The following is a 56,005-nucleotide window of genomic DNA, read 5'->3' as shown; positions in this document are numbered from 1 at the left end:
CTGTGCGCCGCCTTTGGCGACGATGCTGTCTGGGCCTTCAAGCCCACGCGCGAAGGCAACACCGTGGTGCTGGCCCAGCGCACGCCCAGCCGGCCCACGCGTTTGCAACTGCTGGCCCGGGCCGAGGTGGTGCAGGAGCGCTGGGGCTTGCCCGCCGTCAAGTGGATGAAGCTGTTCAAACCCGTTGCTTGAAACGACCATGAAACAATCTGCCAAGTCCTCCGAAGTCACCACCCACAACGGTCCGCTGGACTGGCGCACGCTGGTGCAGTGGTTGCTGGACGATGGCGTGATCTCTGGTGCCGAGGCCGAGCGCACGGTGGCGCGCTGCGCTTCGGCGCACAGCGCGCAGCACCCGCTGCAGCGCCTGTCGGTGGTGGCCATGGCGCGCAAGGTCGACAGCCATGTGCTCGATGTGGAGATGCTCACCCAGTGGCTGGCCAAGCGCAGTGGCCTGGACTACATGCGCATCGACCCGCTGAAGGTCGATGTGGGCAAGGTGGCCGATGTGATGAGCGCGGCTTACGCCGAGCGCCACAAGGTGCTGCCGGTGCAGGTGAGCCCGACCGAGGTGGTGGTGGCCACGGCCGAGCCGTACATCCGCGACTGGGTGCCCGAGGTGGAGCGCCAGACGCGGCGCAACGTGCGCCTGGTGCTCGCCAGTCCGCAGGCCATCAGCAGTTTCACCGCCGAGTTTTTTGCGCTGGCCAAGTCGGTGCGCGCGGCCAGCAAGAGCGGTGGCGGCAGCGGCGGTTTCGGCAGCTTCGAACAACTGGTGGAGCTGGGCAAGGCCAACAAACAGCTCGACGCCAACGACCAGGGCGTGGTGCAGGTGGTCGACTGGCTGTGGCAGTACGCCTTTGACCAGCGCGCCAGCGACATCCACCTGGAGCCGCGGCGCGAGCAGGGCGTGATCCGTTTCCGCATCGACGGCGTGCTGCACCCGGTCTACCAGATGCCCATCGGCGTGCTCACCGCCATGACGGCGCGCATCAAGCTGCTCGGGCGCATGGACGTGGTGGAGCGCCGCCGCCCGCAAGACGGCCGCATCAAGACGTTGCGCCCGGGTGTGGCGGGCGCACGCGGTGAAGAGGTGGAAATGCGTCTGTCCACCCTGCCCACTGCGTTTGGCGAAAAGCTCGTCATGCGCATCTTCGACCCCGAGTCGACGGTGAAAGACCTGAGCGCGCTGGGTTTCGCCGCGCACGACGCGCAGCGCTGGGAAGAACTCACCAAGCGCCCGCACGGCATCGTGCTGGTGACCGGGCCCACCGGCTCGGGCAAGACCACCACGCTGTATGCCACGCTCAAGCGCCTGGCCACGGAAGAGGTGAACGTGAGCACGGTGGAAGACCCGATCGAGATGATCGAGCCGGCTTTCAACCAGACCCAGGTGCAGGCCCACCTGGACCTGGACTTTGCGCAGGGCCTGCGCGCCCTCATGCGGCAGGACCCGGACATCATCATGGTGGGTGAGGTGCGCGATCTCGCCACCGCCGAAATGGCGGTGCAGGCCGCGCTCACCGGGCATCTGGTGTTCACCACGCTGCACACCAACGACGCGCCGTCGGCCGTGATGCGGTTGATGGAGCTGGGCATTCCGCCCTACCTCATCAACGCGACCGTGCTGGGCGTGCTCGCGCAACGCCTGGTGCGCACGCTCTGCCCCGCCTGCAAGACGCAGCAGGACAAGGCCCAGGCAGCCACCTCGCGCGAGTCGCTGGCCGAGCTGGTCAAGCCCTGGCAGATCAGCGGTGGTTACCGGCCCTACGAGCCGGTGGGTTGTGTCGATTGCCGCATGACCGGCTTTCGCGGGCGCATGGGCCTGTACGAACTGCTCACGGTGACCGAATCGTTCAAGGACAAGGTCAGCCGCGAGCCGCGCCTGGACGTGATGTGCAAGCAGGCCGTGGCCGACGGCATGCGCCCGCTGCGCCTGGCCGGCGCCATGCGCGTGGCCGAGGGCCTGACCACCATGGACGAGGTGCTGGCCTGCACGCCACCGGTGCAGTGAGACCGGCCAGGGCCCTCAGTCGTGGCCCAGCCCCTGTCTGAACTGTTCGGCAGCGTCGATCAGGTCCCACAGTTCGTGCCCCAGTGCCTCGGCATCGATCTCGATGTCGACCACGCGCTGGTACACCGCCACGTTCCCGGCGGGCTCGATGCCCAGGCGGTCGCTGTCGGCCAGGCGCGTGTTGGCCAGCAGCAGGGCTTCGCACAGCGCCGCGCGCGGGCCGCTGTGGCGTGGCAGCGCACAGATGTGCGCCTGCATCACCAGTGTGGGTTCACCGTCGCGCGGGCGCAGCACCACCTGCGTGTCGTTGACGCGCAGAACGGTCTGTCCGGTGGGTGATTCGGTGAAGGTCTTGAGCAGGGTGTTGACGTGTTCGGTGAGCCGGACGCGGTGTTCTGAAGGCATGGGCGTTTCCTGTGAAGCATGGGCAGGTCGACCGGGCACTGGGCCTCGGGCTGGCGGTTTCAAAGGTTAGGGAGTTGTCGGCACCATGGACCGGCAGACAGGACTTCGTCAGCGTGAAGTCATGCGCGCGACAGGAGCGCCTGCGTGATCGGCGCGAGGCTGGCCCTGTCACCCGGCCGGTTGTTGCCCCATGCCGATAATCGAGCGATGCGCGCCGCCCCCACACCTCACCTCGCCACCGGATTGATGCTCGCGGCCGCCGGCTCCATTGCGTTCAGTGGCAAGGCCATCATCGTGAAACTGGCCTATCGGCATGGGGTCGATGCGGTCACGCTGATCATGTACCGCATGCTGTTTGCGCTGCCCTTGTTCCTGGCCCTGGCCTGGTGGGCCACCTACCGGCAGGGTGGGGGTGCGAAGGCGCCGCTCACACGCGACGACTGGCTGGGCATTCTGGGCTTGGGCTTCACCGGTTACTACCTCGCCAGCTTTCTGGATTTCTGGGGCCTGCAGTACATCACCGCCAGCCTGGAGCGGCTCATCCTCTACCTCAACCCCACGCTGGTGCTGGTGCTCGGCTGGGTGATCTACAAGCGTCGCATCACAGGCCTGCAGGCGTTCGCCATGGCTGTGAGCTATGGCGGCGTGCTGGTGGTGTTTGGCCACGAGGCCGGCCTGCAAGGGCCCGACGCTTTGCTGGGCGCTGCGCTGGTGTTCGGCAGCGCCATCAGCTACGCCATCTACCTTGTGTACAGCGGCGAGCTGGTGCAACGGCTGGGCTCCATGCGGCTGGTGGGGTTGGCCACCAGCGTGGCCTGTGTGCTGTGTCTGGTTCAGTTCGTGTTGTTGCGTCCCATGAGCGCGGCGATCGTCGCGCCCGAGGTGATCTGGCTCTCGGTGCTCAACGCCACGCTGTGCACCTTTGCGCCGGTGCTCATGGTGATGATGGCGATCGAGCGCATCGGCTCGGGGCTGGCGGCGCAGACCGGCATGGTGGGTCCGATGTCGACCATCATCATGGGCGTGGTGATTCTGGGTGAGCCGTTCAACGGCTGGATCGTGGTGGGCACGGTGCTCGTGCTCTCCGGAGTGTTTCTGGTGACGCGCTTCGGCCGTGCCAGTTGATTGTTTTTTTCAGGAGACTTTTCATGGATCTGGGACTCAAGGGCAAATGGGCGCTGGTGTGTGGCGCGAGCAAAGGTCTGGGGCTGGGCTGTGCCCAGGCGCTGGCCGCCGAGGGCGTGCATGTGGTGATGGTGGCGCGCGGCGCGCGCGACCTCGAAGCCGCCGGGCAAGCGCTGCAGGCCGCCGCACCGGGCGTGACCGTGCTCACCGTCGCGGCCGACATCACCACGCCCGAGGGCCGTTCGGCGGCCCTGTCGGTGGCGGATGGCCCCGGCACAGCCTTTGACATCGTGGTCAACAACGCAGGCGGTCCACCCCCGGGCGACTTCCGCGCCTGGGATCGCGACATCTGGATCAAGGCGATCGACGCCAACATGCTCACGCCCATCGAGCTCATCAAGGCCACGGTGGACGGCATGGCGCAGCGCGGCTTTGGGCGCATCATCAACATCACCTCGGGCGCCGTGAAGGCGCCGATCGACATCCTGGGGCTGTCCAATGGTGCGCGCAGTGGCCTGACGGGTTTTGTGGCCGGTGTGGCGCGCAGCCCGCTGGCCGCGCAGGGCGTCACCGTCAACAACCTGCTGCCCGGTGCCTTCGACACCGACCGACTCAAGACCACGCTGGCCGGCGCCGCCGAGAAGACTGGTCAGTCGGTGGACGCGATCGCCGATGCCCGCCGCAAGGGCATCCCGGCCAAACGCTTCGGCACCTCGGAAGAATTCGGTGCGATCTGCGCGTTCCTCTGCAGCGTGCACGCGGGTTACATCACGGGCCAGAACGTGCTGGCCGATGGTGGAGCCTACCCCGGCACTTTCTGAAGAACCAAGGGCCCCCACGCCCCCACGCTCCCCCGCTGCGCGAGGTCCGCTGCCCCCCGAGGGGGCTGGGCCTGCCTTGGGGGCGGCCCGGCGGCTGGCCCGGTGTCTGAGGCCCCCACGCTCCGCCGCTGTGCGGGTCGCTGCCCCCCGAGGGGGCTGATCCGGCTTGGGGCGGCCCGGCGCCGGATCGTCTCTATCTTCGTGACGACACCAGAATCCCGCCCACGATCAGCACGAAGCCGGCCAGGTGGTACAGCTGGGGCGGCTCGCGCAGCAGGGTGGCGGACATGAGCGCGGCGAACAGCGGCGTGAGGTTGGAGAACACGCTGGCCGTGGCCGGGCCAACACGCGCCACGGCCGCACCCCAGCTGCGGTAGGCCAGCAGCGACGGACCGACCGCCACGAACACCAGACCCGCCACCAGTGGCCAGCCCCACTGGATGGCGCTTTCGCCCGCCGGCAACGCAGGCAGTGTGAGCCACTCTGCGGCAGTGAACGCACCCGACCAGACCAGGCCGAACACCACCTGCGCCAGCAGGAAGGCTGCCCAGTCGGCCTTGATCGCTGCGGGCTCGTTGGCTGGTGGGCGCGCCAGCAGCCAGCTGTACCAGGCCCAGGCCAGCGCGGCCAGCAGCACCAGCAGGTCGCCCGGCACCAGCTGCACCGAGGTCAGACCCGCCAGGTCACCGCGCACGATCACCACCACCACACCGCACAGCGCCATGAAGGCGCCCAGCGCCGCGCGCCGCGAAATCGGTACGCCGTAAAACACGCGCCCCATGATCAGCATCCACACCGGAATGCTGGATGCCACCAGTGTCACGTTGAGCGGCGTGGACGTCTTGAGCGCCATGTACTGCAGCGAGTTGTACATGCCCACCCCGAGCAGGCCGAGCAGGGCAAAACGCCGCCAATGCGTCCACAGGTCGCTGCCCGGGCGCAGCACCCAGCCCGCCAGCGGCAACAACATCACCATGGCCAGTGCCCAGCGCAAAAAGTTGAGCGTGACCGGTGGCACCACGCCTTGCATCATGCGGCCCACCACCGCGTTGCCCGCCCACATGAGCGGCGGGATCAGCAGCAGGGCGATGGTGGCGGGCGTGAGGCGGTGCGAAGACATGGGAGACATCGGCTGGACTGTAGCAACCCGGGCTTGTCCGCCTCTTGTCTGGGGACGAAGCGCAGTCGCTCAGGCGATCCCACGCATTCGTGGCAGCATTCGCAGGGTTTGATTCAACAACGAGGAGACCTTCCATGAGCACACAAGAATCCCGCGCCGTGCGCATCCACGCCGCTGGCGGCCCGGAGCAACTGGTCATCGACACCGTGAACGTGGGTGATCCCGGCCCGGGCCAGGTGCGCATCCGCCACCACGCCATCGGCCTGAACTACATCGACGTCTACCAACGCAGCGGCCTCTACCCGTTTCCCATGCCGCTGGCACTCGGCATGGAAGGCGCCGGCGTGATCGAGGCGGTGGGCGAGGGCGTGACGCACCTCAAGGCCGGCGACCGCGCGGCCTACGCGGCCAACCCGCCCGGCAGCTACTGCGACGTGCGCGTGATGCCGGCCATGAACGTGTGCCAGTTGCCGGATGCGATCGACTTCGAAACCGGCGCGGCGATGATGCTCAAGGGGCTGACCGCGCAGTACCTGCTCAAGCGCTGCCGCCCAGTGGAAGGGTTGGAGCCGGGCGACTTCGTTCTGTTTCACGCCGCGGCCGGTGGCGTGGGCCTGATTGCCTGCCAGTGGGCCAAGGCGCTGGGCCTGCAACTCATCGGCACGGCGGGTTCGGATGAGAAATGCAAGCTGGCGCTGGAGCACGGTGCCAGCCACGCCATCAACTACCGCACCGAAGACTTTGCCGCACGGGTGAAGGAGATCACCAACGGGCAGGGCGTGAAGGTGGTCTACGACTCGGTGGGCAAGGACACCTTCGACAAGTCGCTCGATTGCCTGCGCCCCTTCGGTCTCATGGCCAGCTTCGGCAATGCGTCAGGCCCGGTGGCGCCGTTTGCGCCCGGCATCCTGGGCTCCAAGGGTTCGCTCTATGTGACGCGCCAGACCTTGTTCTCGCACATCACCAGCCGCGAACGCACGCAGGCCATGGCCGACGATCTGTTCGCGGTGGTGGAAGGCAATCAGGTGAAGATCCGCATCGACCAGCGTTTTGCACTGACCGATGTGCGCAAGGCGCATGAGAGTCTGGAGGCTCGTTCCACGACGGGTTGCACGGTTTTGCTGCCCTGAGTTTTTTCGTGCCTGCGGGGTTGGTTGCCTTGGAGCGTTGGGCAACCGACTCCGCGAATGTCCCCCGGCGGCTGCGCCGCCTCCTCCTTTATTTCGCTGCGTCGGTTACCCAACGCTCCAAGGCCGCGAGCACCCGGGCGATCCAACGTTCGAACGCCCACACGTCTCTGGTCGGGGCGTGATGGCGCTCTGCGCAGCGAAATAATGGAGGAGGGGCCGCAGGCCCCGGGGGACATTCGCGGAGCAGAGCGCCGTCATGCCCCGATCCCGCGAGGTAGACGAACGCAACGCTCAGCGAGCAACAACCTCAACTCAAGCAGGCTGTCCCTGCCGAGGTGCCACTTCAGCCAGCGCCCGCTCCAGATGCTGCAAGGTCGAAGGCACGTCGTGCCACTTGTCCAGCCCGAAGAGGCCGATGCGGAAGGTCTTGAACTCGGGACCTTCGTCGCACTGCAACGGCACACCTGCAGCGGTTTGCAAACCCACCGCCAGAAACTTCTTGCTCGACTGGATCTCCGGGTCGGTGGTGTAACTCACCACCACACCCGGCGCCTGAAAGCCCGAAGCCGCCACGCTGGGGAAACCGTTGCGCTCCAACAGCGCGCGCACCTGCGTGCCCAGTGCAATCTGCTCCTGCCGCACCCGCTCATAGCCATAGGCCTCGGTCTCCACCATCGTCTCGCGCAAGCGCGTGAGCGCGTCGGTGGGCAAGGTCGTGTGGTACGCGTGGCCGCCGCCTTCGTAGGTCTCCATGATCTGCAGCCACTTCTTGAGATCCATCGCGAAGGTGGTGCTCTGCGTGGCGTCGATGGCGGCGCGTGCGCGCTCGCTCAGCATCACCATGGCGCAACAAGGCGAACTGCTCCAGCCCTTTTGGGGCGCCGAAATCAGGATGTCCACACCCGTGGCTTTCATGTCGACCCACATCGCGCCCGACGCAATGCAGTCGAGCACGAACAAGCCGCCCACCGCGTGCACCGCGTCGCTCACGGCCTTGAGGTAGGCGTCGGGCAGGATCATGCCGGCCGCGGTTTCCACGTGAGGCGCGAACACCAGCGCGGGTTTCTCGCGTGCGATGGTGGCCACCACCTCTTCAATGGGTGCGGGCGCCCACGCGGCCTGTGCACCCGCGCCGGTGCGCCGGGCCTTCATCACCGTGTGGCTGGCCGGGATGCTGCCCATGTCGAAGATCTGCGTCCAGCGGTAGCTGAACCAGCCGTTGCGGATCACGAGCACATGTTTGCCGTGGGCAAACTGCCGTGCCACCGACTCCATGCCGAAGGTGCCGCTGCCGGGCACCACCACCGCCGAGTGCGCGCCGTACACCCGCTTGAGCATGGCCGAGATGTCGGTCATCACGCCCTGGAAACGTCTGGACATGTGGTTGAGCGCCCGGTCGGTGTAGACCACCGAGAACTCGAGCAGGCCGTCGGGGTCGATGTGGGGCAGCAGTCCGGGCATGTGGTTGTCTCCTGAGCGGGTCGCAAATCGGGTGGTCAGCGTAGCACAGCACCCCCTTTTTCGCAGCCGCGCTGCGCAAGACACGGGCGCTGTCAGAGGCGGCTGACGTCCGCCGACGGCGGCTCGCGAAGCCGGCTGGGCGCGAGCACGCCCGCACTGTCGAGGATGGGGTAGGCGATCGAGCAGATGTGCGAGTTGATGCGCTTCAAGTCGCTGATCAGATCCAGGTGCAGCGCGCTGGTGTCCATGCTCTGCTGGCTCATGTCGGACAAGCGGTCGAGGTGGGTGGCAGCGTAGGCGCGCTCCTTGTCGCGAAAGCGCACCTTTTCTTCCAGCAGGCGCTGGGCATCGCGCACATTGCCATTGAGGAACACGCTCATGCCCAGGCGCAGGTTGTCCAGCAGGCGCGCGTGCAGTTCGGTGATTTCGGCCATGCCGGCCTCGGAGAAGTCGCGGCCCTTGCGGATCTTCTTGTCTTCGATGTCGAGCAGCACGCGCTCCACTGTGTCGCCGATCTGCTCCATGTTGATGGTGAAGCTGATGATGTCGGTCCAGCGGCGGCCTTCGGCTTCGCTGAGTTGCTGGCGCGAGATCTTGGTGAGGTAGTACTTGATGGCCGAGTACAGGCTGTCCACCGTGTCGTCGAGCTTGCGCAGGTCTTTGGCGAGCTGGAGGTCGTTGGTCTTGATCACCGTGACCACGCCACGCAGCATGGTTTCCACCACATCGGCCTGGTGCATGGCTTCGCGCGCCGCGCACGAAATGGCCAGCGAGGGTGTGGCCAGAGCCGACGGGTCGAGGTGGTTGGGGCGGTCCAGCGGGCCCTTGTCGGCTTGCAGCGGCAGCAGCCGGTTGACCAGCGCGGCAATGGGCCGCGTGAGGCCGATGAACAGCGCGCCCACCATGAGGTTGAAGCTCAGGTGGAACAGCACGGTGAGCGTGGCCGGGTCCTGCACCAGCGGCTGCATGAAACGCACCCAGGTGGGGATCAACCAGATGGCAATCGCCACGCCGAACACCTTGAAGAGAAGGTTGCCCAGCGGCACCTGGCGCGTGCTCACACCCGACTTGGCGGTGGTGATCACAGCCAGCAGGCCGCTGCCCAGGTTGGCGCCCAGCACGATGCCCAGCGCCACATCGAGCCCGACCACCTGCAGTGCCAGCGTGGAGGCCAGCAGCACAACCGCCAGGCTCGAATACGCCACCACCGCGAGCGTGGCGCCGAGCAAAATTTCAAGCAACAGGTCGCTGGTGAGAGACTCCAGCATCAGCTGCACCGCCGGGTTCTGGGTGAGCACGTTGGTGGAACTCGAAATCAGCCGCAGGGCCAGCAGCATCAGGCCCAGACCGATCAGCACGCGCCCGAAGTCGCCTGCCGAGGTGCCTTGTCGGGAGATGAACAGCGTGACGCCGAGAAAGATGAAGAGCGGCGACAGCCACGACAGGTCGAAGGAGAACACCACCGCCATCAGGCTGGTGCCGATGTCGGCGCCCAGCATCACGGCCAGCGCCGCAGGCAGGGCAATCAGACCACGGCCGACGAAGGAAGCGGTGATGAGCGCGGTGGCGGTGCTGGATTGCACCAGGGCCGTGACGCCCAGGCCAGAGAGCGCTGCCGTGAAGCGGTTGCCCATGCTGGCAGCCAGGATCTGTCGCAGGTTGCTGCCAAAAACACGCAGCACGCCGTTGCGCACCAGGTGCGTGCCCCACACGAGCAGGGCGATGGCCGCCAGAAGATCCAACAGGTGTTTCATGAACGGAAGTTATACGCCCGGCCAGCGCGTTGCACGGCCGGTGTGGCCGCCCGGGCCTCGCTGCCGCGTCACCGGCTGCGGCGCCAGCGCAGGATCTCGTCCAGGATCAGCGATACCGCGCCCACCGTGATGGCCGCGTCGGCGATGTTGAAGGCCGGGAAATGTCCGCCCGGGAACAGGCCGCTGAGAAACCCCCAGTGGAAGTCCAGCCAGTCCACCACGTAGCCGTAGAGAACGCGGTCGATCACGTTGCCGATGGCGCCGCCCAGGATGCAGGCCAGCGCGAACGCAAACAGCTTCTCGCCCGGGTGCGTTCGCAGCATCCACACGATGAACACCGACGCCGCCACCCCGACCCCGGTGAAGAACCAGCGCTGCCAGCCGCCGGCATCGGCGAGGAAGGAAAACGCCGCGCCCGGGTTGTGCACGCGCACGATGTTGAAGAAGCTGGTGATGAAGGTGCTTTCACCGAGCTGGTAGTTCGCCAGGATCAGCAGCTTGGTGACCTGGTCGGCCGCCACGAGCAGGGCGGCCAGACCGAGCCAGGGCCAGATGCCGCGCGTTGATGTGTTGTCCATCAGGCCACCGCGCGGGCTTCACCGGCGCCGAACAGGTTGCTGGTGCAGCGCCCGCACAGCGTGGGGTGTGCAATGTCCACACCCACGTCGTCGCGGTAGTGCCAGCAGCGCTCGCACTTGGCGGCGTTGGCCGGGATCACCTCCACCCTCGCATCGCCTTCGAGCAAGGTCACCTGAGAGACGATGAAGACGAACTTGAGGTCGTCGCCGAGCGAGGCGAGGACCGCATGGTCGTCGGCCGGCACGGTGAGCTTCACCGTGGCCTGCAGGGACGAACCCACGCTGCCGGCGGTGCGCACCGTCTCGATTTCCTTGTTCACCGTTTCGCGCACGTGGCGGACGCGCGACCACTTGGCGAGCAGCGCTTCGTCCACCTCGGGCAGCTTGGCAAAGGTCTCGAAAAAGATCGAACCCTGGTTCTGCGCACCGGCCAGCACGGGCCAGGCTTCTTCAGCCGTGAAGCTGAGGAAAGGCGCCATCCAGCGCAGCATGGCGTGGGTGATCTGGTGCAGCGCGGTTTGCGCGCTGCGCCGCGCCAGGCTGCCCGGCGAGGTGGTGTAGAGCCGGTCTTTCAGCACGTCGAGGTAGAACGCGCCCAGGTCTTCCGAGCAGTAGACCTGCAACTTGGCCACCACCGGGTGGAACTCGTACACGGCGTAGTGCGCCAACACCTCGGCCTGGAACTGCGCCGCGCGCGCCAGGGCGTAGCGGTCGATCTCCAGCATCTGGTCCAGCGGCACGGCGTCTTTCGCCGGGTCGAAATCGCTCACATTGGCGAGCAGAAAACGCAGCGTGTTGCGGATGCGGCGGTAGGCGTCGACCACGCGGGCGAGGATCTTGTCGTCGATGTTGAGGTCGCCCGAGTAGTCGGTGCTGGCCACCCACAGGCGCACGATCTCCGCGCCCAGTTTGCTCGTCACGGTCTGCGGGTCGACCGTGTTGCCCAGGCTCTTGCTCATCTTGCGGCCCTGGCCGTCGGTGGCGAATCCGTGGGTCAGCAGGCCTTTGTAGGGTGCACGGTCGTAGAGCGCGCAACCCAGCAGCAGCGAGCTGTGGAACCAGCCGCGGTGCTGGTCGTGGCCTTCGAGGTAGAGGTCGGCCTCGGGGCCTTCGGTGTGGAACGCGCCGTTGGGGTAGGCGTTGGCGTGGCTGCCGCGCAGCACGTGCGAGAAGGTCGAGCCGGAGTCGAACCACACCTCGAGGATGTCGGTGCTCTTGGTGTAGTGCGGCGCGTCGGTGGCACCCAGAATTTCCTCTGCGGTGACGCGGCTCCAGGCCTCGATGCCGCCTTGCTCGACGATGTCGGCCGCCTGGTCGAGGATCTCCATGGTGCGCGGGTGCAATTCGCCACTGTCCTTGTGCAGGAAAAACGGCACCGGCACGCCCCAGCTGCGCTGGCGGCTGATGCACCAGTCGGGCCGGTTGGCGATCATGTCGCGCAGGCGGGTGCGGCCGTTCTCGGGATAGAACCGGGTGGCGTCGATGGCCTCCAGCGCGAGCTGGCGCAGCGTCTTGGGCGCCTTGTCTTTGGTGAACACGCCCTCGCCTTCGTCCATGCGCACGAACCACTGCGCTGCGGCGCGGTAGATCACCGGCGTCTTGTGGCGCCAGCAGTGCGGGTAGCTGTGGGTGATGGTCTGGGTGGCCATGAGGCGCCCAGAGGCCTTGAGCGCCTCCAGGATCACCGGCACGGCTTTCCAGATGTGCAGGCCACCAAAAAGAGGCCAGTCGGCGGCGTAAGCGCCGTTGCCTTGCACCGGGTTGAGGATGTCGTCGACCGACATGCCGTGTGCCACGCAGGAGTTGAAGTCGTCCACGCCGTAGGCGGGTGACGAGTGCACGATGCCGGTGCCGTCGGCGTCGCTCACGTACTCGGCCAGGTACATGGGCGACAGGCGTTGGTAGCCAACGTCCACGTCAAACAGCGGGTGGCGGAAGTTCAGGCCGCCCAGGGCCTTGCCCGGCGCGGTGGCGATCACGGTGCCGGTGAGGCCGAAGCGCTCCAGGCACTTCTCAACCAGTGTTTCGGCCAGCACCAGGCAGCCCATGGGCGTGTCGACCAGGGCGTAGGTGAACTCGGGGTGGGCGTTGAGCGCCTGGTTGGCGGGGATGGTCCAGGCGGTGGTGGTCCAGATGACGGCGAAGGCGGACTTGCCCGCGGGCAGGGCGCCCACGCCGAAGGCTGCAGCGAGCTTCGCGGCGTCGTCGGTCTCGAAGGCCACATCCAGCGTCTCGCTCTTCTTGTCGGCGTATTCGATCTCGAACTCGGCCAGCGACGAACCGCAGTCGAAGCACCAGTACACGGGCTTCAGGCCGCGGTAGACAAAGCCGCGTTCGATCACGCGTTTGAAAGCGCGGATTTCGCCCGCTTCGTTGGCCGGGTCCATGGTGCGGTAGGGGCGTTCCCAGTCGCCCAGCACGCCCAGGCGCTTGAAGTCTTCGCGCTGCTGGCCGATCTGCTCGGTGGCGAACGCGCGGCTTTTGGCCTGCATGTCGTCGCGGCTCAAGTTGCGGCCGTGAAGTTTTTCGATCGCGTTTTCGATCGGCAGGCCATGGCAGTCCCAGCCGGGGATGTACTGCGCGTCAAAGCCCGAGAGCTGGCGGCTCTTGACGATCATGTCCTTGAGCACCTTGTTGAGCGCATGGCCGATGTGCAGCTTGCCGTTGGCGTACGGCGGGCCGTCGTGCAGCACGAACAGCGGCGCGCCGGCGCGTGCGTCGCGCAGGCGTTTGTAGAGGCCGCCTTCGTTCCAGCTGTCGACCCAGCCCGGTTCGCGCTTGGGCAAATCCCCGCGCATGGGGAACGGGGTGTCGGGCAGGTTCAGGGTGCTGCGGTAGTCGGCGGCAGCGGGGGTGGTTTCAGACATGGCGGAGGTTCCGTGGTGGCTTCGACAAGCTCAGCCCGAACGGGGGAGTGAGGGGAGACAGAAGGAGACACCGTTCGCCCTGAGCCTGTCGAAGGGCAGCGACCGGATAGACGCGAGGTCTAAATTCGGTCGCGCGTGGTCTGGCGGTGGGTTTGGGTGTGCAGCGAGGCGAAGAAGGCGCGTGCGTCGTCGCAGTCGCGCGCGATGCCCTGGGTCAGGGCGTCCAGACTGTCGTATTTCAGCTCGTCATGCAGTTTGTGCAGCAGTTCCACGCGGACGATTTTACCGTAGGCCTCCCCGCCGGGCAGGCTCTCGGCCATAGCCCGGGGCCAGTCGAGGCAATGGGTTTCGAGCAGCACGCGTCCGCCGTTCACGTCATCGGGGTCGAGCGAGGGTCGCACACCGAGGTTGGCCACGCCGGGCAGGGGCGCCGAATCGGCGTGTGGACCGAGGCCGTGCACCCGCACAGCAAAGATGCCGCTGGCCGCGGGCTTCCAATGGGAAAAGCGCAGGTTGAGGGTGCGAAAACCATCGCCACGACCGGGAGCGCTCTCGGCCAGCTGGCGGCCCAGCTTGCGCCCGTGCACCACGTGGCCGCTGATGCTGTAAGGCCGGCCGAGAAGTGCGGCCACCTCGTCCATCCGTCCGGCGCCCAGCGCCTGGCGCACGGCAGAGCTGGAGACGCGCAGGCCGTGCACCTCGTAGCTCTGCATGCGCGCCACGTCGAAGCCCAGGCGGTTCCCGGCGGCGTCCAGCATGGCGTAGTCGCCGGCGCGTTTGGCGCCGAAGCGGAAGTCGTCGCCCACCAGCACGTACTTCACGCCCAGACAGCCGACCAGGATGTCTTCAATGAAGGCCTGCGGCGTCTGCGCGGCGAGCTGTGCGTTGAAGGGCAGCACCACACACTCGTCCACGCCGCAGCGTTCGAGTTCCTGCAGCTTGTCGCGCAGGGTGGCAATGCGCGCGGGCGCCAGGTCGGGCTGGTGGTGCAGGGCGGCAAAGTAGTCGCGCGGGTGCGGCTCGAACGTCATCACGCAGCTGGGCACGCCCCGGTGCCTGGCTTCGTTGTTGAGCAGCGCCAGCATGGCCTGGTGGCCGCGGTGAACGCCGTCAAAGTTGCCGATGGTGAGCGCGCAACCGCCGCGGGCCGCCAGTGGGTTGCTGGGGAGACGGCCACGCAGGCCGCGAAAGATTTTCATGCCGGGTCGGTGGGTGAAGGTGCTCTTGCGGGCCCGTTGGCGGTGTGGAATGTGCCGGTGTGACGGGCTGCGTCATCAAAGCGCGCTATATTGACACACGACGATACATGCCCGCAGGCCTTGCCTGCCGGTGATGTGGGGCCTGTCCAGGCCTGTTTTCCGGTGATGCCCATGCACAAAGGAGTCCGTCTTGAAGGTTTTGAAGCTCTCAGCCCAGGGGCTGCCACAGTCGTGGATCAGCCTGGAAGAAGCCGTCCTGCACTACGCGGCGGACGAGGTGCGCTGGGAGATGGGGGCCGAGATCGCGGTGTTCCATGGCGGGCACAACGCGGTGACCGGGCGCCAGTCCGTCATCAACGTCAACTCCATCATCGGCACCCAGGGTGTGCCTCGCATCAACCCGTTTGACCTGCGGCCCACGCTGACCAACAGCAAGCTGTTTGCGCGCGACCGCAATGTGTGCGCCTACTGCGGCGAGCATTTTCACGAAGAAGAACTGACCCGCGAGCACATCGTGCCGCTGGGCCAGAACGGGCGCGATCTGTGGATGAACGTGGTCACCGCCTGCCGTTCGTGCAACCACCGCAAGGGCAACCGCACGCCCGAGCAGGCGCACATGGGGCTGCTGTATGCGCCCTATGTGCCCAGCCTGTGGGAAGACTTCATTCTGCGCAACCGCCGCATCCTGGCGGACCAGATGGAGTTTTTGATGTCCCACCTGCCCAAGACCTCGCGCTTGCACGCCTGAGGTCCGTAGCGGCCTCAATAGGTGAGTTCGAGGATCACCAAGCGGTTGTCTGCCACTGGCCAGGTCCGTCCGGTGATCTTCTCGCCGTTGAATTCAGCAGCAACTGCCCGCACGCCGTCCTGCATCAGCTTGATCTTCGAGCTCGACACACCGGCACCGGTCGGCGGCACGCCGGGCAGGGCCTTGCCGTCGAACGCCATCTTGTCGCGCTCGGCGTCGAAGTAGCCGCGCGGGCGGGTGAACGTCACGGTGGACCTGGCGTCCTTGTCGGCTGCCGGGATGCGCTCGGCGCGCAAGTGGATCAGGTCGCTGCTGCGCGGGAAGGGGCTGCGGTAGATGTGCGTGGTGGCGTAACCCGGCGCGGTGATCACGAACTCGTGGGGCACACCGGCCTGCGCGGTGAACGGGCCCCAGAGGCCGTCGGTGCCCACGGTCTTGCTGTGCACCGCAGCGCCTTTGCGCTCGCCAGTGGCGGGGTCGGTGGCGTACACCGCCAGCTGTGCGCCTGGCAGGGGCAGGTTGTTGGCGTAGTTGCCGCTGGCCGGGTCGGTGGGCACAAGGCCCAGGCTGGTGATCTTGCCGTTGAGCACCACGGGCGCCTGCTGAGTCGGGACCAGCGTTGTTGGCGCCTTGCCGGTGATGAAGCGGTACGTGGTGTCGAAGGCGGCGGGGGAGAACGAGGTCTCGCGGTGGTCCACGCGCGCCAGCACAGCGTTGGTCGCGCCCTTGAGCGCCGGGCCTTCAAACGTGACGTTGGTGGGTGTGCCCTTGGCTCCGATCCACAGGCCGTCGGGTTGAGCGAACTTGTCGTTGTTGTCGGATCGGATGGTCATCCACTTCACCGGACCGGTCACTTCGTCACCCGCGGCGTTCTTGGGCGCGTTCAGGCCGGTGAGGAACGGCCCGGTGCCGGAGAACTCGTTGGCTTCGCGAAAACCTTTGGTGGCCCACACGCCGTGGTTGGGCGTGCCGCCCAGCACCGCGTGGCTCACGGTCTTGTCGCCGCCGCCGTTCTGGATGTAGTTGCGCACGGCATTGCCACCGCGCGAGTTGGCCACCAGCACCACCTGCTTCGCGCCTGTGGCCTTCAGCACCTTGTCCACCTCGGCCTTGAGGTAGGCCATGTGCTCGGTGGTGGACGTGCGGCCAGGCTGGGCCTTGCCGTCCTCGTCGCGCGCCAGCGGGTAAGGCAGGTCGATGGCGTGCAGGCGTTCGCGTGGCCAGCCGTTGGACTCGAAGCGCCACACCGTGCTCTGCCAGATGGAGGCCGAGTCGCCGTTGCCGTGCACGAACACGATGGGGGGCTGGCTGGCGCCTTGCGGCCCGGTGGCGCAGGCACCGAGCAGCAGGCTGCCGGCGACCAGGGCGAAAAGAGTGCGGCGTGTGGTCATGGGTGTCTCCGTATCGATTTTTGGGTGGCGAAAACAAAGCGGCCCGCTTGTAGCGGGCCGTGGGGGCTGAAGCCGGATCAGGCGAACACGCCGGCCGTGTCCTGCATGCGGCTGGACACCTCGCCCAAGTGGTGCAAGGTGTCACCAAAGGACATTTCCATCTGCGTGAGCTTCTTGAAATAGTGGCTCACGATGTACTCGTCGGTCACGCCGATGCCGCCGTGCAGCTGCACCGCCTGCTGACCCACGAAGCGCATGGACGTGCCCAGCTGCACCTTGGCGCGTGCCATGGCCGCGCGGCGCTCGGGCGCCGGTGCGTTGAGCTTGAGGCTGGCGTAATAGCTCATGGAGCGTGCCAGTTCCAGCTGCATCTTCATGTCGGCGACACGGTGGCGCAGGGCCTGGAAGCTGGCAATGGCCACACCGAACTGCTTGCGCGTGTTCATGTACTCGACCGTGATGGCCAGGGTCTTGTCCATCACGCCCACCGCTTCGGCGCAGGTGGCGGCAATGCCGATGTCCACGCAGTGTTCGAGAGCGGTCAGTCCGTCGGTGGTGATCAGTTGGGCTGGTGCGTCTTTCAGCGTCAGGTCACCGGCGCGGCCGCCGTCCTGCGTGTGGTGGCCGCGGGTGCTCACGCCCGAAGCGGTGCGCTCCACGAGGAACAGGGCGAGCTTGCCGCTGGCCATGGCGGGCACCACAAAGGCGTCGGCCTGGTCGGCGGCGGGCACCACGTTTTTGGTGCCGGACAACGTCCAGCCGCTGCCGGCCTGCGTGGCGGTGGTGTTGCACACGTCGAGCTTGTAGCGGGCCTTGCGCTCCTGGTGCGCGAGCACCACCAGCGCTTCGCCCGAGGCCATGCGCGGCAACCACGCGGCCTTCAGATCGGCCGGCGCGTAACCGCCGAGCACGCCCGACGTGACGAGGGTCTGGGCGAGCGGCTCGAGCACGATGCCGCGCCCCAGCTCTTCCATCACAACCATACCTTCGATGGGGCCCATGCCCATGCCGCCGTCATCTTCGCTCACGTAGAGGCCGGCCAGGCCGAGTTCGGCGAGTTCGTTGTAGGCCGCGCGGTCAAAGCCACCGGCAGCCACGATGGCGGTGTGCCGGTCGAAGGTGTAGGCCTTCTCCACCCACTTTTGAACGGCTTCGCGCAATGCGCTTTGATCATCGGAAAAATCGAAGTCCATGTGTTCTCTCCAGTAGTTAGAGCCCCCAGGCTCGCCCTTGGCTCGCCGCCCCCCCGAGGGGGTGCGATTCGCCTTGGGGCGGCCCGGCGGCGAATCATCCCAACACCGTTTGCGCGACGATGTTGCGTTGCACTTCGTTGCTGCCACCGTAGATGGTGGTCTTGCGCATGTTGAAGTAGGTCGATGCGAGCGGCGCGTTGGCGTTGACGCCGCCGGGGAAGTCGCCCTGCCAGCCGGCTTCCATGGCTTCTTCGATGAAGGGCAGGCTGTAAGGGCCAGCCGCAAGCATCATGAGCTCGCTGTAGCGCTGCTGGATCTCGCTGCCCTTGATCTTGAGCAGGCCGGCGATGTCGAGCGAGTTCTTGCCCGACTTCTCGGCCGAGAGCACGCGCAGCACCATCATTTCGAGTGCCACCACGTCGACTTCGAGCAGGGCGATCTGGTCGCGGAAACGCAGGTCGTCCCAGACGCCTTCGGCCTTGGCGATGCGCTTCAAGCGCTCCAGCTCGCGCTTGGCGCGGTTCACGTCGGCGATGTTGGTGCGCTCGTGGCTCAGCAGGTGCTTGGCGTAGGTCCAGCCCTTGTTCTCTTCGCCAATCAGGTTCTCGGCCGGCACTTCCACGTTGTCGAACCAGACCTCGTTGACCTCGCACTCCCCGTCGAGCAATTTGATGGGTCGCACCGAGACGCCGGGAGACTTCATGTCGATCAGCAGGAAGGAGATGCCGGTCTGTGGCTTGCCTTCGTTGCTGGTGCGCACCAGGCAGAAGATCCACTCGCCATACTGGCCCAGCGTGGTCCAGGTCTTCTGGCCGTTGACGATGTACTTGTCGCCCTGACGCTCGGCCCGGCATTTCACCGAAGCCAAGTCCGAGCCCGAGCCCGGTTCGCTGTAGCCCTGGCTCCACCAGACGTCACCGCTGGCGATGCCGGGCAAAAAGCGCTCCTGTTGTGCCTTGTTGCCAAACGCCATGATCACGGGCGCCACCATCACGGGGCCGAAGGGCACCACGCGGGGCGCGCCGGCCAGCGCGCATTCTTCTTCGAACAGGTGCTTCTGCACCGCGTTCCAGCCCGGGCCGCCGAATTCCTTGGGCCAGCCCCAACCGAGCCAGCCTTTTTTGCCGAGAATCCTGGCCCAGCGCTGCATGTCGTCGCGCGACAGGCGCAGGGCGTTGTGAACCTTGTGGGCGATGTCGGCGGGCAGGTTGGCCTTGACCCAGCCGCGGATCTCCTCGCGAAACGCCTGCTCTTCGGGCGTGAATGCCAAATCCATGGGGTGTCTCCTGGTGGCCGCCACGGAAATGTGCCGGCAAATTGAACAACGCCGGGCAGTTTGGCACGACCGTTCGTTTTACGGCTGTCCGGGCTGCGACAAGCCGAGTTGTTCGTTCAGATTTTGAAGCTGATCCTGCAGAGCGGCCACGGTGTTTTCCAGCGTGGCCACACGGCGTGTGAGGTTGATCAGCTCGTCTTCGGTGGCGGCGCTGCTGGCGGGATGCGGGGCCTGGGTCAGCAGGGATGCGTCCACAGGTCCGCACAGCAGATGCGCCCAGCGTTGTTCGCGCGCGCCTGGTGCACGCGGCAGCTTCACCACCAGCGCACCGCCTTTGTCTTCGCTGCGGTCCTGCAGTTCCTCCAGAAAAGCGTCGACCGAGGCGATGTCGAGGAACTTGTACCAGCGCTCGGTGTTCAGGCGCAGCTCACCGGCGGTCTGCGGACCACGCAGCACCAGCATGCCCAGCAGCACGGCCGATTGTTCGGGCACGGCCACAGCGCGCATGAAGTTGTGTTCGTAGCGGGTGACCCGGCTGCCGCTGCTCTCCAGCACCAGGTGCAGGGCGCGCAAGGCGTCCAGCGCTTCGAGCACGGCGGCGTCGGCGAGGTTCATCACCGGCTCGCGGCTGGACTTCTGGTTGCAGCCAGTTACCAGCGTGTTGAGTGTGAGCGGGTAGCTGTCGGGCACGGTGCGCGCCTTCTCCATGAGCGTGCCGAGCACTCGGGCCTCGGTGAGCGAGAGCGGGCGCTGGATGAAATCGTGGCCGCGCGGGCGGCTGCTTGAAGGGGTTTGCAGGTCTGAGGTCATTACACTTCCCGGCCATGTCTGGCGTGAACAAAAACATCGTGATTCTGATCTCCGGCAGCGGCTCCAACATGGCCGCCATCGTGGAGACATCCCTCAAGCGGCGCTGGCAAGCGCGCTTCGGCGCGCGTGTGGTGGCCGTGATCAGCAACAAGGCCGGTGCACAGGGACTGGCATGGGCTCAAGAGCATGACATTGCCAATGCTGCGTTGGACCACGGTGCATACAGCAGTCGTGAGGCTTTTGACGCAGCGCTGATGGCCGAGATCGATCGCCATGAGCCCACCCTGGTGGTGCTGGCAGGGTTCATGCGCATCCTCACGCCCGGATTTGTGCAGCACTACGAGGGGCAGCTGGTCAACATCCACCCCAGCCTGCTGCCGGCGTTCACGGGGCTCAAGACGCACCAGCGCGCCATCGAAATGGGCTGCCGCTTCGCTGGTGCCACGGTTCACCGCGTGACCAGCGAACTCGACCACGGCGAGATCCTGGACCAGGCGGTGGTGCCGGTGCTGCCGGATGACACGGCCGAGACGTTGTCGGCACGGGTGCTGACGCAGGAGCACGTCATCTACCCGCGGGCGATCGAGCAACTGCTCTCTGCCTGAAGTGTGTTGCCCCCTCTCCCCTGGGAGAGGGTTGGGGTGAGAGTCCGCGCTCAAACCCCTTTGGCAAATACCAGTCCTGCGTGCTCCCGCATTGCGTGGAACTTGATCTTCGGCCAGTTCGCCTCCACCGCGCGCAGCGTGGCTGCGTGGTCGACCAGCAGCGTGGGCGCATCCACCGCGTCCAGCGCCACGCGGTGACTGTTGGCATCGATGAACTTCTTGAGCTCGATCTCGCCGCCGTCCTCGGGTGCGCAGGTCACCCAGCGCGCCACCTGGTAGGGGCTGTTCATGATGCGGGCCTTCACGCCGTACTCGTGCTCCAGCCGGTGAGCCACCACTTCAAACTGCAACTGGCCCACGGCGCCGAGCAACAGCACCGAGCCCGCCACCGGGCGGAACACCTGGATCGCACCCTCTTCACCGAGCTGGGTCAGTCCGGCGCGCAGCTGCTTGCTGCGCAGCGGGTCGGCCACTTCCACGCTGCGGATGATTTCCGGCGCGAAGAAGGGCAGGCCGGTGAACTGCAGGTTCTCGCCTTCGGTGAGCGTGTCGCCGAGTTGCAGCACGCCGTGGTTGGGGATGCCGATGATGTCGCCGGCAAAGGCCTCGTCGAGCAGCTCGCGCCGCTGGGACAAAAAGCTCACCACGGTGTTCGGCCGCAGGTCCTTGCCGGAGCGCACCACCCTGAGCTTCATGCCGCGCTCGAAGTGACCACTGGCCACACGCACAAACGCGATGCGGTCGCGGTGCGCCGGGTCCATGTTCGCCTGGATCTTGAACACCACGCCGCTGAACTTGGGCTCGTCGGGGTGCACGGTGCGCTGGATCGCGGGGCGGTCGCCGGGTGGCGGTGCGAGGTCCACGAGGGCGTCGAGCACCTCGCGCACGCCGAAGTTGTTCACCGCCGAGCCGAACAGCATGGGTGTTTGTTTGCCAGCGAGGAACAGCGCCTCGTCGAAGGCCGGCGATGCGCCAGCCACCAGTTCCAGCTCGTCGCGTGCCTGCTCGAATTCCGAGCCGAAGCGCTTCACGCTCTCTGGGTTGTTCAGGCCCACCAGCACGTCTTCGTCGCCGCCACGGCGATCTTCACCAGCGGCGAACACGCGCATCTGGTCGGTGCGGCGGTCGAACACGCCGCGGAAGGTTTTGCCCATACCCACCGGCCAGGTGAAGGGCACCACCGTCATGCCCAGCTCCCGCTCGATTTCATCCATCAGGTCCAGCGGGGCCTGCACCTCGCGGTCCATCTTGTTCACGAAGGTCAGGATGGGCGTGTTGCGCGCGCGGCAGACCTGCAGCAGGCGCCGCGTCTGCGGCTCCACACCGTTGCCGGCGTCGATCACCATCAGGGCGGCGTCCACGGCGGTGAGCACGCGGTAGGTGTCCTCGCTGAAGTCCTGGTGGCCCGGGGTGTCCAGCAGGTTGATCACGCAGTCGCGGTATTCCATCTGCATCACCGAGGAGGCGACAGAAATGCCGCGCTGCTTCTCGATCTCCATCCAGTCGCTGGTGGCGTGGCGCGCGGCCTTGCGCGCCTTCACGCTGCCGGCGATGTTGATCGCGCCCGAGAACAGCAGCAGCTTCTCGGTCAGGGTGGTCTTGCCCGCGTCGGGGTGGGAAATGATGGCGAAGGTGCGGCGGCGGCGCACCTGTTGGGAAAGTTCGGACATAGCCCGCGATTATCGGGCCCCCACGCTCCCCCGCTTCGCGAGGTCCGCTGCCCCCGAGGGGGCTGGGCCTGCCTTGGGGGCGGCCCGGCGGCTGGCCCAGGGCGGGGGACAATACAGCCTATGCACCCAAAAGCCCTCCTGGACGAAAGCGCCATCCTGATCGAACAGGTCTTCAAGTTCGAACACCCAACTGACGCCGTCGTCGCCCGCCATTTCCGTGAGAACCGCTCGCTCGGATCCCGCGAGCGCGCCACGCTGTCCGACACCGTTTATTCCATCCTGCGCCAACGCCTCAAGCTCGAATGGTTGGCCCGCTCTGGCAGCGGCTCCAAGTGGCGCCGGCTGGCGATCCTGGCCTTCCCGGGCGACCGCGACTTCATCAAGAGCGCGCTGACCGAACCCGAAAAAACCTGGCTCGACCACTGTGACGCGGTCAAGGACGCCGATCTGATGGCGCAGCACCGCCACAACCTGCCCGAGTGGCTCGCCACAGCCTTGCGCGAGCAGGTGGGCAACGAGTTTGATGCCTTGGTGGCCAGCCTGAACCAGCCCGCGCCGCTGGACTTGCGGGTGAACCTGCTCAAGGCCAAGCGCGACGCCGTGCTGGCCTCGCTGCAAAAGGCCGGTCTGGTGGGCGAGGCCACACCCTATTCGCCGCTGGGCATCCGCCTGCAAGGCAAACCCTCACTGGCCAAGCTGCCCGCCTTCACAGAGGGCGAGGTCGAGGTGCAAGACGAAGGCTCGCAGTTGCTCGCGCTGCTGCTGGACGCCAAACGCGGTGAGATGGTGGTGGATTTTTGTGCCGGAGCCGGCGGCAAGACGCTGGCCATTGGCGCCGCCATGCGCAACAGCGGCCGGCTTTACGCGTTTGACACCTCTGGTCATCGGCTGGATGCGCTGAAGCCACGTCTGGCGCGCAGCGGCCTCTCGAACGTGCATCCGGTGGCGATTGCCCACGAGCGCGACGACCGTATCAAGCGGCTGGCCGGCAAGATCGACCGGGTGCTGGTCGACGCGCCCTGTTCGGGCCTGGGCACGCTGCGGCGCAGCCCCGACCTGAAATGGCGCCAGAACCCCCAGACGGTGGCGGCACAGGCCGAACTGCAACTGGCCATTTTGAACAGCGCGGTTCGCTTGCTCAAGCCGGGCGGGCGACTGGTTTATGCGACCTGCAGCCTGTTGAAAGAGGAAAACGAAGACGTCTGTGCGGCGTTCGAGGCGACCCATGCCGAATTCGAAGCGGTACCCGTGGCGGGTTTGCTGGACACCGCCGACGTCCAGAATCCTGCTTCGCTGTGCAACGGCGACGAAGGGCGCTGGCTGCGGCTCTGGCCGCATCGGCATGCTACAGATGGCTTCTTTGCCGCCGTCTGGCGGAAAAAGCCTTGAAAAGCTGCCAATTCGCTTGATCTGGGGCAGTAGTTTCCACATCGGGGGCTGGATACCGGTTGGTGTTTGGCACCCCCGCCCTTAAAATCGGGGGCGCTACTGCTCCGGGTGTTCTGGAGCTCACTCGGTATCCATCCGCCGCCTTGGGCGGTCTATTGGGAAATCAATGTCTTCTTCCGACTTCGGTATCTTTTCGTCCCTCTGGGACGGCCTCATCCAGTTCCTCGCGCACGGGTTGACCGGCGCGACCTGGTGGCAAACCATGATCGTCGCCTTGGTGTTCACCCACATCACCATCGCCAGCGTCACCATCTACCTGCACCGCCACCAAGCCCATCGCTCGCTGGACCTGCACCCCATCGCGTCCCACTTTTTCCGTTTCTGGCTCTGGATGACCACCGGCATGGTCACCAAGGAATGGACCGCCATCCACCGCAAGCACCATGCCAAATGTGAACACGAAGGCGACCCGCACAGCCCGGTGGTGTTCGGCATCAAGAAGGTGTTCTTTGAAGGCAGCGAGCTCTACCGGGCCGAGGCCAAGAACCAGGAAACCCTGGACCGCTACGGCCACAACACCCCCAACGACTGGATCGAACGCGTCGTCTACACCGGACGCTCGCGCCTGGGTGTAAGCCTGATGCTCATCCTGAACGTGGCGCTGTTCGGCGTGTTGGGTGTGACCGTCTGGGCGATCCAGATGGCATGGATCCCGATCACGGCCGCCGGCATCATCAACGGCATCGGCCACTGGTGGGGTTACCGCAACTTCGAAGCCACCGACGCCAGCACCAACGTGTCGCCTTGGGGCATCCTGATTGGCGGCGAAGAGCTGCACAACAACCACCACACGTATCCCACGTCGGCCAAGCTGTCGGTCAAGCCCTACGAGTTCGACATCGGCTGGATGTACATCACCATGTTGAGCTCGGTGGGTCTGGCTTCGGTCAAGAAGGTGCCGCCCAAGATGGCTTATGGCGCTGTGAAACCGGTGGCGGACGAAAAAACGCTGGAGGCGATCATCGCCAACCGCTACGAAGTGATGGCTGGGTATGCCCGTGAAATGCGTGCCGCCTGCAAGCGCGAGCTTGAGACGCTGCAGCAACGCCGGGGCGATGCCACCGTGTTGCAGTCGGCCCGCCAGTGGCTGCACCGCGACGACGACAAGGTTCCTGCGAACATCAAACCCCAGCTGGAACAAGTGCGCGCCGAGCATCCTGTGCTCGACAAGATGGTGACCATGCGCGAAGAACTGCGTGCCCTGTGGTCCAGCACCACCGCCACCCGTGAGCAACTGGCTTCCGACCTGCAGGCCTGGTGCCGCCGGGCTGAAGAGAGCGGTATCGCTGCCTTGCGCGACTTCTCCATCCGCTTGCGTTCGGCCCACGCCTGAACCCGAGCGTTCCAGAAGAAACCACCCCGCGGGGTGGTTTTTTCATGCATGCACGGCATTCAACCGCGCACAAAAAAGCCGCTGGGTGTCAGCGGCTTTTTGTTGGAAGAGATCCCGCTTATTTCAGCTTGATTTCTTTGTAGTCCACGTGCTTGCGAGCTTTTGGATCAAACTTTTTGATCAGCATCTTCTCGGGCGTGGTCTTCTTGTTTTTGGTGGTGGTGTAGAAGTGGCCGGTTCCAGCAGTGGATTCCAGCTTGATCTTCTCGCGTGCGCCTTTGGTTGCCATGTTCGGTTCTCCTTAAGCTTGACCGCGTGCGCGCAGGTCGGCGAGCACGGCGTCAATGCCGTTTTTGTCGATCAGGCGCAAGGCAGCACCGGAGACGCGCAGACGCACCCAACGGTTTTCGCTCTCGACCCAGAAACGGCGGTATTGCAGGTTCGGCAGGAACCGGCGCTTGGTTTTGTTGTTGGCGTGGGAAACATTGTTCCCGACCATGGGCTTCTTGCCCGTGACGTCGCAGACGCGTGCCATGAGGACACTCCGATCTATTCAAACAGCTGCCGACCGCGACCGGAAGATCTTCCGTGCCTGGTCCAAACAGCCTCACCTCGCCAGGAAAGGGTGGCGGTAACCCGAATTTGCTGACTCGCCGGACGGGCCGGTCAAACTCAGCAAAGCCCGCGATTATAGCCAATCAGCTGTCTCGCGGATCTTTGTGCCTTCAGGAAGCGCTCTGCTCCAGGAAACGCTGGGCGTCCAGCGCGGCCATGCAGCCGGTGCCGGCGCTGGTGATGGCCTGACGGTACACGTGGTCCTGCACGTCGCCGGCAGCGAACACGCCCGGCACGCTGGTCATGGTGGCCATGCCCTGCAGGCCCGAACGGGTGGTGATGTAGCCGTCCTTCATGTCGAGCTGATCTTTGAAGATGTCGGTGTTGGGCTGGTGACCGATGGCGATGAAACAGCCCTTGAGCGTGAGGTCTTCGGTGTCGCCGGTCTTCACGCTTTTGAGGCGCACGCCGGTCACACCGGTTTGGTCGCCCAGCACCTCGTCCAGCGTGCTGTGCAATTTCAGTTCGATCTTGCCGGCGGCGACCTTCTCCATCAGCTTGTCGATCAGGATGGCTTCGGCCTTGAAGGTGTCACGGCGGTGCACCAGCGTGACCTTGCTCGCGATGTTGGAGAGGTACAGCGCTTCTTCCACGGCCGTGTTGCCGCCGCCGACCACGCTGACTTCCTGGCCGCGGTAGAAGAAACCGTCGCAGGTGGCGCAGCCCGACACGCCCTTGCCCATGAAGGCTTCTTCCGATGGCAGGCCGAGGTACTTGGCCGATGCGCCGGTGGCGATGATGAGCGCGTCGCAGCTGTACTCGTCGCTGTCGCCCTTGAGCACGAACGGACGCTTGCTGAAGTCAACCGCGTTGATGTGGTCGAAGATGATTTCGGTCTTGAAGCGTTCGGCGTGTGCCTGAAAGCGCTGCATCAGGTCGGGTCCCTGCACGCCGTCGGCGTCGGCCGGCCAGTTGTCCACGTCGGTGGTGGTCATGAGCTGGCCACCTTGTGCAATGCCGGTGATCAGCACCGGGTTGAGGTTGGCGCGAGCGGCGTAGACCGCGGCGGTGTAGCCGGCGGGGCCGGAGCCCAGGATCAGTACTTTGGCGTGTTTCATGGTGCAAGTCCCCATCGAATTCAGGGGCAAGTGGTTTAGAGTCGGTGGTTACATTGGTGCGTCAGGTCAGAAGCCTGCGGAGCAGGGGGCCATGACTTCGGGTCATTGTATGAAACGGCGCTGCAGGCGCTTCCCAGAACAAGGAATACACGCATGTCGATACTTTCCAATCTCGATCTGATCCGCCGGGTGCCGCTTTTTTCAACATTGACGCAGGCCCAGGCTGAAGGTGTTGCAGATGCGGTCATCAAACGCCGTTTCAAGCGCGGCGAATGCATCGTCGAGCAGGGCAAGAAGTCGAACTGTCTGGCGATTGTGCTCACCGGCCGTGCGCGCGTGGTGACCACCGACTCGCGCGGGCGCGAGGTGATTCTGGCCACGATGAACCCCGGTGACTATGTGGGCGAGATGAGCCTGATCGACAACCAGCCGCATTCGGCCACCGTGAAGGCCGAGGTACAAACCGATGTGCTGATCCTGGGCCGTGCCGAATTTGCCCGTTGCCTTCCTGAAAACAGCTCCATGGCCTATGCGGTCATGAAGGGCCTGGTGCAGCGCCTGCGCCATGCCGACCGCAAGATCGAATCGCTCGCATTGATGGACGTGTATGGCCGCGTGGCGCGCGCGCTGCTCGAATTTGCCCAGCCCGACAAGGACGGTCAGCTCACCATCAAGGACCGGGTCTCGCGCCAGGACGTGGCGAAGATGATCGGTGCCTCGCGCGAGATGGTCAGCCGCGTCATGAAGGACCTGGAAGACCGGGGCTTCATCGAGATGGCGGAAGATGGCAGCACCATCATCAAGGAACGGCTCAATTCCCTCGGTTGAACCGTTGGGCCACCGACGTGTGGCCTCCTCTGCAGAGGCTGAATCAGGGTGGGCTTGGGGTAAGCTTGCTGCTGGACATTTGAACAGCCCATGACCTACTCACTGAACACCCTCAACGCCGACCGTGCGGGTCAACCGCAGGTCGGCGTTTCCCGTTTTGCCCAGGAGATCGGCCTGGTGCTGGGTGCGGCCGCATTGGCGTTCTGGCTGCTGGCTCTGTTGAGCCATTCGCTGGCCGACCCGGCATGGAGCACCACCGGCACCGCCCCGGAGGTGGGCAACTGGGGTGGCCGCCTCGGCGCGATTCTGGCCGACTGGAGTTACTACTTGTTCGGTTTTTCGGTCTGGTGGTGTTTCCTGGTCGGGGTGAGGGCCTGGTTGTCCACCCTGGCCGGCTGGCTTCGCGGCACGCGGACCGATGCGGCCAGCGATCAGGATCTGCGCATCTGGCAGCGCCCCTGGGTGCGCCGCAGCCTCTTCTGGCTGGCGCTGATCACTTTGATGGCTGCCAGCGCGGTGCTGGAGTGGAGTCGTCTCTACCGGCTCGAAGCGTTGTTGCCGGGCCATGCGGGAGGCGTGCTGGGCCATGGCCTGGGCGCATTTGCCACGCGATGGCTCGGGTTCACTGGCTCGGCCCTGACCATGCTGGCGCTGCTGTTGGTGTGTCTGCCGCGTGTGTTCCGCTTTTCCTGGGGACACTGGGCCGAGGAGGTGGGGCACACGCTGGACGGCTGGTTCGAGGCGCGCCGCGAAAAACGCGAGGCGGTGGAAGACCAGCGCATCGGCGAGAAGGCCGCGCGCGAGCGAGAAGAGGTGGTCAAGGTCGAGCGGGTGGAAATTGAAGAGCACCACCCCACGCCGGTGGTGATCGAGCCCACGCTGGTCGATGTGCCCAAGAGCGAGCGTGTGGCGAAAGAGCGCCAGAAGCCGCTGTTCACCGAACTGCCCGACAGCAAGCTGCCGCAGGTGGATCTGCTCGACAGCGCGCCGGTGCACCAGGCCGGCGTGGACAGCCAGACGCTGGAGATGACCAGTCGCCTGATCGAGAAAAAGCTCAAGGACTTCGGCGTGGACGTGCGGGTGGTGGCCGCAGCGCCGGGCCCGGTGATCACGCGCTACGAAATCGAGCCCGCCACCGGCGTGAAGGGCTCACAAATTGTGAACCTGGGCCGCGATCTGGCACGCTCGCTCTCGCTGGTCTCCATCCGGGTGATCGAGACCATCCCGGGCAAGAACCTGATGGCGCTGGAGCTGCCCAACGCCAAGCGACAGACCATCAAACTCAGCGAGATCCTGGGGTCGCAGGTATACAACGACGCCAAGTCCATGCTGACCATGGGCTTGGGCAAGGACATCGGTGGCCAGCCCATCGTGGCTGATCTGGCCAAGATGCCGCACTGCCTGGTGGCCGGCACCACCGGTTCGGGCAAGTCGGTGGGTATCAACGCGATGATCCTGTCGCTCTTGTACAAGGCCGACGCGCGAGATGTGCGCCTGCTGCTGATCGATCCCAAGATGCTGGAGATGAGTGTTTACGAAGGCATTCCGCACTTGCTGGCGCCTGTGGTCACCGACATGAAACACGCTGCCAACGGCCTGAACTGGTGCGTGGCCGAGATGGAGAAGCGCTACAAGCTCATGAGCAAGATGGGTGTGCGCAACCTCGCGGGTTACAACGTGAAGATCGATGAGGCCAAAGCGCGCGGGGAGATCATCGGCAACCCGTTCAGCCTCACGCCCGAGCAGCCCGAGCCTTTGGAGCGCCTGCCCTATATCGTGGTGGTGATCGACGAATTGGCCGACCTGATGATGGTGGTGGGCAAGAAGATCGAGGAGCTCATCGCCCGTCTGGCGCAGAAGGCCCGCGCCGCCGGTATCCATTTGATTCTGGCCACGCAGCGTCCCAGCGTGGACGTGATCACCGGCCTGATCAAGGCCAACATCCCCACGCGTCTGTCGTTCCAGGTCAGCAGCAAGATCGACAGCCGCACCATCCTCGACCAGATGGGCGCCGAGAGTTTGCTCGGCATGGGTGACATGCTTTACATGCCGTCAGGTACAGGATTCCCGATCCGGGTGCATGGTGCGTTTGTGAGTGATGACGAAGTGCACCGCGTGGTGGCCTATCTCAAGGAACAGGGTGGCGAGCCCAACTACATCGACGGCGTGCTGGAAGGCGGCGTGGCCGATGGAGAGGGCAGCGACCTGTTCGGCGAAGGTGGCGGAGAGAGCAACGGTGAAAAAGACGCGCTCTACGACCAGGCGGTGGAAATCGTCATCAAGGACCGCAAGGCCAGCATTTCCTATGTGCAACGCAAGCTCAAGATCGGCTACAACCGCGCCGCCCGCTTGCTCGAAGACATGGAAAACGCGGGCCTCGTGAGCGCCCTCACATCGAGCGGGCAGCGGGACATCCTGGTGCCGGCGCGCGGCGAATGACGCCGGCTTGAACCGAGCCGGCCCAACCGGATCAGACCCTCATGATGAAAAAATTGTTGATTGCCAGTGCCTTGAGCTTCGGCACCGTGGGCGCCTGGGCCGATGGCCTCCAGGACCTGGAGAAGTTTTTGCGTGACGTGAGCAGCGGCAAGGCCGGCTTCACACAGGTGGTGACCTCACCCAAACGCTCCACCGAAGCCGTGGCGCGCAGCAAGACGTCCACCGGCACCTTCGAATTCCTGCGGCCCAACCGCTTCCGCTTCGAGTACACCAAACCTTTCGAGCAGACCATCGTGGCCGATGGTCAAACGCTGTGGCTGTACGACGTGGACCTGAACCAGGTCACGGCCCGCGGCCAGAAGGAAGTGCTGGGCAGCACGCCTGCGGCCCTGATTGCCGCTGGAACCGACATCAAAGGCCTGTCGGATGCATTCGACCTCAAGCCTGGCGCGGCCAAGGACGGCTTGGAGTGGCTGGAGGCGAAGCCGAAGGACCGCAACGGCCAGTTGCAACTGGTACGCGTGGGCTTCAAGCAAGGCCAGCTGTCGGTGCTCGACATCGAAGACAGCCTGGGCCAGCGCTCGGTACTCACCTTCAACGGCTGGCAGTCCAATGCGCCGCTGAAGGCTGCCGACTTCAAGTTCGAGCCGCCCGCAGGCGCCTCGGTCATGCGGCCCTGACCTTCGTGCCGGCCCCCAGTCCCCACGCGCCTCTGGCCGAACGCCTGCGCCCGCGAACGCTGGCCGAGGTGACTGGTCAGCAGCACATGCTGGGCGAGGGCATGGCACTGCGTCTGGCGTTTGAGTCAGGCCAACCGCACAGCTGCATCCTCTGGGGACCACCTGGCGTGGGCAAGACCACGATCGCCCGCCTCATGGCCGACGCGTTTGATGCGCAGTTCCTCACCATCAGCGCGGTGCTCGGTGGTGTGAAGGACATCCGCGAGGCGGTCGAGCTTGCGCAAGCGGCGCGGGACGGCCTCACAGCCCAGCGCACCATCCTGTTCGTGGACGAGGTGCACCGCTTCAACAAGAGCCAGCAGGACGCGTTTTTGCCGCACGTGGAGAGCGGCCTGTTCACCTTCATCGGCGCCACGACCGAAAACCCCTCGTTCGAGGTCAACTCGGCCCTGCTCTCGCGCGCTGCGGTGTATGTGCTGCAGCCGCTTTCCGAAGACGACCTGAAGCTGATCGTGACCAAGGCGCAAGCCATCGACGCGGTGCCCGCCATTGAATCCGCTGCCATCGACCGCCTGATCGCCTATGCCGACGGTGATGCCCGTCGCTTGCTCAACACGCTGGAGACGTTGGCCGTTGCCGCGGGCCGTGAAAAGCTCATCGAGATCACCGACGCGTGGCTGCTCAAGGTGCTGGGTGAGCGCATGCGCCGTTACGACAAGGGCGGCGACCAGTTCTACGACACCATCAGCGCCCTGCACAAAAGTGTGCGCGGCTCCGACCCGGATGCAGCGCTCTACTGGTTCGTGCGCATGCTCGACGGCGGCGCCGACCCGCGCTACATGGCTCGGCGCTTCATCCGCATGGCCAGCGAAGACATTGGTCTGGCCGACCCACGCGCCCTGCGCCTGGCGCTGGACGCGGCCGATGTGTACGAACGCCTGGGCAGCCCCGAAGGCGAACTGGCGTTGGCCGAGTGTGTGATCTACCTCGCCGTGGCGCCCAAGTCCAACGCGGTCTACAAGGCCTTCAACGAGGCCAAGGCCTGGGTCAAGAAGGACGGCACGCGCCCGGTGCCCATGCACCTGCGCAATGCGCCCACCAAGCTCATGAAAGAGCTCGACCACGGCAAGGGATACCGGTACGCGCACGACGAAGAAGGGGGGTTCGCGGCCGGCGAGCGCTACCTGCCCGAAGGCATGGCCGAGCCCGGTTTCTACCGGCCGGTGGACCGTGGACTGGAGTTGCGCATCGCCGATAAGCTGCGCGAACTCAAGAATCGCAACAATCAAGATAACTAATGAATCGCCAATCGCGCTGATGCAAGCGCAGGTGCCCCACGGCGATTTCGGGTAAACCCTTGTTCGCTAAGGGCTTACACGCATGCAGCCCCCAAAAGCGCCTCATTACAATCCGTCCACCAACCCGCAGTCTGTCCTGTTCAAAGGTCAGGTCTGGCGGGTTTTTTGCTAGGTTGAAACCGGCCAGCGCCACAAGCGCCTCTCGGCCTGTCACACACACGGAGAACCCTCATGGAAGTTTTGCTTCAGCAGATCATCAACGGTCTGGTGCTGGGCAGCATGTATGCGCTCGTGGCCCTGGGTTACACCATGGTCTACGGCATCATCGGGCTGATCAATTTCGCCCACGGCGACGTCCTCATGGTGGGTGCGCTCACCAGTTGGACCATCATCGGCGTGATGCAGGACGCCACGCCCGGCATGCCGGGCTGGCTTGTTCTGTTGCTGGCGGTGATCATTGCCATGGTGGTCTGTGCCACCCTCAACTTCACGATCGAGAAACTGGCCTATCGACCGCTGCGCAACTCCTCCCGATTGGCGCCGCTGATCACGGCCATCGGCATGTCGCTGCTGTTGCAGACCTTCGCCATGATCATCTGGAAACCCAATCCCAAGTCGTACCCGAACATGCTCCCTACCGAGCCGGTCGAGTTTGCGGGTGCGGTGATCTCCATCACGCAGATCACCATCCTGGCCACCACCGCCATCACGCTGGCCTTCCTGATGTGGCTGGTCAACCGCACCAATCTGGGTCGCGCCATGCGTGCCACCGCCGAGAACCCGCGGGTCGCCGCGCTCATGGGCATCAAGCCCGACGTGGTGATTTCCGCCACCTTCATCATCGGCGCCATGCTCGCCGCCATCGCCGGTGTGATGTGGGCTTCGAACTACGGCACGGTGCAACACGCCATGGGATTCATGCCCGGCCTCAAGGCCTTTGTGGCGGCGGTCATGGGCGGCATCGGCAACCTTGCCGGAGCGGTGGTCGGTGGCATTGCCCTCGGCCTGATCGAATCGCTGGGGGCTGGTTACCTCGGCAAGCTCACCGGTGGCGTGCTGGGCAGCCAGTACACCGACATCTTCGCTTTCATCGTGCTGGCCGTCGTGCTCACGCTGCGCCCCTCGGGCCTGCTGGGTGAACGTGTGGCTGACCGCGCCTGAGCGCCAGGAGACATCACATGATGAACACCAAAACCGGCAAGCTGATCCTGTTTCTGCTCGCGGGCGCGGCCTTGCTGCTGCTGCCCATCCTGCTGCAGTCCACCGGCAGCAACTCCTGGGTGCGCATTCTCGACATCGCGCTGCTCTACGTGCTGCTGGCCCTGGGCCTGAACATCGTGGTGGGCTACGCCGGCCTGCTCGACCTGGGTTACATCGCGTTCTTTGCGGTGGGTGCCTATGTGTTTGCGCTGCTGGGTTCGCCCCACCTCACCGACACCTTCCCCGCCATCAAGGCCATGTTTCCTGAGGGCATCCACTACAGCATCTGGATCGTGATGATCGTGGCCGCGGTGATTGCCGGCATTGTCGGCATGATCCTGGGTGCGCCCACGCTCAAGCTGCGCGGCGACTACCTGGCCATCATCACGCTGGGCTTTGGCGAGATCATCCGCATCTTCCTGCTCAACATGGACCGTCCGGTGAACATCACCAACGGGCCCAAAGGCATCAGCCAGATCGACACCATTTCGGTCTTCGGGGTGGATCTCGGCAAGCGCTTCACGGTGGAGTTGGGTGATTTCACCTACACCTTCCAGCCGGTCACGCTCTACTACTACCTGTTCCTGTTCTTCGTGATCCTGGCGATCATCATTTCGTACCGCCTGCAAGACTCGCGCATCGGCCGCGCCTGGATGGCGATTCGCGAAGACGAGATCGCTGCCAAGGCCATGGGCCTGAACACGCGCAACCTTAAGCTGCTGGCCTTCGGCATGGGCGCTTCGTTCGGTGGTGTGTCCGGTGTGCTGTTCGCCTCGTTCCAGCGTTTTGTCTCGCCCGAGTCCTTCTCGCTCATGGAGTCGATCATGGTCGTGGCCATGGTGGTGCTGGGCGGCATTGGGCACATTCCCGGTGTGGTGCTGGGTGCCTTGCTGCTGGCGGGTCTGCCCGAGCTGCTGCGGCACGTGGCGCACCCGCTCACGGCCATGACCGATGGCCGCCTGGCCCCTGAAATCCTGCGCCAGCTGCTGATTGCGCTGGCCATGGTGGTGGTGATGCTGATCCGTCCCAAAGGCTTGTGGCCCGCCCCCGAGCACGGCAAGTCCTTGTCCAAGTGAGCGGAGCAACTTCAATGACCGAAACCATCCTCAAAGTTGCCAATGTCTCCAAACGCTTCGGCGGGCTGCAAGCCCTCAGCGATGTGGGCATGGAGATCAAACGCGGCCAGGTGTATGGCCTGATCGGCCCCAACGGAGCCGGCAAAACCACTTTCTTCAACGTTTTGACCGGTCTGTACACGCCGGACAGCGGCACCTTCGAACTCGCCGGCAAGCCCTACACACCGAGTGCGGTGCACGAAGTGGCCAAGGCAGGCATTGCACGCACCTTCCAGAACATCCGCCTGTTCGCAGAAATGACGGCGCTGGAAAACGTGATGGTCGGGCGCCACGTGCGCACCCATTCGGGCCTGATCGGCGCGGTGCTGCGCACGCCCGGGTTCAAACGCGAAGAAGCCGAGATCACGGCGCGTGCCCGCGAGCTGCTGGCGTACGTCGGCATTGAGCGGTTCGCGGACTACAAGTCGCGCACGCTGAGCTACGGCGACCAGCGCCGCCTGGAGATTGCGCGCGCCCTGGCCACCGACCCTCAGCTGATCGCACTGGACGAGCCCGCCGCCGGCATGAACGCCACCGAGAAGGTGCAGCTGCGCGAACTGATCGACCAGATCCGCAACGACAACCGCACCATCCTGCTGATCGAACACGACGTGAAGCTGGTCATGGGCCTGTGCGACCGTGTGACCGTGCTCGACTACGGCAAACAGCTCTCGTCCGGCACGCCCGCCGATGTGCAGCGAGACCCCAAGGTGATCGAGGCCTATCTCGGCACCGGTGGCCACTGAACCAGGACCGACACATGGCAAACACACTCCTCAAAATCAGCGGCCTGAAGGTCGCCTACGGCGGCATCAAGGCCGTCAAGGGCATCGACCTGGAAGTGAACGAAGGCGAGCTGATTTCGCTGATCGGCTCCAACGGCGCAGGCAAGACCACCACCATGAAGGCCGTGACCGGTTCGCTCGCGTTTGAAGCCGGCGACATCGAATACATGGGCCGGAGCATCAAGGGCAAGGGCGCCTGGGACCTGGTCAAACAGGGCCTGGCCATGGTGCCGGAGGGCCGTGGCGTGTTCACGCGCATGAGCATCACCGAAAACCTGCAGATGGGCGCTTACATCCGCAACGACAAGGACGGCATCGCGCAGGACATCGAGAAGATGTTCAACATCTTCCCGCGCCTGCGCGAACGCAAGGACCAGCTCGCCGGCACCATGAGCGGCGGCGAACAGCAGATGCTGGCCATGGCGCGCGCCCTCATGAGCCAGCCCAAGGTGCTGCTGCTCGACGAGCCGTCCATGGGCCTTTCGCCCATCATGGTCGACAAGATCTTCGAGGTGGTGCGCGATGTGTCCAAGCAGGGCGTGACCATTCTGCTGGTCGAGCAGAACGCCCGCCGCGCGTTGCAGATCGCCGACCGTGGCTACGTGATGGACTCGGGCGAGATCATCATGACCGGCAAGGGCCGCGACATGCTGGACGACCCGAAGGTGCGCGCCGCCTACCTCGGCGAATAGAGAGCAGTCCCCACGCTCCGCCGCTGCGCGGAGCGAGGCCTTACTGAAGGAACCCGATGCGGCTCTTGCCTGCTCCCGCCTTGGGCAGGTCGTCGGGTTCCACGCGGTAGCGGTTGTCCAGCCGCGCATTGCCGAACGCGGTGACCAGTGCCCTGCGCATCTCGCGCGGTGCCAGCACCGCCAGTTGGTCCAGCACGTCGTCGGCCGGCTCCGGGTCGAAGCGTTGTCCCCAGTCGTGTTCGCCCAGGATGCCGCGGTGCAGGTGCGCGGCGATCTTGCGCGCGGCTTCCAGCGAGGGCGGCGCGATCTCGTACACGTTCATGCGGTTCATGATCGGCTCGGGAATGTGGCGTTCGTTGTTGGCGGTGGTGACCCAGATCACCTGACTCGCGTCGATCGGCACCTCGGCGAACTCGTCCACAAAGCTTTGCGCCGTGTCGTGTTCCAGCAGGCTGTAGAGCGCGCCCAGCGGGTCGTACTGCGCGTCGGCATTGGCCTTGTCGATCTCGTCGACCACGATCACCGGGTTGGCGTACTGGCCGTCCACCAGCGCTTCAAACACTTTGCCCGGTTTGGCGCCTTTCCATTGCGACGAGGAACCCGACAGCAGCCAGCCCGCCGTCATGGAGCTCATGGGCACGAGACTCATGCTGGTGCCCAGCAGGTCCGCGAGCTGTTTGGCGAAGTGGGTCTTGCCCACACCGGGCGGGCCGAGCAAGAGGATGGGCGTCACCTCCAGGCTGTCGCGGCTGTCCTGGCTCAGGGCCACATGGCGCTTCACGTCGTCGAGCACGTCAACGAAATTGGGCAGCAGGTCGTAGAGTGGGGCCATGTCGGGCACGCCCGAGGGTTTGACGGCAAAGCGCTGTGGACCGCGCTCCAGCATGCGTTGCCAGGTGTTGCGCAGGCACTCGTATTCGCGTTCATTGCCGCTGGCCTGCAATTTGGCCAGCTTGCGCTCGACGTCGTCGGCGCTGAACACGCTGCGCATCTGGGCGATGGGCAGACCAAGCGGGGGTGAAGCGACCAGGCTGCGTGAGCTCATGCGGTTCTCCTTGAAGGTTCAGTGGCAGTTTCATTCAAGCACAAGATGTGCCGGCCATGAACACCGAAAAGCCCCACAAAGGTCCCGCTGAACTAAGGATTGACCGCTGGCGTGCAAAACCGCGCGAAAGGCGCCGCTTCAGATCCAGAAACAACAAAGCCACCCGAGGGTGGCTTGTGCGGCAGCGCAGGGGCTGTCAGCTTTGGCCGGTGATGACCTGCTGCAGTTCGCCCGACTGGTACATCTCCATCATGATGTCCGAGCCGCCGACAAATTCGCCCTTGACGTAGAGCTGCGGGATGGTCGGCCAGTTGCTGTATTCCTTGATGCCCTGGCGCACTTCTTCGTCTTCGAGCACGTTCACGGTCTTGAGCGTCTTGGTCTCGACGCCGCAGGCCTTGAGGATCTGGATGGCTCGGCCGGAGAAGCCGCACATGGGGAAACTCGCGTTGCCCTTCATGAACAGCACGATCTCGTTGGATTTGACCAGTTGGTCGATTCGGGTTTGGGCGTCGCTCATGGCTGAAAGGTCCTTCTGCGAATGGGTCTGGAGTGACCCGGGAACGGCCTGCATTATCGCCGTTGTGGCCACTGGCCGCCGCTGCAGCGTTCGATGGCCGCAAGGTCGGTGCGGCTGCTCACCTGTTCGAATCCGGCGGCTTGCAGCAGGCCGCGCACCACCTCGGCCTGGTCGAAGCCGTGTTCGATCAACAGCCAGCCGCCAGACACCAGCGCATGCGGTGCGTCGGCGACGATGGTGCGGATGTCGCTGAGGCCGTCGGCGCCGGCCGTGAGGGCACTCAAGGGTTCATGGGTCAGGGCGGCCAGGTGCGGGTCGTGCTCGGCAATGTAGGGCGGGTTGGTGACGATCACTTCAAAGCGTTGACCGGGCACCGCGTCCAGCCAGGACCCTGCGTGAAACCGCACGGGCAGGCCCAGACGCTGTGCATTGCTGCGGGCCACTGCGAGCGCGTCGTCGCTGGCGTCGGTCGCGCTCACCGATGCCGTCGGTCGTTGTGATGCGATGGCCAGCGCAATGGCGCCGCTGCCCGTGCCCAGGTCCAGCACGCGCATTGCGTCGTTCGCGTCATCCACCTTCTCCAGCGCCCAGTTCACGAGCGTTTCGGTGTCGGGGCGCGGAACCAGCACGCGCCGGTCCACCTGCAATTGCAGGCCAAAGAACTCCTGGTCGCCGCGCAGGTAGGCCATGGGTTCATCGCGCTGGCGTCGCCCAACGAGGACTGCCAGCCGTGCTGCTGCATCGGCCGGCAGCGCATCACCGTCGTGCGCCACGAGCCACGCGCGGTCGTGCGGACTGCGCTGCAGGGCGAGCAAGAGCAGCATCTGCGCATCGAGGCGGTCCAGGCCACCCTGTTGCAGCACCGCCAGTGTCTGGCGAACGGTGTTCATCCGCCGTTGCGCTGTTCAAGCTCGGCCAGCAGCTCGGTGCCGCGCGCCACCTGCAGGGCATGGACCATCTCGTCCAGATCACCCTCCATCACCTGCAGCACCTTGTACAGCGTGAGATTGATACGGTGGTCGGTGATGCGACCCTGGGGAAAGTTGTAGGTGCGGATGCGGTCGCTGCGGTCGCCGCTGCCGATCAGGCCCTTGCGCGTGGCGGCTTCCTTGGCGGCGCGTTCGCTGCGGTCTTTTTCCTGCAGGCGGGCGGTGAGCACCTGCAGGGCCTTGGCCTTGTTGCTGTGCTGGCTGCGGCCATCCTGGCATTCGGCGGTGATGCCGGTGGGCAGGTGGGTCACGCGCACGGCCGAGTCGGTTTTGTTGATGTGCTGGCCGCCGGCGCCGCTGGCGCGGTAGGTGTCGATGCGCAGCTCGCTCGGGTTGAGCTTCACCGCCTCGGTCTCGTCTGGCTCGGGCATCACCGCCACGGTGGCCGCGCTGGTGTGGATGCGCCCTTGCGTTTCGGTGGCGGGCACACGCTGCACGCGGTGACCGCCCGACTCGAAGCGCAGCCGGCCGTAGGCGCCGGGGCCGGACACGCGCAGCACCACCTCCTTGTAGCCACCGAGTTCGCTGGGCGATTCGCTCACCGCTTCGACCTGCCAGCCCTGGCGCTCGGCGTAGCGGGTGTACAGCCGAGCAAGGTCGCCGGCGAACAGCGCCGACTCGTCGCCACCGGTACCGGCCCGAATTTCCACGAAGGCGTTGCGCTCGTCGTCCGGGTCCTTGGGCAACAGCAGTTGTTGCAGGTCGGTGTCGAGCTGGGCCATGTCGGCCTGGGCAGTGTCGATTTCTTCGCGCGCCATGTCGGCCATCTCGGCCTCCCCGAGCATCTCGGTGGCCGACGCCAAGTCGGCTTCGCGCTGCAGGTAGCGGTTGAACACCTCAACCACTGTGGAGGCGTCGGCATGCTCACGGCTGAGTGTCTTGAAGCGCTCCATGTTGTCCACCACGTCGGGCGCAGAGAGCAGGGCGTCGAGCTCGTGCAGGCGGGCGCGTTGGCGCAGCAAGGTGTCGCGGACGAAAGGTTTCATGGGTGGGGAATGTCGATGTCAGCCGGAAGGGCGCTTTGCGGGTGAGGACCCGCAAACGGCACCCGCCCGGTCAGACCGCTAGGCCTGCGGAGCGCGCGGCGATTTGGCGCTTGACTCGCGCAGGAACAGGCGCGAGACGGTTTGCGCCGTCGCTGCGCGCGCGGCGTTGTCGCCGGTGTGCAGTTCGGCCAGCGTGCCGTGCAGCATCTTCTGGGTCAGGCCCTTGGACAAGGCTTCGAGCACAGCCTCCACCGGTTCGCCCTTGGCCAGCATGCGGCGCGCGCGGGCAAGTTCGGTGGCTCGCCACTCATCGGCCTGTGCGTTGATCTGCTGGATCAGGGGCACCACGCCGCTGGCGGGGTTGCGCTGGTCCATCCAGTTCATGAAGCTGGCCACACCGGCGTCGATGATCACCTCAGCCTGGGCCACGGCGGCCTGGCGGTTTTCCTTGCCGGTTTGCACCACGGTGGCCAGGTCGTCCACTGTGTAGAGGTAAACGTCGGTCAGCGCCTTTACTTCAAATTCGATGTCGCGCGGCACCGCCAGGTCGACCATGAACATGGGGCGGTAGCGGCGTTTTTTCAGCGCGCGCTCTACGGCGCCCAGCCCGATGATGGGCAGCGTGCTGGCGGTGCAACTGATGACGGCGTCGAATTCGTGCAGTCGATCGGGCACGTCGGCCAGGCGGATCACCTGGGCGCCGAAGCGGTTGGCCAGCTTCTCGCCGCGCTCCAGCGTGCGGTTGGCGATCGCCATGCTCTTGGGCGTTTTGGCCGCGAAGTGGGTGGCGGCGAGTTCGATCATCTCGCCCGCGCCGACGAACAGCACCCGGATTTCCTTCAGATCTTCAAACAGCTGCGAGGCCAGGCGCACGGCCGCAGCCGTCATGCTGATGGAGTGGGCACCAATCTCGGTGGAGCTGCGAACTTCCTTGGCCACGGCAAAGGAGCGCTGGAACAGCTGGTGCAGCGTGCTGCCGAGCGCCCCGGCATCGTTGGCGGCGCGCACCGCGTCTTTCATCTGGCCCAGGATCTGCGCCTCACCCAGCACCATGCTGTCCAGGCCGCTGGCCACGCGGAACGCGTGGCGGGCGGCCTGGTCGTCGCGCAGCACGTAAGCGTGGTCGCGCAAGACGTTCGTGCTCACGCCGCCGGTCTGGGCCAGCCAGTCCAGCGTGGGGTCCACGGCAGAAGCATCGCCAGCGCCGTAGAGCTCGGTGCGGTTGCAGGTGGAGAGCAGGGTGGCCTCGGGTTGGCGCGCAAGACTCTGGCGGTAACCGTCGAGCGTGGGCTGGATCTGATCCAGTGCGAACGCAAAACGGCCCCGCAAATCGAGCGGAGCCGTGTGATGGTTGATACCGAGGGTCCAGACAGACATGCGCGGATTATAAAATTGATCGCTTATGCATGTCACTGTCAACTATCGATGACACCTCTATCTGTATTGGCCCACCTGGCGGGTTTTGTGGCGCCCGCGCTTGGCGTGGGTTTGCTGTTGTGGGCCGGCCTGCGCATCCGCCGCAAAGGCCGACCGGGTCTGGGCAGCGCCATGCAGATCTCCCTGCTGTGGGTCTTGGGCATCGGCGTGCTGCTGGCGGGGCTGATCTACTTCGGCCGTGACGGCAAGATCGCCACTTATGCGGCGCTGGTGCTGGTCCAGGGAACGGTGGCCTGGTGGCTGAGGGGGCGTTGATTCAGGGGCCCGGCGCAAACAGGTCCACCCGGTCGGTGATGATGCCGTCCAGCCCCAGATCGAGCAGGCGCTGGGCCGCCCAGTCGTCGTTGACCGTGTAGGCCAGCATGCGAAGGCCGTTGGCCCGCGCGGTGGCCACCAGCGCAGCGTCCCACAGCGCGTGGTTGCACACGATCGCCACGCATTCCAGCGAGCGCGCCATGTCCAGCCAACCGTCCCACAAGGTGTCCAGCAGCAGGCCACGAGGCAACTCGGGCGCGGTGAGCATCGCGCCTTGCAAGGCTTCGGGCCGGAACGAGGTGAGCAGCGGGGGGCGGTTCGGCTGATTTCGCCAGAGCCGCTGCGCGGCCGCCGCCACGGCCCGGCCAGTCTGGGCTTCCAGACCCGGGGTGGGTTTGATTTCAATGTTGAGCCAGCAGACGTTGGCCTGGCAGTAACGGGCCACGCTCTCCAGCGTGGCCAGGGGCTCACCCGCGAAGCTGCTTGAATGCCAGCTGCCGGCATCCAGTTGACTCAAGGCGCTCCAGGACTGGTCGCCGCCGATACCGTGGCCGTTGCTGGTGCGGTTGAGCGTGTCGTCGTGCAGCAGGAACACCACGCCGTCGGCACTGAGTTTGGCGTCGCACTCGGCCATGCGGTAGCCGTGCGAGGCGCCCAGGCGAAAGGCAGCCAGGGTGTTTTCAGGTGCGAGCTTGCCGGCGCCGCGGTGCGCAATCCAGCGTGGGTAGGGCCAGTCGGTCACGGTCCTACCCGTTTGCCGGTGCTGGCGTCATACCAGTGCTGTCGGTCTTCGCGCGGCTTGGCCCGGATGGTGCTGCCGATGGCTGGCGCGCCCTGGTCTTCGTGGGTGCGGATGATCACCAGTTCGTCGCCCACGCGGGCATGCACCAGGCGCTCGGCCCCCAGCAATTCCACCGTGTCGACCACCAGCGACCAACCCTCGGTGCCGATGTCGAGGTGCTCCGGACGAATGCCCAGCAACTGGCCGGGTTTGCCGCCGGGCGCGTTCTTCAGCAAGTTCATGGGTGGAGAACCGATGAAGCTGGCGACGAAGGTGGTGGCCGGGCGGGAGTAAACCTCTTCGGGCGTGCCGAACTGTTCCATGTTGCCTGCGTTCATCACGATCATGCGCTGTGCCAGCGTCATGGCTTCAACCTGATCGTGCGTGACGAACAGACTGGTGATGCCAAGTTCGCGGTGCAGCTTCTGGATCTCCAGGCGCGTCTGGGCGCGCAGCTTGGCGTCCAGGTTGGACAGTGGCTCATCGAACAGGAAAACCTGCGGCTGGCGCACGATGGCACGACCCATGGCCACGCGCTGGCGTTGACCGCCCGAGAGCTGTCGCGGCTTGCGGTCGAGCAACTGGCCGAGCTCCAGGATGCCGGCGGCCTTGTCCACCCGGGCCTTGATCTCGTCTTTGGGCACCTTGGCGATTTTCAAGCCATAGGCCATGTTGTCGAACACGCTCATGTGCGGGTAGAGCGCGTAGTTCTGGAACACCATGGCAATGTCGCGTTCGGCCGGCTCCAGCTTGTTGACCACGCGACTGCCGATGCTGATCTCGCCGCCGCTGATCTCCTCGAGCCCGGCCACCATGCGCAGCAGGGTGCTCTTGCCGCAACCCGACGGACCCACGATGACGATGAACTCGCCGTCGGCGATCTCGGCGTTGACGCCGTGAATCACTTGCAGCGATTGTTTGCCCTGGATGTACTTCTTTACGACGTTCTTGAACTGGATGGAGGCCATGTTGTGTCTGCTTATTTTTCGGTATCGACCAGGCCCTTGACGAACCACTTCTGCATGAGGATGACCACAAAGGCCGGCGGCAGCATGGCCAGGAAGGCGGTGGCCATCAGCACGTTCCACTCGGTGTACGACTCGCCCGAAACCAGGCGCTTGATGCCCAGAACGATGGGGTACATGTCTTCGTTGGTGGTGATCAGCAAGGGCCACAGGTACTGGTTCCAGCCGTAGATGAACTGGATCACGAACAGCGCCGCAATGCTGGTGCGCGACATCGGCAGCAGCACGTCCCAGAAAAAGCGCATGGGACCCGCGCCGTCCACGCGCGCGGCTTCGACCAGTTCGTCGGGCACGGTCAGGAAGAACTGGCGGAACAGGAAGGTGGCGGTGGCCGAGGCGATGAGCGGAATGGTCAGGCCGGCGTAGGTGTTGAGCATGCCCAGGTCGCTCACCACCTTGTAGGTCGGGCCGATGCGCACTTCCACCGGCAGCATCAGGGTGACGAAGATCATCCAGAACACCAGGTTGCGAAACGGGAACCGGAAGTAAACGATGGCAAAGGCCGACAGCAGCGAGATAGCGATCTTTCCGATGGCAATCGCCAGGGCCATGATCAGGCTCGTGCCCATCATGGGCAGTGCTGCAGGCAGTGTGCTGCCGGCTTCGGTCACGCCGCCGAAGAGCGCCACCTTGTAGGTGGTGAGCATGTTCGAGCCGGGCAGCAGCGACATGGGCACCGACGAGGCGATGTCCTGCGCCGACTGGGTGGACGCAACGATGGTGAGGTAGACCGGAAAGGCCACGATGGCCACCCCGACGATGAGGATGAAGTGGGCCAGGAAGTCCAGGCCCGGGCGGCGTTCGATCATGGGCAGTTCGCTTTCAGTATTGGACTTTTTTCTCGACGAAGCGGAACTGGATCACCGTCAGCGCTATGACGATGGTCATCAGCACCACCGACTGCGCAGCCGAGCCGCCCAGGTCCAGTGCCTTGAAGCCGTCGTAGTACACCTTGTAGACCAGGATCGAGGTCGATTGGCCCGGCCCGCCTTGCGTGGCCGCGTCGATGATGGCGAAGGTGTCGAAGAACGCGTAGACGATGTTGATGACCAGCAGGAAGAAGGTGGTGGGCGACAGCAACGGAAACACGATGCTCCAGAAGCGGCGCCAGAAGCCGGCGCCGTCGATCGCAGCCGCTTCAATCAGCGACTTGGGTATCGACTGCAGCCCGGCCAGGAAGAACAGGAAGTTGTAGGAAATCTGCTTCCACACCGACGCCATCACGATCAAGGCCATCGCGTCGTCTGGCTCGAGCAGGTGGTTCCAGTCGTATCCCAGCAGGCGCAGCAGGTACGACACCGTGCCGAAAGGCGAGGCGAACATGAACAGCCACAAGACGCCCGCCACCACGGGCGCCACCGCATAAGGCCAGATCAACAGGGTTTTGTAGGTGCTGGAGCCCTTGATCACTCGATCGGCCATCAGGGCCAGCAACAAGGCCACCACCAGGCCGATGACGGCCACCAGCACCGAGAACACCGCGGTGGTGTTGAAGGAATCGATGTAGGTTTCATCCTCCCACAGGCGTTCGAAATTGAGCATACCCACGAACTCGGTCGTGGTGCCAAAGGCGTCTTGCTGCAGCACGCTCTGGTAGAGCGCTTGCGCGGCCGGCCAGAAGAAGAAGATCAGCACCACCGCCATTTGCGGAGCGACCAGCAGCCAAGGCAGCCAGGCGGATTTGAAGCGAACGCGTTTTTCCATGGGATTTCAGTCGGAAGGTCGCGGAGTATGCAACGAAAAACCGCCCCGGCCAGAGATTCCGGCGCGGGGCGGGTGGGGCAGCGGTGTGCCCGTCAGCTCATCACTTGCCCCGGTTGGCGGCAGCAAAGCGGCTGAGCTGCTCGTTGCCGCGGCGCACAGCGTCGTCCAGCGCCTGCTTGGCCGACTTGCGACCGGCCCAGACCTGCTCAAGCTCTTCGTCGTTGATGGTGCGGATCTGCACGAAGTTGCCCAGACGAATGCCGCGCGACTTCTCGGTGGTCTTGCGGATCATCTGCTCCACCGACACGTCGGTGCCCGGGTTTTGCTTGTAGAAGCCGGACTTGTCGGTCATCTCATAGGACGCGGTGGTCAGTGGCAAATAGCCTGTGCGCTGGTGGCTTTTGGCAGCCTCTTCGGCCTTGGAGAGGTGGGCGAAGAACTGGGCCACGCCCTTGTACTCATCGTCCTTCTTGCCCGACATCACCCACAAGCTGGCACCGCCGATCACGGTGTTCTGCGGAGCGCCTGGCACATCGGGGTAGTACGGCAGGGCGCCGATCCCGCTGGCGAATTTGGCATTGCGCTTGATGTTGCCGTACAGCGCCGACGAACCGGTGGTCATGGCGCATTCGCCAGAGACGAAGGTGGCATCAGCCGCGTTGCCACGGCCCTTGTAGACGAACAGACCGGTCTTGGCCATGTTGGCCAGGTTTTCGATGTGGCGCACGTGCAGCGGGCTGTTGAAGGTGAGCTTGGCATTGATGCCCCGCATGCCGTTGCCCAGGGTGGCGAACTCGGTGTTGTGCCAGGCCGAGAAGCTCTCCAGCTGCGTCCAGCTCACCCAGCTGGTGGTGAAGGGACACTTGTGACCCGAGGCCTTGAGCGCACCGGCGGCCAGGGCCACCTCCGGCCAGGTGGTCGGGGGCTTGTCGGGATTCAGGCCGGCGGCCTTGAAGGCGTCTTTGTTGTAGTGAAAGACGGTCGTCGAGCTGTTGAACGGAAAGCTCAGCATCTGGCCGTTGGGAGCGGTGTAGTAGCCGGCCACCGCGGGCACATAGGCGTTGGGATTGAACGTCACGCCAGCCTTCTTCATCACCTCGCCCACCGGCACGATGGCACCGCGACTGGCCATCATGGTGGCGGTTCCGACCTCGAACACCTGCAGGATGTGGGGTGCATTGCCGGCGCGGAACGCAGCAATGGCGCCGGTCATGGACTCATCGTAGCTGCCCTTGAAGGTCGGCACGATCTTGTACTGGGTCTGGCTGCTGTTGTAGTCCTTGGCCAGGTCGTTGACCCACTCACCCAAGGCCCCACCCATGGAATGCCACCACTGGATTTCGGTCTGGGCGTGGACCGGACCACTGATCAGGGCGGCCAGCGCCAGGGCGCCGGTCAGGGGAAGGAATCTCTTTTGCATGGTTGCTCCTAAATTACTTGCTACGGGAACGCCGTAGGGTATGCGGCTTTTGTGACAAAACCATTGCAACGGCGTTTCCCGGCCGTGACAACAGGGGTTTCCATAGGAGGGGTGGGTGTATGGGACCCTGCGGTACCATCTTGGGCTACTTATTGTCACGTTGGCGTCTGCCACATCCATGAACGCTCCCACCCCGCTCTCGCTCTTCGCCGTGGCCACCGACGAAGCACCGCGCCTGCGCGAGATTCCCTACAACTACACCTCCTTTTCCGACCGCGAAATCGTCCAGCGTTTGCTGGGTGAGAGAGCCTGGAAGCTGCTGAACGAACTGCGTGGCGAACGCCGCACCGGCCGCTCGGCCCGCATGTTGTACGAGGTGCTGGGCGACATCTGGGTGGTGCAGCGCAACCCCTACCTGCAGGACGACCTGCTCGATACCCCGAAACGCCGCAAACAGCTGGTCGATGCCTTGCACCACCGCCTGGGTGAAGTGCAGAAGCGCCGCACGCCGCAAGACGACGCCGGGCGCGATGCGCTGGTGGCTGAATTGCTCCAGGCCGCGAATGGGGCTGTGGACGCCTTCTCACGTTCCTTCGACGATATGGCCGCGCTGCGCCAACGCGCCACGAAGGCGCTGCGCAAGCTCACCGCGCACGACAACATCAAGTTCGACGGCCTCTCGCGGGTCTCACACGTGACCGACGCGACCGACTGGCGCGTGGAATACCCCTTCGTGGTGCTCACGCCCGACACCGAAGCCGAAATGGCCTTGCTGGTCAAAGGTTGCTACGAGCTGGGTCTGACCATCATCCCGCGCGGGGGCGGCACCGGCTACACCGGCGGCGCGATCCCGCTGACCTGGAAGAGCGCGGTGATCAACACCGAAAAGCTCGAAGCCATGACCGAGGTGGAATGGGTGAAGGCCCCTGGCCACGACAAACCCCTGCCCACCATCTGGACCGAAGCCGGCGTGGTCACGCAACGTGTGGCCGATGCGGCCGAGCGCGCGGGCCATGTGTTTGCGGTCGATCCGACCTCGGCCGAAGCTTCTTGCATCGGCGGCAACATTGCCATGAACGCCGGCGGCAAGAAGGCCGTGCTCTGGGGCACCGCGCTGGACAACCTGCTGAGCTGGCGCATGGTCACGCCCCAGGCCCAGTGGCTCGAAGTCACTCGCCTGGACCACAACCTGGGCAAAATTCACGACGCCGATGTGGCCAGCTTCGAGCTCAAGTACTTCGAGGCCGACGGCAAGACGCCGGTGCGCACCGAGCAGCTCGTGATTCCCGGCAAGACCTTCCGCAAGGAAGGCCTGGGCAAGGACGTGACCGACAAGTTTCTGAGCGGCCTGCCCGGCATCCAGAAAGAAGGCTGCGACGGCCTGATCACCAGCGCGCGTTGGGTGGTGCACCGCATGCCCGAGCATGTGCGCACCGTGTGCCTGGAGTTTTTCGGCAACCCGCGCGACTGCGTGCCCTCGATCGTCGAGATCAAGGACTTCATGTTTGCCGAGATGAAGCGCCCCGGCGGCGCCATCCTGGCCGGCCTGGAGCACCTGGACGACCGGTATCTGAAGGCCGTGGGCTACGCCACCAAGAGCAAGCGCGGCACCTTGCCCAAGATGGTGCTGGTGGGCGACATCGTGGGCGACGACGCCGATGCGGTGGCCCGCGCCACCAGCGAAGTCATACGCCTGGCCAACTCGCGCAGCGGCGAAGGTTTCGTGGCCATCAGCGCCGAGGCGCGCAAGAAATTCTGGCTCGACCGCAAGCGCACCGCAGCCATCAGCAAACACACCAACGCCTTCAAGATCAACGAAGACGTGGTGATTCCGCTGCCGCGCATGGGTGAGTACACCGAGGGCATCGAGCGCATCAACATCGAGCTCTCGCTGCGCAACAAGATCAAACTGGCCGACGCGCTGGATGCCTTCTTCGCCAAGGGCCAGCTGCCGCTGGGCAAGACCGACGACGCCAACGACATTCCCAGTGCCGAGCTGCTCGAAGACCGCGTGCAACAAGCCCTGGTGCTGGTGCGCGAGGTGCGCGCGCTGTGGGCCGGCTGGCTGCGGGACGTGGACAGCCTGTTCCCGCAACTGCAAGACCACCGCCTGCGCGCGAGCTGGAAAACCCAGTTGCGTGCACCGCTGCAGCAGATCTTCACCGGGGCCGCTTTTGGCGCCGTGCTGGAAGAGTGCACAGCCATTCACAAGCGCGTGCTCAAGGGCCGCGTCTGGGCGGCGCTGCACATGCACGCCGGCGACGGCAATGTGCACACCAACCTGCCGGTCAACAGCGATGACTACGAGATGCTGCAGACGGCGCATGAAGCCGTGGCCCGCATCATGGTGCTGGCGCGCAGCCTGGACGGCGTGATCTCGGGCGAGCACGGCATTGGCATCACCAAGCTGGAATACCTGACCGACGCTGAGTTGCAACCGTTTGCCGACTACAAGGCCAAGGTCGACCCGGAGGGCCGTTTCAACAAGGGCAAGCTGCTGCGCGCGTCTGCCGACGGGGCTCGCAGTGCCGACCTGTCTCACGCCTACACGCCGAGCTTCGGTCTCATGGGCCACGAGTCGCTGATCATGCAGCAGAGCGACATCGGCGCCATCGCTGATTCGGTCAAGGACTGCCTGCGCTGTGGCAAGTGCAAACCGGTCTGCGCCACCCACGTGCCGCGCGCCAACCTGCTCTACAGCCCACGCAACAAGATCCTGGCGACCTCGCTGCTGGTGGAGGCCTTCCTGTACGAAGAGCAGACGCGCCGGGGCATCAGCATCAAGCACTGGGAAGAGTTCGAAGACGTGGCCGATCACTGCACCGTGTGCCATAAATGCCTCTCGCCGTGCCCGGTCAAGATCGACTTTGGTGACGTGACCATGAACATGCGCAACCTGTTGCGCAAGATGGGCAAAAAGAGCTTCCGTCCGGGCAATGCCGTGGCCATGTTGTTCTTGAACGCGACCAATCCCGAGACCATCAAGTTCATGCGCGGCGCCATGGTGGGTGTGGGTTTCAAGGCCCAGCGCCTGGCGAACGACTTGTTCAAGCGCCTCGCCCGCAAGCAGACCAGCGCACCGCCGGCCACGCTGGGAGCGGCTCCCATCAAGGAGCAGGTGATCCACTTCATCAACAAGAAGATGCCCGGGGGTTTGCCCAAGAAGACCGCGCGCGCCTTGCTGGACATTGAAGACAAGGACTACGTGCCCATCATCCGCAACCCGGTGGGGACCACGGCCGAGACCGAAGCGGTGTTCTATTTCCCGGGCTGCGGCTCCGAACGCCTGTTCAGCCAGGTCGGCCTCGCCACGCAGGCCATGCTGTGGCATGCGGGTGTGCAGACCGTGTTGCCGCCGGGTTACCTGTGCTGCGGCTATCCGCAGCGCGGCAGCGGCCAGTTCGACAAGGCCGAGAAGATCATCACCGACAACCGGGTGCTGTTCCACCGCGTGGCCAACACGCTGAACTACCTCGACATCAAGACGGTCGTGGTGAGTTGCGGCACCTGTTACGACCAGCTCCAGGGATACGAATTCGACAAAATTTTCCCGGGCTGCCGCATCATCGACATCCACGAATACCTGTTGGAAAAGGGCATCACGCTGCCTGCCGGACAGGGTGGCTACCTCTACCACGACCCCTGCCACAGTCCCATGAAGCTGCAGGAGCCCATGAAGACGGTGAAGGCGCTGGTGGGCGACAACGTGCTGGAGAGCAAGCGCTGCTGCGGTGAGTCCGGCACGCTGGGTGTGACCCGGCCCGACATTTCGACCCAGATCCGCTTCCGCAAGGAAGAAGAGCTGCTCAAGGGCGAAGCCGCCCTGCGCGCCGCCGGTACCGTCGGTGCCCAGGACAACGTGAAGATCCTCACCTCGTGCCCGAGCTGCCTGCAGGGCCTCACGCGCTATGGCGACGACCTGAACAACGGCCTGCTCGAAGCCGACTACATCGTGGTCGAGATGGCGCGCCAGATCCTGGGAGAAGACTGGCTGCCCACCTACGTGGCCAAGGCCAACGAAGGCGGTATCGAACGCGTGCTGGTCTGACACCGCAACACACAGAGAGACAACTCCCATGGCCGGACTCGACAAGAACACCCCCTCGCCGCAATCGATCACGCTGCACCAGCAATCGCGCGTGCTCGAGATCGGCTTCTCCGATGGCCAGGAATTCAAGATTCCGTTCGAGCTGATGCGCGTGTACTCGCCGTCGGCTGAAGTGCAAGGCCACGGCCCCGGCCAGGAAGTGCTGCAGACCGGCAAACGCGAGGTCGGCATCGTGGCGCTGGAGCCGGTGGGCAACTACGCGGTGCAGCCCACGTTTTCCGACGGCCACAGCTCGGGCATCTTTTCCTGGGACCTGCTGTATTTCCTGGGCTCCAAGCAGGTTGACCTGTGGGCCGACTACACCGCGCGACTGGCTGCTGCCGGCATGGAGCGCGATGCGCCCATGCCGGAAAAAGCCGGCTCGAGCTGCAGCAGCCACTGAGGGCATCGTCATGGCAGACACCCACTTCGGTTTCAAGACGGTCGACGAGCGGGAGAAGGCCTCGCGCGTGCGCAGCGTGTTCGACTCCGTTGCGCCCAAGTACGACGTGATGAACGACCTGATGTCGGCCGGGCTGCACCGCCTCTGGAAGCGCTACACGATCACCGTGGCCAACCCGCAGCCGGGCCAGCAGGTGCTGGACATCGCTGGCGGCACCGGCGATCTGTCGCTGGCGTTTGCGAAAAAGGTCGGGCCTGCAGGACGGGTCGTTCACACCGATATCAATGAGGCGATGTTGCGCGAGGGCCGCGCGCGCCTGCTCGACATGGGCGTGGTGCTCCCGACGCTGGTGTGCGACGCCGAGAAGCTGCCGTTCGCCAGCGAATCGTTCGATTTCGTGTCGGTGGCTTTCGGTTTGCGCAACATGACGAACAAGAAAAACGCGCTGTCCGAGATGCATCGCACGCTCAAGCCAGGTGGGAAGCTGTTGGTGCTGGAGTTTTCCCGGGTGGCGAAGCCGCTCGAAAAAGCTTATGACTGGTATTCGTTCAACATCCTGCCCAAACTGGGCAAGCTGGTGGCCAACGACGAGGACAGCTACCGCTACCTCGCGGAGTCCATCCGCATGCACCCGGGCCAGGAAGAGTTGCGGCAATTGATGCGCTCGGTGGGCTTTGGCCACGTGGATGTGCACAACCTCAGTGCCGGTGTGGTGGCGCTGCATGTGGGCATCAAGTGCTGATCGCAGTGTCGGGTTTTTGATTCAAGGAGACAGGGACATGAACAAGTTGTGGTCGGTGGCGCTGGTGTGCGCCATGGCGTTGGGTTCACAAGACGTCTGGGCCAAGCGCCTGGGCGGTGGCATGTCTTTCGGCAAGCAGTCGGGCAACGTGACGCAGCAGCGCAGTGGCACACCCCCTGCGCAGCAAGCCGCGCCCGCACCCACCCAGAATGCAGCGGCCCGACCTGCCACGGCCAGCCCTGCGGCCGCAGCCGCACCCAAGCGTCCATGGGGCGCCATGCTCGGCGGTCTGGCCGCCGGCCTCGGCCTGGCCTGGCTGGCGTCGGCTCTGGGTTTTGGCGAAGGCTTTGCCCAGTTCCTGATGTTCGCTTTGCTGGCCGCGGTGGTCATGGCCGTGATCGGCATGGTGATGCGCCGCCGCGCTGCCACCAGCAGCGCCGGCAACATGGCTTACCAGGGTGCGGGTGGCCCGCTCACCCAGTCGGGCAACTCCCAGTTCGATCCGGCCACACCGCGCAGCTATTCGCCTCAAAACGTGGGCAACGACGCCTCGGCCCGACCGTGGGAACGCAGCGGTCCCGCCTCGCTTGACACCGCCCTTCCATCCACCACGGGTGGGTCCCTGATCGGTTCCGCCCTGTCCGGCGGCCAGAGCTGGGGTGTGCCGGCCGGCTTTGATGCCGAGGGCTTCCTCAAGGCCTCCAAGGCCAACTTCGTGAGCCTGCAGGACGCCTGGGACCGCTCCGACATTCCGAGCCTGCGTGCCATGATGACCGACGGCATGCTGGAGCAGATCCGCAGCCAGCTGGCCGAGCGCGAAGCCACCAGTGGTGCCAGCGTCAACAAGACCGAAGTCGTGATGCTGGATGCCCAGTTGCTCGGCATCGAAGAGCTGGACGACGCCTACATGGCCAGCGTGGAGTTCTCGGGAATGATCCGGGAAGACGTGTCCTCCGGCCCGAACCCCTTCCGCGAAGTCTGGAACATCACACGTCCCAAAACGGGTTCGGGCGGCTGGCTGGTGGCCGGTGTGCAGGCCTTGCAATAAGCAGCGCAGCCGGGCGCAAGACCCGGCCCCATCGGGGCAATGGCCAACCGCGCCGCCCGCCGGGTTTTATCCGTCAAAATCGGGTGGTCATGAAAAATGAACCACCCGTTTCTCCGTCTGGCCCCGGCACGTCCGGCGCGTCACCCCTGAACTTCCTGCAGTCCCTGCTGGGCTCCATCCGGCCGCCCGACTGGGTGGTGGACGAGCTCCAGAACCGCCTGGTGCTCTTCCTCAACCACGTGTTGATGCAGGAAAGCGCCGCGCAAGACCGCCTGAAGCGCCAGAAGGGCAAGCCCGTGCGCATCCAGTGGGGCGACTTCCACCTCACGCTGGCGCCCACCGCAGCCGGTTTGCTGGAGCGTTGTGATCTCGCAGCCAAGCCCGAACTCAGCGTCACACTGACCCAGACCTCGCCGCTGGAGCTGGCGCAGAGCGTGCTGGCCGGGCAAAAGCCGGGCGTGGACATCCAGGGCGATGTGCAGCTGGCGGCCGAGGTGGCCTGGCTGGTGGACAACGTGCGCTGGGATGTGGAGGAAGACTTGTCCCGCGTGGTGGGCGATGCCACTGCAAATACCATCGCGCGGTTCGCACGCTCGGCCTCAACGGCCGTCAAGTCGTTCGTGGACCGCATGCCTGGCGGGTTTCCGCCGCGGCCGCCCTTCGCTTCTGCGCCCGCGTCCGATGCCGGCGTACCGCCTCGCGACGGCGGACCCAGCGCATGACGCGGCTTTTTCGTGGCGCTTTCATCGTCTGGGTGGTGTTGCGCTACGGGCTGGACGAGCTGGTGCTCTCCAGCTTCCGCGGTCGCGGCATCCGCCTGCTGACCCGCATCGTCTCCATCGGCCGCAACCTCGACGCACCCCGCGGCGAGCGGCTGCGCGAGGCGCTGGAGCGCCTGGGCCCGATCTTTGTGAAGTTCGGCCAGGTGTTGTCAACCCGGCGCGACCTTCTGCCCCCCGATATCGCCGACGAACTCGCCCGCCTGCAGGACCGCGTGCCACCGTTTCCCAGCGAAGTGGCGGTGGCCTGCATCGAACGCGCCTTCGGCAAGCCGCTGACCGAGGTGTTCACCCGCTTCGAGCAGGTGCCGGTGGCCAGTGCATCCATCGCCCAGGTGCACTTTGCCACCTTGCGTGACGGCCGCCACGGCGGGCGCGAGGTGGCGGTGAAGGTGCTGCGGCCCAACATGGCGGCCGTGATCGACAAGGACCTCAGCCTCATGCGCATGATGGCGGGCTGGGTTGAACGTCTCTCAGCCGACGGCAAACGCCTCAAGCCGCGTGAGGTGGTGGGTGAATTCGACAAGTACTTGCACGACGAGCTCGACCTGTTGCGCGAAGCCTCGAACGCCGCGCAGCTGCGTCGCAACATGCAAGGCCTTGAACTGGTGCTGATTCCTGAAATGCTCTGGGACTATTGCCACACCGAGGTGATGGTGATGGAGCGCATGTACGGTCTGCCGATCAACCGCGTGGACGAGTTGCGCAAGCTCGGAGTGGACATTCCGAAACTCGCGCGCGACGGCGTGACGCTCTTCTTTACCCAGGTGTTCCGCGATGGGTTCTTCCACGCCGACATGCACCCGGGCAACATCCAGGTGAGCACGGCGCCGGCCACTTTCGGGCGATACATCTCGCTCGACTTCGGTATCGTCGGCACGCTCACCGAATTCGACAAGGAATACCTGGCGCAGAACTTCACGGCCTTTTTCCGCCGCGACTACAAACGGGTGGCCGAGCTGCACATTGAATCGGGCTGGGTACCTGCCAGTACGCGGGTGGACGAGCTGGAATCGGCCATCCGTGCGGTGTGTGAACCGTATTTCGACCGCCCGCTCAAGGAAATTTCGCTCGGCATGGTGCTCATGCGCCTGTTCCAGACCTCGCGCCGTTTCCAGGTGGAGATCCAGCCGCAACTGGTGCTGCTGCAGAAAACGCTCCTCAACATTGAAGGACTGGGACGCGACCTCGATCCCGAACTGGACCTGTGGAACACCGCCAAGCCGTTTCTGGAAACCTGGATGGTCGAGCAGGTCGGACCGCAGAAACTGTTTCAGCAACTCAAGGCCGAGGCACCCCAGTACGCGAAACTGCTGCCCGCCTTGCCGCGCCTGCTCAACGATTACTTGCAGCACAAGCCCCACGAGCTCCGGCGCGAACTCCACAGCCTGCTGGCCGAGCAGCGCCGAACCAACCGCTTGCTGCAGGCCATCGTGTACGGCGGATTGGGGTTCCTGCTTGGTTTGATCGTGATGCAGGTGCTGGTGCGCGTGCGCCTTTGGTGATTCCGTACCTCGGCGTCGCCGACACCCGGCCCGCAGCGGGACACACCCTCAATTTATAATGACGGGTTTTGTTCCGCGCCCCGTGAGGGAGCTGAGTGCGCCCGCCGGGCGATTGACTCGGCGGGACGTCCTCCTCTTCATCAGGTTCCCGCCATGCCCATCTATGCCTACAAGTGCGAGTCCTGCGGTCATGCCAAGGACGTGCTGCAGAAAATGTCGGACGACCCGCTCACCGTCTGCCCGTCGTGCGGCCAGGCCAGCTTCAAGAAGCAGCTGACCGCTGCCGGGTTCCAGCTCAAGGGTTCGGGCTGGTACGTCACCGATTTCCGCGAGGGCAGCAAGCCGGCTGCCACGCCGGCCGCCGAGGGCGCGCCCGCCGCTGCAGCGTCGGCCAAACCAGCCGGTGACGGCGCCGCCCCTGCACCAGCCGCTGCGCCCGCACCCGCAGCCGCACCGGCGCCCGCCACCCCGACCACGCCGTCGGGTTCCTGAGCCCCGTCCCATGCCTTCTTTGCGCAAATGGTTGTTCTCGGGCCTGCTGGTGCTGGTGCCCCTGATCATCACGCTCTGGGTGCTGGATTGGGTGGTCAGCACGCTCGATCAGACTCTGGGCATCTTGCCCAATGGCTGGCATCCCGACCAGCTCCTCGGCGTGCATGTGCCAGGTCTGGGCGTGGTCTTTGCGCTGGTGGTGGTGTTGTCCATCGGTGCGCTGGCCTCCAACATCATCGGCAACAAGCTGGTGAGTTGGTGGCACGCACTGCTGCACCGCATCCCCGTGGTGCGCTCCATTTACTCCGGTGTGAAACAGGTGTCGGATACGCTGTTCTCCGAGAAGGGCAATGCCTTTCGCAAGGCGCTGCTGATCGAGTGGCCTCACGAAGGCATGTGGACCATCGGCTTTCTCACAGGCTCTCCGACCGGGGATGTTCTTCGCAAGTTGCAGGCGCAACCCGGTCGTTCGGGTGAGCTCGACGAGTTCCACAGCGTGTATGTGCCCACGACCCCCAACCCCACCGGCGGCTATTTCGTGATGGTTCGCAAGACCTCCTGCGTGGAGCTGCAGATGAGCGTGGACGAAGCGCTGACCTACATCGTGTCCATGGGCGTGATCGTGCCCGGTGGACCCAAAAATCCGCACCTCAAAGTGGCTGCCGACGGCGCCATCCAGAAGACCCCCTGATGTTCCCCCGCGGGCCCGGCCCGCGAACCTGTTGAAAGAAGAAGCGAAATGGCGATGCGTACCCACTACTGCGGTCTGGTGACCGAGGCCCAACTGGGCGAAACCGTGAAGCTCTGCGGCTGGGTCAACCGCCGCCGCGACCACGGTGGCGTGATCTTCATCGACCTGCGCGACCGCGAAGGCTATGTTCAGGTGGTCTGCGACCCCGACCGCGCCGAGATGTTCGGCACCGCCGAGAACGTGCGCAACGAGTTCTGCGTGCAGGTGACCGGTCTCGTGCGTGCGCGTCCTGCCGGCACCACCAACGACAAGCTCAAAAGTGGCCAGATCGAGGTGCTGTGCCACGAACTGAAGGTGCTCAACGCTTCGGTCACGCCACCTTTCCAGCTCGACGACGAGAACCTCTCCGAGACCACGCGCCTCACGCACCGCGTGCT

General features: G+C 65.0%; 52 protein-coding genes (1 of these 52 cut by a window edge). 27 read left to right on the top strand and 25 right to left on the bottom strand.

Features of this window, described 5'->3' with window-relative positions:
- Positions 1–192, top strand: the 3' portion of a protein-coding gene (locus Q0C59_RS04370) for a spermidine synthase (protein ID WP_370654221.1). Its footprint begins 564 nt before the window's first position; only the last 192 of its 756 coding nucleotides appear in the window; the start codon falls outside the window, past its left edge; its stop codon occupies positions 190–192.
- 7 nt (positions 193–199) lie between these two features.
- Entirely contained in the window at positions 200–2,014 is a 1,815-nt protein-coding gene (locus tag Q0C59_RS04365) for a GspE/PulE family protein (RefSeq protein ID WP_291212209.1), read from the top strand.
- A gap of 15 nt (positions 2,015–2,029) precedes the next feature.
- On the opposite strand, the gene Q0C59_RS04360 is transcribed toward Q0C59_RS04365, so the two are convergent.
- The gene (locus tag Q0C59_RS04360; RefSeq protein ID WP_291212207.1) at positions 2,030–2,419 is read right to left on the bottom strand and encodes a type III secretion system chaperone; all 390 of its coding nucleotides are present in this window, start codon (positions 2,417–2,419) and stop codon (positions 2,030–2,032) included.
- 207 nt (positions 2,420–2,626) lie between these two features.
- Between Q0C59_RS04360 and Q0C59_RS04355 the strand changes: the two genes are divergently transcribed.
- Positions 2,627–3,544, top strand: coding sequence for a DMT family transporter (locus tag Q0C59_RS04355; RefSeq protein WP_291212205.1), 918 nt, complete (start codon positions 2,627–2,629; stop codon positions 3,542–3,544).
- Between the two features lie 23 nt (positions 3,545–3,567).
- On the top strand, positions 3,568–4,365 hold the full coding sequence (locus tag Q0C59_RS04350; RefSeq protein ID WP_291212203.1) for an SDR family oxidoreductase: 798 nt from the start codon (positions 3,568–3,570) through the stop codon (positions 4,363–4,365).
- 193 nt (positions 4,366–4,558) lie between these two features.
- On the opposite strand, the gene Q0C59_RS04345 is transcribed toward Q0C59_RS04350, so the two are convergent.
- Complete coding sequence (locus Q0C59_RS04345) at positions 4,559–5,494, bottom strand: DMT family transporter (RefSeq protein ID WP_370654212.1); 936 nt, start codon at positions 5,492–5,494, stop codon at positions 4,559–4,561.
- Positions 5,495–5,619: 125 nt separating this feature from the next.
- Here Q0C59_RS04345 and Q0C59_RS04340 point away from each other — a divergent pair, with 125 nt between their 5' ends.
- Positions 5,620–6,615 (top strand): quinone oxidoreductase, encoded by a 996-nt coding sequence (locus tag Q0C59_RS04340; RefSeq protein WP_291212198.1) that lies wholly within the window; start codon positions 5,620–5,622, stop codon positions 6,613–6,615.
- A gap of 312 nt (positions 6,616–6,927) precedes the next feature.
- On the opposite strand, the gene Q0C59_RS04335 is transcribed toward Q0C59_RS04340, so the two are convergent.
- The 5 genes from Q0C59_RS04335 to Q0C59_RS04315 form a co-directional block, all read right to left on the bottom strand.
- Positions 6,928–8,076: an aminotransferase class V-fold PLP-dependent enzyme gene (locus tag Q0C59_RS04335; RefSeq protein WP_291212195.1), complete on the bottom strand. Its 1,149-nt coding sequence runs from the start codon at positions 8,074–8,076 to the stop codon at positions 6,928–6,930.
- 92 nt (positions 8,077–8,168) lie between these two features.
- Positions 8,169–9,830, bottom strand: coding sequence for a Na/Pi cotransporter family protein (locus Q0C59_RS04330; protein ID WP_291212192.1), 1,662 nt, complete (start codon positions 9,828–9,830; stop codon positions 8,169–8,171).
- Between the two features lie 68 nt (positions 9,831–9,898).
- The gene (gene lspA / locus Q0C59_RS04325) at positions 9,899–10,408 is read right to left on the bottom strand and encodes a signal peptidase II (protein WP_291212189.1); all 510 of its coding nucleotides are present in this window, start codon (positions 10,406–10,408) and stop codon (positions 9,899–9,901) included.
- Positions 10,408–13,275, bottom strand: coding sequence for an isoleucine--tRNA ligase (ileS, locus tag Q0C59_RS04320; protein ID WP_291212185.1), 2,868 nt, complete (start codon positions 13,273–13,275; stop codon positions 10,408–10,410). Before ileS ends, lspA begins: the two co-directional genes overlap by 1 nt.
- A 119-nt stretch (positions 13,276–13,394) precedes the next feature.
- Positions 13,395–14,474 (bottom strand): bifunctional riboflavin kinase/FAD synthetase, encoded by a 1,080-nt coding sequence (locus Q0C59_RS04315; RefSeq protein WP_291212183.1) that lies wholly within the window; start codon positions 14,472–14,474, stop codon positions 13,395–13,397.
- 190 nt (positions 14,475–14,664) lie between these two features.
- Between Q0C59_RS04315 and Q0C59_RS04310 the strand changes: the two genes are divergently transcribed.
- On the top strand, positions 14,665–15,222 hold the full coding sequence (locus tag Q0C59_RS04310; RefSeq protein WP_291212181.1) for an HNH endonuclease: 558 nt from the start codon (positions 14,665–14,667) through the stop codon (positions 15,220–15,222).
- Positions 15,223–15,236: 14 nt separating this feature from the next.
- Here Q0C59_RS04310 and Q0C59_RS04305 read toward each other — a convergent pair whose 3' ends face one another.
- The 4 genes from Q0C59_RS04305 to Q0C59_RS04290 form a co-directional block, all read right to left on the bottom strand.
- Positions 15,237–16,613: an alpha/beta fold hydrolase gene (locus Q0C59_RS04305; RefSeq protein ID WP_291212177.1), complete on the bottom strand. Its 1,377-nt coding sequence runs from the start codon at positions 16,611–16,613 to the stop codon at positions 15,237–15,239.
- Between the two features lie 77 nt (positions 16,614–16,690).
- Positions 16,691–17,806 (bottom strand): acyl-CoA dehydrogenase family protein, encoded by a 1,116-nt coding sequence (locus Q0C59_RS04300; RefSeq protein WP_291212174.1) that lies wholly within the window; start codon positions 17,804–17,806, stop codon positions 16,691–16,693.
- Between the two features lie 94 nt (positions 17,807–17,900).
- Complete coding sequence (locus Q0C59_RS04295) at positions 17,901–19,082, bottom strand: acyl-CoA dehydrogenase family protein (protein ID WP_291212171.1); 1,182 nt, start codon at positions 19,080–19,082, stop codon at positions 17,901–17,903.
- Positions 19,083–19,160: 78 nt separating this feature from the next.
- Positions 19,161–19,892 (bottom strand): YceH family protein, encoded by a 732-nt coding sequence (locus Q0C59_RS04290; protein ID WP_291212168.1) that lies wholly within the window; start codon positions 19,890–19,892, stop codon positions 19,161–19,163.
- Positions 19,893–19,906: 14 nt separating this feature from the next.
- On the opposite strand from Q0C59_RS04290, the gene purN reads away from it, so the two are divergent.
- A complete protein-coding gene (gene purN, locus Q0C59_RS04285; RefSeq protein ID WP_304750347.1) occupies positions 19,907–20,497 on the top strand; it encodes a phosphoribosylglycinamide formyltransferase in 591 nt (196 codons plus the stop codon).
- A gap of 50 nt (positions 20,498–20,547) precedes the next feature.
- Here purN and Q0C59_RS04280 read toward each other — a convergent pair whose 3' ends face one another.
- Positions 20,548–22,167, bottom strand: a complete 1,620-nt coding sequence (locus Q0C59_RS04280) for a peptide chain release factor 3 (protein WP_291212162.1) — start codon at positions 22,165–22,167, stop codon at positions 20,548–20,550.
- 120 nt (positions 22,168–22,287) lie between these two features.
- On the opposite strand from Q0C59_RS04280, the gene Q0C59_RS04275 reads away from it, so the two are divergent.
- Complete coding sequence (locus Q0C59_RS04275; RefSeq protein ID WP_291212160.1) at positions 22,288–23,556, top strand: RsmB/NOP family class I SAM-dependent RNA methyltransferase; 1,269 nt, start codon at positions 22,288–22,290, stop codon at positions 23,554–23,556.
- Positions 23,557–23,722: 166 nt separating this feature from the next.
- Positions 23,723–24,949 (top strand): fatty acid desaturase, encoded by a 1,227-nt coding sequence (locus tag Q0C59_RS04270; protein WP_291212157.1) that lies wholly within the window; start codon positions 23,723–23,725, stop codon positions 24,947–24,949.
- A 118-nt stretch (positions 24,950–25,067) separates the two neighbouring features.
- On the opposite strand, the gene rpmG is transcribed toward Q0C59_RS04270, so the two are convergent.
- The 3 genes from rpmG to trxB all read right to left on the bottom strand — a co-directional run bounded on the left by rpmG (position 25,068) and on the right by trxB (position 26,622).
- Entirely contained in the window at positions 25,068–25,238 is a 171-nt protein-coding gene (gene rpmG / locus Q0C59_RS04265; RefSeq protein WP_056269543.1) for a 50S ribosomal protein L33, read from the bottom strand.
- 12 nt (positions 25,239–25,250) lie between these two features.
- Positions 25,251–25,484 carry a 50S ribosomal protein L28 gene (rpmB, locus tag Q0C59_RS04260; protein WP_056269541.1) on the bottom strand — a complete coding sequence of 78 codons (234 nt, stop codon included), beginning with the start codon at positions 25,482–25,484 and terminating at the stop codon, positions 25,251–25,253.
- Between the two features lie 190 nt (positions 25,485–25,674).
- The gene (gene trxB / locus Q0C59_RS04255; RefSeq protein ID WP_291212154.1) at positions 25,675–26,622 is read right to left on the bottom strand and encodes a thioredoxin-disulfide reductase; all 948 of its coding nucleotides are present in this window, start codon (positions 26,620–26,622) and stop codon (positions 25,675–25,677) included.
- A gap of 153 nt (positions 26,623–26,775) precedes the next feature.
- On the opposite strand from trxB, the gene Q0C59_RS04250 reads away from it, so the two are divergent.
- From Q0C59_RS04250 to Q0C59_RS04215, 8 genes are all read left to right on the top strand, one after another.
- On the top strand, positions 26,776–27,450 hold the full coding sequence (locus Q0C59_RS04250; RefSeq protein ID WP_069045504.1) for a Crp/Fnr family transcriptional regulator: 675 nt from the start codon (positions 26,776–26,778) through the stop codon (positions 27,448–27,450).
- A 90-nt stretch (positions 27,451–27,540) separates the two neighbouring features.
- Entirely contained in the window at positions 27,541–29,889 is a 2,349-nt protein-coding gene (locus tag Q0C59_RS04245) for a DNA translocase FtsK (protein WP_291212149.1), read from the top strand.
- Positions 29,890–29,933: 44 nt separating this feature from the next.
- Positions 29,934–30,569: an outer membrane lipoprotein chaperone LolA gene (lolA, locus tag Q0C59_RS04240; RefSeq protein ID WP_291212213.1), complete on the top strand. Its 636-nt coding sequence runs from the start codon at positions 29,934–29,936 to the stop codon at positions 30,567–30,569.
- Positions 30,570–30,574: 5 nt separating this feature from the next.
- Positions 30,575–31,867 (top strand): replication-associated recombination protein A, encoded by a 1,293-nt coding sequence (locus tag Q0C59_RS04235; protein ID WP_291212146.1) that lies wholly within the window; start codon positions 30,575–30,577, stop codon positions 31,865–31,867.
- Positions 31,868–32,098: 231 nt separating this feature from the next.
- On the top strand, positions 32,099–33,028 hold the full coding sequence (locus tag Q0C59_RS04230) for a branched-chain amino acid ABC transporter permease (protein WP_291212143.1): 930 nt from the start codon (positions 32,099–32,101) through the stop codon (positions 33,026–33,028).
- A gap of 17 nt (positions 33,029–33,045) precedes the next feature.
- Positions 33,046–34,143: a branched-chain amino acid ABC transporter permease gene (locus Q0C59_RS04225; RefSeq protein ID WP_291212140.1), complete on the top strand. Its 1,098-nt coding sequence runs from the start codon at positions 33,046–33,048 to the stop codon at positions 34,141–34,143.
- A 14-nt stretch (positions 34,144–34,157) separates the two neighbouring features.
- On the top strand, positions 34,158–34,928 hold the full coding sequence (locus Q0C59_RS04220; RefSeq protein WP_291212137.1) for an ABC transporter ATP-binding protein: 771 nt from the start codon (positions 34,158–34,160) through the stop codon (positions 34,926–34,928).
- 14 nt (positions 34,929–34,942) lie between these two features.
- Complete coding sequence (locus Q0C59_RS04215; RefSeq protein WP_291212134.1) at positions 34,943–35,659, top strand: ABC transporter ATP-binding protein; 717 nt, start codon at positions 34,943–34,945, stop codon at positions 35,657–35,659.
- 40 nt (positions 35,660–35,699) lie between these two features.
- Here the strand turns inward: Q0C59_RS04215 and Q0C59_RS04210 are convergent, their stop codons facing one another.
- The 5 genes from Q0C59_RS04210 to hemA form a co-directional block, all read right to left on the bottom strand.
- Positions 35,700–36,704, bottom strand: coding sequence for an AAA family ATPase (locus Q0C59_RS04210; RefSeq protein WP_291212130.1), 1,005 nt, complete (start codon positions 36,702–36,704; stop codon positions 35,700–35,702).
- A 196-nt stretch (positions 36,705–36,900) separates the two neighbouring features.
- A complete protein-coding gene (gene grxD, locus Q0C59_RS04205; protein ID WP_291212127.1) occupies positions 36,901–37,224 on the bottom strand; it encodes a Grx4 family monothiol glutaredoxin in 324 nt (107 codons plus the stop codon).
- A gap of 53 nt (positions 37,225–37,277) precedes the next feature.
- Entirely contained in the window at positions 37,278–38,114 is an 837-nt protein-coding gene (gene prmC / locus Q0C59_RS04200) for a peptide chain release factor N(5)-glutamine methyltransferase (RefSeq protein WP_291212125.1), read from the bottom strand.
- Complete coding sequence (prfA, locus tag Q0C59_RS04195) at positions 38,111–39,199, bottom strand: peptide chain release factor 1 (protein WP_291212122.1); 1,089 nt, start codon at positions 39,197–39,199, stop codon at positions 38,111–38,113. Before prfA ends, prmC begins: the two co-directional genes overlap by 4 nt.
- Before the next feature lie 78 nt (positions 39,200–39,277).
- Entirely contained in the window at positions 39,278–40,576 is a 1,299-nt protein-coding gene (gene hemA / locus Q0C59_RS04190; RefSeq protein WP_291212119.1) for a glutamyl-tRNA reductase, read from the bottom strand.
- A 48-nt stretch (positions 40,577–40,624) separates the two neighbouring features.
- Between hemA and Q0C59_RS04185 the strand changes: the two genes are divergently transcribed.
- Positions 40,625–40,891: a hypothetical protein gene (locus tag Q0C59_RS04185; RefSeq protein ID WP_291212116.1), complete on the top strand. Its 267-nt coding sequence runs from the start codon at positions 40,625–40,627 to the stop codon at positions 40,889–40,891.
- 1 nt (position 40,892) lies between these two features.
- Here Q0C59_RS04185 and ugpQ read toward each other — a convergent pair whose 3' ends face one another.
- The 5 genes from ugpQ to ugpB all read right to left on the bottom strand — a co-directional run bounded on the left by ugpQ (position 40,893) and on the right by ugpB (position 45,821).
- Positions 40,893–41,633 (bottom strand): glycerophosphodiester phosphodiesterase, encoded by a 741-nt coding sequence (ugpQ, locus tag Q0C59_RS04180; RefSeq protein ID WP_291212115.1) that lies wholly within the window; start codon positions 41,631–41,633, stop codon positions 40,893–40,895.
- Positions 41,630–42,640: a sn-glycerol-3-phosphate import ATP-binding protein UgpC gene (locus Q0C59_RS04175; RefSeq protein ID WP_291212113.1), complete on the bottom strand. Its 1,011-nt coding sequence runs from the start codon at positions 42,638–42,640 to the stop codon at positions 41,630–41,632. Before Q0C59_RS04175 ends, ugpQ begins: the two co-directional genes overlap by 4 nt.
- A gap of 11 nt (positions 42,641–42,651) precedes the next feature.
- Positions 42,652–43,506 carry a sn-glycerol-3-phosphate ABC transporter permease UgpE gene (ugpE, locus tag Q0C59_RS04170; protein ID WP_291212111.1) on the bottom strand — a complete coding sequence of 285 codons (855 nt, stop codon included), beginning with the start codon at positions 43,504–43,506 and terminating at the stop codon, positions 42,652–42,654.
- Between the two features lie 13 nt (positions 43,507–43,519).
- Complete coding sequence (ugpA, locus tag Q0C59_RS04165; protein ID WP_291212109.1) at positions 43,520–44,401, bottom strand: sn-glycerol-3-phosphate ABC transporter permease UgpA; 882 nt, start codon at positions 44,399–44,401, stop codon at positions 43,520–43,522.
- Between the two features lie 100 nt (positions 44,402–44,501).
- Complete coding sequence (gene ugpB, locus Q0C59_RS04160; protein WP_291212107.1) at positions 44,502–45,821, bottom strand: sn-glycerol-3-phosphate ABC transporter substrate-binding protein UgpB; 1,320 nt, start codon at positions 45,819–45,821, stop codon at positions 44,502–44,504.
- 178 nt (positions 45,822–45,999) lie between these two features.
- Here ugpB and Q0C59_RS04155 point away from each other — a divergent pair, with 178 nt between their 5' ends.
- From Q0C59_RS04155 to Q0C59_RS04115, 9 genes are all read left to right on the top strand, one after another.
- Positions 46,000–49,869: an FAD/FMN-binding oxidoreductase gene (locus Q0C59_RS04155; RefSeq protein WP_291212105.1), complete on the top strand. Its 3,870-nt coding sequence runs from the start codon at positions 46,000–46,002 to the stop codon at positions 49,867–49,869.
- Positions 49,870–49,897: 28 nt separating this feature from the next.
- On the top strand, positions 49,898–50,311 hold the full coding sequence (locus Q0C59_RS04150) for a DUF971 domain-containing protein (RefSeq protein ID WP_291212103.1): 414 nt from the start codon (positions 49,898–49,900) through the stop codon (positions 50,309–50,311).
- A 10-nt stretch (positions 50,312–50,321) separates the two neighbouring features.
- Positions 50,322–51,053 (top strand): bifunctional demethylmenaquinone methyltransferase/2-methoxy-6-polyprenyl-1,4-benzoquinol methylase UbiE, encoded by a 732-nt coding sequence (ubiE, locus tag Q0C59_RS04145; RefSeq protein ID WP_291212101.1) that lies wholly within the window; start codon positions 50,322–50,324, stop codon positions 51,051–51,053.
- Positions 51,054–51,090: 37 nt separating this feature from the next.
- Positions 51,091–52,101 carry a Tim44 domain-containing protein gene (locus Q0C59_RS04140; protein WP_291212099.1) on the top strand — a complete coding sequence of 337 codons (1,011 nt, stop codon included), beginning with the start codon at positions 51,091–51,093 and terminating at the stop codon, positions 52,099–52,101.
- Between the two features lie 89 nt (positions 52,102–52,190).
- Positions 52,191–52,823, top strand: coding sequence for a hypothetical protein (locus Q0C59_RS04135; protein WP_291212096.1), 633 nt, complete (start codon positions 52,191–52,193; stop codon positions 52,821–52,823).
- Positions 52,820–54,385, top strand: a complete 1,566-nt coding sequence (gene ubiB, locus Q0C59_RS04130) for a ubiquinone biosynthesis regulatory protein kinase UbiB (protein WP_291212095.1) — start codon at positions 52,820–52,822, stop codon at positions 54,383–54,385. The genes Q0C59_RS04135 and ubiB overlap by 4 nt, the downstream gene beginning before the upstream one ends.
- A 153-nt stretch (positions 54,386–54,538) precedes the next feature.
- Positions 54,539–54,877 (top strand): FmdB family zinc ribbon protein, encoded by a 339-nt coding sequence (locus Q0C59_RS04125; protein ID WP_291212092.1) that lies wholly within the window; start codon positions 54,539–54,541, stop codon positions 54,875–54,877.
- Between the two features lie 10 nt (positions 54,878–54,887).
- The gene (locus Q0C59_RS04120) at positions 54,888–55,568 is read left to right on the top strand and encodes a DUF502 domain-containing protein (protein WP_291212090.1); all 681 of its coding nucleotides are present in this window, start codon (positions 54,888–54,890) and stop codon (positions 55,566–55,568) included.
- A gap of 48 nt (positions 55,569–55,616) precedes the next feature.
- The coding region (locus tag Q0C59_RS04115; protein WP_291212087.1) for an OB-fold nucleic acid binding domain-containing protein at positions 55,617–56,005 on the top strand (389 nt) is incomplete at its 3' end.

The organism is Hydrogenophaga sp. (assembly GCF_022844385.1).
Taxonomy (GTDB): domain Bacteria; phylum Pseudomonadota; class Gammaproteobacteria; order Burkholderiales; family Burkholderiaceae_C; genus Hydrogenophaga.
Note: the sequence above shows the minus strand (reverse complement) of the source record. Positions and strands in the feature narration are given on the sequence as shown.

What these genes read in the sequence shown, in the direction of transcription:
- Q0C59_RS04365 (WP_291212209.1), top strand. Translation starts at nt 200, where the DNA reads ATGAAACAATCTGCCAAGTCCTCCGAAGTCACCACCCACAACGGTCCG.
- Q0C59_RS04360 (WP_291212207.1), bottom strand. Translation starts at nt 2,419, where the DNA reads ATGCCTTCAGAACACCGCGTCCGGCTCACCGAACACGTCAACACCCTG.
- Q0C59_RS04355 (WP_291212205.1), top strand. Translation starts at nt 2,627, where the DNA reads ATGCGCGCCGCCCCCACACCTCACCTCGCCACCGGATTGATGCTCGCG.
- Q0C59_RS04350 (WP_291212203.1), top strand. Translation starts at nt 3,568, where the DNA reads ATGGATCTGGGACTCAAGGGCAAATGGGCGCTGGTGTGTGGCGCGAGC.
- Q0C59_RS04345 (WP_370654212.1), bottom strand. Translation starts at nt 5,494, where the DNA reads ATGTCTCCCATGTCTTCGCACCGCCTCACGCCCGCCACCATCGCCCTG.
- Q0C59_RS04340 (WP_291212198.1), top strand. Translation starts at nt 5,620, where the DNA reads ATGAGCACACAAGAATCCCGCGCCGTGCGCATCCACGCCGCTGGCGGC.
- Q0C59_RS04335 (WP_291212195.1), bottom strand. Translation starts at nt 8,076, where the DNA reads ATGCCCGGACTGCTGCCCCACATCGACCCCGACGGCCTGCTCGAGTTC.
- Q0C59_RS04330 (WP_291212192.1), bottom strand. Translation starts at nt 9,830, where the DNA reads ATGAAACACCTGTTGGATCTTCTGGCGGCCATCGCCCTGCTCGTGTGG.
- lspA (WP_291212189.1), bottom strand. Translation starts at nt 10,408, where the DNA reads ATGGACAACACATCAACGCGCGGCATCTGGCCCTGGCTCGGTCTGGCC.
- ileS (WP_291212185.1), bottom strand. Translation starts at nt 13,275, where the DNA reads ATGTCTGAAACCACCCCCGCTGCCGCCGACTACCGCAGCACCCTGAAC.
- Q0C59_RS04315 (WP_291212183.1), bottom strand. Translation starts at nt 14,474, where the DNA reads ATGAAAATCTTTCGCGGCCTGCGTGGCCGTCTCCCCAGCAACCCACTG.
- Q0C59_RS04305 (WP_291212177.1), bottom strand. Translation starts at nt 16,613, where the DNA reads ATGACCACACGCCGCACTCTTTTCGCCCTGGTCGCCGGCAGCCTGCTG.
- Q0C59_RS04300 (WP_291212174.1), bottom strand. Translation starts at nt 17,806, where the DNA reads ATGGACTTCGATTTTTCCGATGATCAAAGCGCATTGCGCGAAGCCGTT.
- Q0C59_RS04295 (WP_291212171.1), bottom strand. Translation starts at nt 19,082, where the DNA reads ATGGATTTGGCATTCACGCCCGAAGAGCAGGCGTTTCGCGAGGAGATC.
- Q0C59_RS04290 (WP_291212168.1), bottom strand. Translation starts at nt 19,892, where the DNA reads ATGACCTCAGACCTGCAAACCCCTTCAAGCAGCCGCCCGCGCGGCCAC.
- purN (WP_304750347.1), top strand. Translation starts at nt 19,907, where the DNA reads ATGTCTGGCGTGAACAAAAACATCGTGATTCTGATCTCCGGCAGCGGC.
- Q0C59_RS04280 (WP_291212162.1), bottom strand. Translation starts at nt 22,167, where the DNA reads ATGTCCGAACTTTCCCAACAGGTGCGCCGCCGCCGCACCTTCGCCATC.
- Q0C59_RS04275 (WP_291212160.1), top strand. Translation starts at nt 22,288, where the DNA reads ATGCACCCAAAAGCCCTCCTGGACGAAAGCGCCATCCTGATCGAACAG.
- Q0C59_RS04270 (WP_291212157.1), top strand. Translation starts at nt 23,723, where the DNA reads ATGTCTTCTTCCGACTTCGGTATCTTTTCGTCCCTCTGGGACGGCCTC.
- rpmG (WP_056269543.1), bottom strand. Translation starts at nt 25,238, where the DNA reads ATGGCAACCAAAGGCGCACGCGAGAAGATCAAGCTGGAATCCACTGCT.
- rpmB (WP_056269541.1), bottom strand. Translation starts at nt 25,484, where the DNA reads ATGGCACGCGTCTGCGACGTCACGGGCAAGAAGCCCATGGTCGGGAAC.
- trxB (WP_291212154.1), bottom strand. Translation starts at nt 26,622, where the DNA reads ATGAAACACGCCAAAGTACTGATCCTGGGCTCCGGCCCCGCCGGCTAC.
- Q0C59_RS04250 (WP_069045504.1), top strand. Translation starts at nt 26,776, where the DNA reads ATGTCGATACTTTCCAATCTCGATCTGATCCGCCGGGTGCCGCTTTTT.
- Q0C59_RS04245 (WP_291212149.1), top strand. Translation starts at nt 27,541, where the DNA reads ATGACCTACTCACTGAACACCCTCAACGCCGACCGTGCGGGTCAACCG.
- lolA (WP_291212213.1), top strand. Translation starts at nt 29,934, where the DNA reads ATGAAAAAATTGTTGATTGCCAGTGCCTTGAGCTTCGGCACCGTGGGC.
- Q0C59_RS04230 (WP_291212143.1), top strand. Translation starts at nt 32,099, where the DNA reads ATGGAAGTTTTGCTTCAGCAGATCATCAACGGTCTGGTGCTGGGCAGC.
- Q0C59_RS04225 (WP_291212140.1), top strand. Translation starts at nt 33,046, where the DNA reads ATGATGAACACCAAAACCGGCAAGCTGATCCTGTTTCTGCTCGCGGGC.
- Q0C59_RS04220 (WP_291212137.1), top strand. Translation starts at nt 34,158, where the DNA reads ATGACCGAAACCATCCTCAAAGTTGCCAATGTCTCCAAACGCTTCGGC.
- Q0C59_RS04215 (WP_291212134.1), top strand. Translation starts at nt 34,943, where the DNA reads ATGGCAAACACACTCCTCAAAATCAGCGGCCTGAAGGTCGCCTACGGC.
- Q0C59_RS04210 (WP_291212130.1), bottom strand. Translation starts at nt 36,704, where the DNA reads ATGAGCTCACGCAGCCTGGTCGCTTCACCCCCGCTTGGTCTGCCCATC.
- grxD (WP_291212127.1), bottom strand. Translation starts at nt 37,224, where the DNA reads ATGAGCGACGCCCAAACCCGAATCGACCAACTGGTCAAATCCAACGAG.
- prmC (WP_291212125.1), bottom strand. Translation starts at nt 38,114, where the DNA reads ATGAACACCGTTCGCCAGACACTGGCGGTGCTGCAACAGGGTGGCCTG.
- prfA (WP_291212122.1), bottom strand. Translation starts at nt 39,199, where the DNA reads ATGAAACCTTTCGTCCGCGACACCTTGCTGCGCCAACGCGCCCGCCTG.
- hemA (WP_291212119.1), bottom strand. Translation starts at nt 40,576, where the DNA reads ATGTCTGTCTGGACCCTCGGTATCAACCATCACACGGCTCCGCTCGAT.
- Q0C59_RS04185 (WP_291212116.1), top strand. Translation starts at nt 40,625, where the DNA reads ATGACACCTCTATCTGTATTGGCCCACCTGGCGGGTTTTGTGGCGCCC.
- Q0C59_RS04175 (WP_291212113.1), bottom strand. Translation starts at nt 42,640, where the DNA reads ATGGCCTCCATCCAGTTCAAGAACGTCGTAAAGAAGTACATCCAGGGC.
- ugpE (WP_291212111.1), bottom strand. Translation starts at nt 43,506, where the DNA reads ATGATCGAACGCCGCCCGGGCCTGGACTTCCTGGCCCACTTCATCCTC.
- ugpA (WP_291212109.1), bottom strand. Translation starts at nt 44,401, where the DNA reads ATGGAAAAACGCGTTCGCTTCAAATCCGCCTGGCTGCCTTGGCTGCTG.
- ugpB (WP_291212107.1), bottom strand. Translation starts at nt 45,821, where the DNA reads ATGCAAAAGAGATTCCTTCCCCTGACCGGCGCCCTGGCGCTGGCCGCC.
- Q0C59_RS04155 (WP_291212105.1), top strand. Translation starts at nt 46,000, where the DNA reads ATGAACGCTCCCACCCCGCTCTCGCTCTTCGCCGTGGCCACCGACGAA.
- Q0C59_RS04150 (WP_291212103.1), top strand. Translation starts at nt 49,898, where the DNA reads ATGGCCGGACTCGACAAGAACACCCCCTCGCCGCAATCGATCACGCTG.
- ubiE (WP_291212101.1), top strand. Translation starts at nt 50,322, where the DNA reads ATGGCAGACACCCACTTCGGTTTCAAGACGGTCGACGAGCGGGAGAAG.
- Q0C59_RS04140 (WP_291212099.1), top strand. Translation starts at nt 51,091, where the DNA reads ATGAACAAGTTGTGGTCGGTGGCGCTGGTGTGCGCCATGGCGTTGGGT.
- Q0C59_RS04135 (WP_291212096.1), top strand. Translation starts at nt 52,191, where the DNA reads ATGAAAAATGAACCACCCGTTTCTCCGTCTGGCCCCGGCACGTCCGGC.
- ubiB (WP_291212095.1), top strand. Translation starts at nt 52,820, where the DNA reads ATGACGCGGCTTTTTCGTGGCGCTTTCATCGTCTGGGTGGTGTTGCGC.
- Q0C59_RS04125 (WP_291212092.1), top strand. Translation starts at nt 54,539, where the DNA reads ATGCCCATCTATGCCTACAAGTGCGAGTCCTGCGGTCATGCCAAGGAC.
- Q0C59_RS04120 (WP_291212090.1), top strand. Translation starts at nt 54,888, where the DNA reads ATGCCTTCTTTGCGCAAATGGTTGTTCTCGGGCCTGCTGGTGCTGGTG.